A 57,671-nucleotide genomic window follows, 5' to 3' on the forward strand; every position below is an offset into this window, starting at 1 on the left:
AAATAAGCATAAAAATGTACTTAAACACTAAAAGACATGAAAAACCTTTTTGTTTATAGAAATTTGATTGCTTTAATAATGTACCAATTTTGTATTCTTTAAAGAAACTATCTATAATAGTTTTAATTTTTTTATCATCACCACATTTTTCTGATATAATAGTATTCATTAAGAACATTCCTTTCTGATATTTGGTTTGTGGTGAATCTATTATATCAAGAAAAGGGAATGTTCTTACTATATTTTTTGAATTTTTCATTCAAATCTCAGTTTTTTTCAATGATTTTTATGTGCGAAAGTTGAGTTATAAATTGACACTATTACTCCAAGTCCTGTACTATCAATAAAGGAACAATTGCTAAAATCTAAAGAAAAATACTTTTCACCTTTATCAGTTAATTTTATAAGCTTTTCTCTAAACTCAGAAGCTTCATCAACTGCAAAATTTTCAGGAATTAAAATGCTTGTTGTCTTCATCTATTTCACCCCTTATTTTGAATTTTTCTACAAGCTCATTTAAATTATTTGCCATAGCACTAATCTCTTCTGAAGTAGAAGCTAAATTTTGAACTATTGAAGTTTGTTCTTGAGTAGCAGCAGCAACTTGCTGGCTATTTGATGCTGTAGTTTCTGCAATAGTTGCAACAGAATCAATAAGTTTTATTATTTGATCAGAATCTGCAACTTCATCCTTTGTAGCCTCTACTATTTTCTCAATATCCTCTACTATTTGCTGGACTGCATCTATAATTTTAACAAAAGCTTTATCAGTATCCTTAGCTACTTTTACTCCATCTTCTACAGCGTGCTTGCTAGAATCCATTGATTTTACTGCTTTATTTATATGAATTACCATTTCGTTTATTAATGAAGATATTTCATTAGCTTCAATATTTGTTTGCTCTGATAGCTTGCGAACCTCATTGGCTACAACCGTAAAACCTCTGCCATGTTCCCCTGCTCTAGCCGCCTCAATAGAAGCATTTAATGCTAACAAATTTGTTTGAGCAGAGATATTGTTTATAGTATTAATTATACCACTAACCTTATTAGAAAGCTCATTCAATACCTGTAATATGTCTTCAGTTTCCAATGATACTTTTCTTATATTTTCAATGGCATCAATTGTATTTTTTAAACTAATACGTCCTTCCTTTGCAGCATTCATGGTATCATGGGAATTATTCTTTGCTATATTTGCTCTGTTTTGAGCTATTTGAATAAAACTTGAAAATTCAACTAGAACTTTAGAAGCTTCAACTACCAAGTCATTTTGTTTGTTTGCATTAGATGAAACTACCTGAGTATTATTAGCAATTTGTTCAGCTGATGCACTTATTTCTTCAGATGAAGCAACCATTTCATCAGAAACAGAAGCAAGTTCCTTAGAGCCTTTTCTAACATTATCTACAATATTTGATTGATGTTCGATCATTGTATTAAAATATTCACCTAATACTTGTATCTCGTCCCTTGTATTCAAATTAAATCTAACGGTTAAATCACCGTCACCTGCTTTTATCATTAAACTTTCCAAGGTTTTAATAGGATTTATTATGTTTCTACTTGAAAAAAAGCATGCTAATATCATTGAAATAATTACTGAAGCTGTAGCAATTAATATTGTGTTCCTCCTAATTCCAAATGCTGGAGCCATATATTCATTATAATTGGCAGTCACTACTACTATCCAATCAGATACAGAGGTAAAATTAACAAATTTTCTAACCCCTTCATATGTATAATATCCCTTACCTGTTTCACCTGCCTTCATTTTTTCTACAAGTTGCTTTAATTCAGTGTTATCTGTTTCTCCTAAGTTTTCTTCCATTTTTCCCTTTCCTTCGGGATGGTATACAAAATATCCCTTTTTATCAATCATATAGGCATACCCATTTTCGCCTACCTTTATTGTTGAAGCATATTTATAAATATTTTGAAAATCAATTGTTGCTGCTATTGCTCCAACAATTTTATTATTAATTTTTAAAGGATAAGCAATTCCCACTATTGGTTTATTTGAAACCTTAGATATTAATACATCACTTACGCCTTTTTTATCTTTTAAAGCATCTTGAATATATTCTCTATCACTTAAGTCTATACTATAGCTTATATCATCACTGCTTAAAATGCCTTTGCCTGATAAATCCGTAATAATCAGTTTTTCTATCTGATTACTATTTTCCTTTTGTAGCTTTGCTAAATATTTGAAAATTTGATCTTTTTCTTCATTATTTCCTAAAGCAAATTTTCCTAAATCTTCATTATGACTCAGCAGCATAACATATTTACTAACTGAATCCATAGCTTGATCCATAGATTCTGCAGTTTCTGTTGTAATATCCCCTAATTGCTGCTCTATCATTTGCTGTATTGAACTAGAAGTCATAATATATGAAATAGTACCTAAAGCAATACTTGAAAATGAAATAAATATGAAAAACATCAATACTAATTTTGTTTTTAAACTTGTCATCATGTATAACCTCCATTCTATCATCCTATGTTACATACACTATAAAATTCTAATGATGGTTAATGTTTTTTTGTATTATTAAAACATTTTTCTTTAATTCTATCTTATCTGCATTTTTATTATTCCCGTGACTGAATGCATTGGTTAAAGCTTCTGTCAGTATAAGCTTTACATCAAAGCTATCATAGGAAATATCAAATTCAGTAATAATTTCATCAATAACTTCTTTATATTTATCTAATCCATATAGAATGTATTGATTTCTTTTCATCATATAAATCCTCATCCCTTTACTTTACTTTATTTCTATTGCTATCAATGTACAATCATCCTATATTCCTTTTACATCAGTCAACATTTCATTTAAGCTATACTTTAGTTCACTTATAAATTTAGTTATTCTTGATATATTAAGCATTATATTCTTCAAGTTATGTAACTCCTATTTCATGTAAACAAGTAGGTCTATTTAGGTATATTTAATTACTCCTTGATATCTCAAGTATGTAAAAAACAGGAAAGCTATAATTATACTAACTCTAAACCCATGACTCTAAGTCTCAATGCTTATATAGTTTTACTTTCCATGATATTTTTATATCTTTATTGGCTCCATCTCGTATTATAGCATATCTTTTAAAGCTATTGGTATTAAAAATTCCTTGAAAATCCAAAAAACAAAACATGACAAGGAATACTTCCCTGTCATGTTTTTTAGATGTAATTTTCTCTAGCATTTTTCTTATATACTTGGTATCAATACATTCACCAAGCTTTAAATCTTAATTTATAAATCTCTCTTTATGCTTTCTGGAATATCTGGCTCATAAGTAAAAAGCATACTCTTAGTACTAACACCACTCATGGCTATTAATGTAAACAAACAAGCTGCTGATGATAATAGAAAAGCCTTTAAGTTTTTTAACATAATTACTATCCCCCCTTTATTTTAGATTTGTTCTTAATTAGTTTGAAGCTAATAAATCTATATCCTAATGGAGTTGCTAAGAAAAATGCTAGAATAACACCTAATAGGCATGATATTACATATTTAAATGTCCCTATATTGCTTAGATAACTACATACTAAAGCCCAAATCGTCAATAAAATAATTGTTTCAATTTTTATTTTTCTTCTTGTGATTTTATTTTTTATCTGCTTCTTTTCAGTGCCTGCAGGAATCCATAATATTGTAGCTATAACAGCCAATATATATACCAATAAAATTGATATTAAAATGTGTATAGTTTCTAAATTTATTATTTCTCCTGATACACCTGCTAAAAGCATTATAAAAATACTAAAAAAATAGCATCTTTTATAGGTATTAGCATGACTACCTCCGATAATCCTTCTAAAAATAATAAATGATATGGATACAAATACTGTGGACTTAAAGATATTTAAACAATATGCAAGGATTAATATGCTTATTGTTTGTATTGAGGTTCCTAAAAAAACCTCAAGTCCATAGGAAATTATTTCTCTCCTTTTGTCATCATATTTTAATTCCCTAACTATATAATTTGAAATATTATCAGCTAATTTTTTTATCATAATTTTCTACCTTTCCAGGCAATTTAATAGTAGCTACCACTGTGCCAAGATTTGTATTTTTTATATCTATATTACCTTCATACTTGTCCACAATTTTCTTGGAAATATATAGTCCATATCCTCTTCCTGGAGAAGACTTGGAGGTATTGCCTTGTTTAAAGAGATTATTCATAATGGTTTCTTCTATTTGACCCGTGTTTTCAATTTGAAATACGTAATTATCCTCATAATAGTTAATAATCAATTTTATCCATTTTTTACCTTCTGCCATTAATGCAGCTTCTATTGCATTTTCAAATAAATTAGAAAACAAACTGCATAAATCCCAAGACGGTATTTCCATATCCTTTATTTGCTCTTTGCATTTAACGTAAAAGAATATCCCTTTTTTGCGAGCTATTTCCCTTTTGACATTAATTAATGCTGTAAGGGCAGGATGTCCTACCTTTATAATTTCACAATTGAATCTATAATTTTCAGATATGCCCTTTAAGTACTTAGACAATTCTTTATATTCTTCTAGATAGACCAGTGCATTTATAGATTGTATATGAGTCAGATAATCATCTCGTTGAGATTTTAATAAATTTATCAATTCCTCTGTACTTTCCATATTAGCTTTTATTAATTTGAATTCTGCTTCTTTTTTTTCATAATAGCTAAATTTTTTCAAGGAAATAAACATTAGAACAGTTGTTACAGCTATTACAATCATAAGAACATAATTTAAAAATATATTCTCTCTAATCATATTTAAAGTAACTGAGTTAAGTATGAAATAGTCAAGTATAATTATAACCATTGACTGAAACAACATGGTTAAAATAATTATGTATTTGTTTCTATTTTTCAAAATTACCACCTTCTAATCATTAATATCACATAAAAATAAATTTTTTCTCTTAATAGCAATCAATAGAATTAATGATACTAAAAAAATAGGTATATTGGCTAAAATTAATTTCATAGAACTATAGTATAAGTCAGTCATTTTAAACTCAAAAATAACACCAATGGTTGGTAGTATAGTGCTTTGTATTATTCCTTGTGATAAAATTCCTATTAATACTGGAATTATAGCTTTATAATATTTAATTTTTAAAAATATCATTACTAATAAATATAATGAAATAGCTTGCATTATTGTATGAAATCCAAAATATATATTAACCATTCTTACAAATAAGGCAACTACAGATTGAATACCTCCAATAACTAGAAACCTTGATAATTTTATATCTCTAATATTTGAAAGATTAAAACCCAACAAAAGTATAAATACAGCATCTGGAAAAGATACAAAAGCTGCAACATATACATAATCTAGCAACATATAATTCCCCCTATAAATTTCACACACCAATAATTTATATCTTCAATATCTATATCTATTATACACAAATTATCGCAAAAATGTTGTCAAAATTTGTATTTTGTGTAATTTTTTTTTAAAGTTTTTTCCATATCCTTTTATATAGAGATTTTTTTTACTATTTTCAAGCAAAAAAACCTATTAATTAAACTAATTTAGTTTAATTAATAGGTTTTTTTATCAGTCATCAATATCTATTCCTTCAAAAACATCCTTCGCACTATAACCTGTTCCTTTGATTTTATCAAAGTTTTCTATTTCAAACCAGCCCTTTAGCCCATTTTCCTTTTCTACTTGACACCATCTTTTGTTATCACTATATAGTAAAGTTACTTCCTCTCCTACCGTTAGGGCTGCTATCATTTCATTTTCAGTTGTAGATTTTAATAAAGGTATGCTTTTCAAAACCTTCACCTTATGATTCATTTCATATAACTCTTTAGGTTCATTTACAAGCACATGGGCTTCTGAAAGCTTGTATTTATCTCTGTAGGACCATGAACAAAGAACATTAGCCTTTGAATATGTAGTTAAAGTACCATCACCATGTATCATTATATCATCAATATGCCCTTCAATCTCACCTATATGTATTATATTATCTATACTGTATCTATAAAAGCTAGTCTTTGGATTTTTATCATTTCCCAATTCACTTACAGCAATTTCCTTTATATTATCTTCAATATCAATATCCACCACTTTAAAATCATAATCCACATTTACTCCTATACTAGTTATAGAAATATCATTTATAGATAATCTATAGTATTTAGTATCTGTACATTCAAGTTTAATAATGTCTTGATTCCCATTATTATTCAAATCTGCATCTAAAACCTTTGTTTTTTTAATATCTTCATTATTAAAAAACTGTCCTTTTTGAAATAACTTTATTTCATTAGTTAACCTATCAATCTTTAAATCATTTTCCTTAGCTGCTTCAATGAGTTCATTGTTCTCCTTTTTAAGCCTCTCGTTATCTTTTGCCAATTTTTGTATCTGATCTTGTAGCAGCCTGTTATCCGACTCAAGATTTTTCATGGCACTTTTTATGTTGTCATTGGAACATGATGTCAATAGAAAAACAGTCATCAAAGTAAATATCAAATATTTTCTCATTTCCCATCACCTAAAGTCTATTATAATTTATTTTATATCAAATTAGTAGTTCTATTTTTGGCGATTTTCTTAAAAGTTTCTTAATAAAAGATTTAATTCGAAGACTTTATTATATAATAGACGATTTTATTATGGAAAAAGTTTCATGAAAAATGTAAAATTTGTTAAACTCATCTTTCTCTTTTACCTATCTATGCCTTAGTCTCACTCATAATAATGTTAGCAAATTCCTTTGCCTTTTCATTAATACCCTCTACCTTCATTATTTCACCTGGATCATTTGCTATAGCCATTATAGCAAAGTATGGAGGTAATCTGAAGCCTTTATTAATATTTAAAGCTCCAATTAATTGCTTTGCCACAGAATCAGAACCAGAATTTCCAGATACTATTACTCCAAATAACGTTTTTCTATTAAGCTTAATTCGCCTATAGAGTACAGTCATCCTATTTATTATTGCCATTAGTTTTGCAGATATAGCGTCATTGTAATTTGGGCATATCCATATTACAGCATCTGCCCTTTCAATTGCTGGTAAAATTTCCTTAGTAATCATTCCACCATAAAAGCAGGAATTTTGCTTACTGTAGTGCATACATGTGGTATAGGAACAGCCCTTGCAGTCTACTATAGTTCCATTTTCAACATGGTATTCTTCAATATCACAATTTTTAAGATGTTCTTTAGTCATATTCCATAACATTAAAGTATTGGATGTTACATGAGAGCTGGCATGCAGTGCTACAATCCTAGGTCTATTTATAAGCCTTGGTATATCATCTATAAGGTTCATACCCAGCTTTCTACATAATTCCAGACTAATCTCATCCAGGGACAAGTTTAAACATTTTTGCCATGTCCTAAAATTTTTCAAATCCTTTATAGCTTCTATCAATGGATGTCCTGGAAAACGACATCCCATTTGGTTAGCTTTAAAAATTATATCCTGTGCTGTACTTTTAGTATATAATTCGTTGGAACTATGGATTATTAAAACAGCATTTGATCCATAAAGGGCATCTCTTCCTCTTTTAGATAGTTTCGATAATATTTGGAAAACAGGAATGTTATAGCCTAAATTATCAAGCTCCACAGCAAAAACTATTTTCTTATTTCTCAAATCTGGCATATTAATATCATCATCAATTATATAAGTATTTATTCCTTCAGTAGCTGCTTTAACCATTTTTGAAAGTCTATCAGATATCTCACCTGGCATAATCAAAAATAATTTTTTCATATAATACTCTCCAGTTTTTTATAGGTTTCTTCTAAGCGACCTAATAATGCCTTTGGTAAAGTTAATCGTTCTATTTCTGTCCCTGTAGCAAGCAGTCTATTCTTTGCTCCCATAAAAACTCCACCCATATATGTTGTACTATAGTGCCAATCTCCCTTAATAGTTGATATTAAAGATAAACTTCCCGACGATAGGGCTGGAGCGATGTAGGGCTTAAATCCAGTTTCTCTAACATCTAGATTTGCCTCCCTTGCTTTTCTGGTAAGATACATAGAAATATCTGGATTATAGTTTTCTATACTATCAGCAATGATAAGTCCATCACCGTGGGGACCATATGCTCTTCCTTCCTTTATATAATGGGCAGTTTCTGTGTTTAAAGCTGCATAATAGGCTGCACGAGCATGCATAACTCCAAGCCCATATCCCCTTATTTGCTCTGGTGCCAATCCTTCATAGTCCATTTCTCCATTTTCATTGGTATTACTACTTATAAAAACTGATTTGCATAGTAAATCCACAGGATCTGATACTACTGCAAATATACCTTTAAATCCAGTTTTTCTTGCCATTTTCCCATAATTAGCCAGGACCTTTGAATTTCCTTGAAGCTGAATCATTCTAACATCCTTTACATTTTCACCAACTGGAGGTACTCCCACACTGGCACAAAATACAAACATATCACAATCAAAAAGCTCTTCAAGGTCGATTCCTTTAATATTGGGATAGAGTCTTTCATCAAAGGCTGAAAGTATTTGATTTGCTTCAAGAACCCATCTCCTTTTTTTATTATCTCCTCTATCATATATTCCAATCTGGGAAATATAATCTCCACCTAATAATCTAAGTCCCGTAACTAAAATTCCTCCGACATCTCCAAGTCCTAGAACATTAACCCTCCATTTCGATGGCTTTAAAGGTAATGAATACTTGAGTAGGTCCCTCCAATTCCGATACTCAGTATTTATGCAAGCGACCCTTCTATGACTTATCTTATCTAATATCCACTTAGGCAAAGTATAGCCCGATAATTCATTCTTTTTTAAAAGATTGAGTCCCTCCTCCTCTATAAATAGTAGAGAAGGATCCGATATACAAAAGCTTCTTCTTGACTTTAAAGGCTGCATTTTCTTTAAAAAGTAGATTATATCCTTGCTCTCCATAGCAGAACTTTCACTTATTTCTTCTAAATTATCATACTTAATATTAGAAAAAAGTATTCTGTTATCTAGCTTATAATAGAACATCTTTCATCTCCTCTACTCATTACATATTGTATATTTGAGACGGTCTAAAAGTGTCAGGTCGTTTTTTAAATAATGGGATGGATTAAGTTTTAGGTCATAATTCATATTTTCTCCATGATCAGGACATCTTGGAGAAATAAATACCTCTCCTAAATGTGCCAAGGTCAAGCTTCTCTCATTTATCTTCTGATATTCTGCTTCTAAAACCGTTAATATCTCTATGGAATTTTCTATGCTAACCCTTGATAGGTTATATATTGCCTCATTAGAAGTTTCTTTAATAAAGGTTGGAGAGGTATATGGCAGTATTAGGTTGATTGATGGAACTAAATTTCTTTTAGGATAAACACCTCTCCAAAGGGTATCTCCACCTATAAATGGATACATTGCACTCTCATTAAACCATACCTTTAACTTAGGTATAAAATAAGCAAAATCGACTTCCCTATCTTGAATATCCATAAGCTCCTTTCCTCGTCCCGAAAGTATCCCCACAAAAATCTTTTTAACTTCTACATTAACCTTCTTGAGTATTGGATCAAGGGCTTTTATTCTATATCCTTTATGTAATAAATCATCCACTAATATCAGTGGCCTATCAAAGGATTTAATCATTTTAACCTGATTTTCCAAATTCATATAATATGGATAAGCCCTTATTTCATAGTCCTTTATATAGGGCCAAAAATATTTTTCTGTGTGCATAGATTTAGTTACAGTATTTGGTATTATATAACCCTTTAGTATTTGTCCAAATGGAACACACATATCTTTACCTAGTTTTCTAGGAATACTAGGAGTAATAGGAACTCCATTTTCATCACATATTTTTTTTATAAGATTCTCATAAACCATTTGTTTATCAATAGCGAGTACAAGATTACCAGGATAAAGTTTAACTATAGCCCTTTGGAGTCTTTTTCTACATCGATTAATAGCAGCTATGACCTTTGAATTGCTGACAAAGGGTTCTTTTATAAAGGTTTCAACCCCTAGATATAAGGTACATGGTGCTATCATATTCACTGTAAAAACTGGATTATTCCTATCGCAATCAGGTATCATTTGAAATCCTTGAAGCTCTAAGTCTTCATGTAATGTATTACAATTATACCCACTTATTACATTTCTAAAAATTCCATAGGTATAATCCTTTGCCAGAGAAAAAGCAAGTGTTTCTGTAAGTATAATCTGTTCTAAATTAGGAAAGCTTATGTCTTTATCAACAAATATTCCATCAATAACAATAATTCTACCTACATAATTATTACGTATATATTCCGATACAGTATTGTCTTGAAATTCTTTGAATAGAGTAGTAGAACGTATCCAATGAAAAATTGAAAAACCTAGTATTTTACCATTATTCTTTATATCTCTTAGAATCATAACCCTTGGCCACAGCTTTTTTGAAATGTTTTTCAATATATCATAGGATTTTTCATTGTATTTTAATAAAAATGCTGTAAGCTGAATAAGTAAATTTTCTGAAATATCATCTACAACCTCTACAGAAATAGATTTAGTTTGAATAAGAGTCTTATATTGGGGTTCTCTTCTATATAAACCATTTTCATAGATATACTTTTGTACAAGAGGGTCAACTAAGCTGGATATATCTCTATTTTGGTCTATGTAGTTCCTAATCTGTGTAGAGCTTATGTCCTCATATTGAAGGGACAAGCTTAATCTTATTACATTCCCTTTAATTTTATCAATTATTTTATTAAGTTCTAGGTCACTATGCTTTGAACTGTAAAGATTTTTTCTATTAAATATAAGATGAGAAAAGGATAGAATAGAACCTTCTTCATCTTTTTTATATGCTGATGCATTAAGTATTACATCACTTCCAGCTGCAATGTAAATATCCATATTTTGAAAAACGTTGCGCAGTTTTTGAAGATCTTTGTTATTGGCAATATTTATTTGAATATCGCTAGGAAACAAATATATACCTAATTCATCGGCAATAGACATCCTAATGATGTTTCTTCTAATCAAATTAGGCTGGGTTCTTTTTGACCATGAAAATTCGTCTATGGCTAAATATACTTCAAAACCTAAATTTCTTATTTCCTTGGCAATTTCCTTATGGCTTAAGGAAAATGGGTCAAAGCTTCCAGGAAAAAAAGCAATTTTCCTTTGCTCTTTAAGCATTATAGGACCATTGTAAAATTTATAATCTGAAATAAATCTATAAATATGATTTAGTCCAGCAGAATTTGTTAAAAAGTATAATTCTTTAGTCTCTTTTCGATTTCCTAATAACGTAAGAAGCTTTTTAGCAATAAGTTTGAATATGTTATTTTTCTCCTCTAGACATAATTTATTGGAACCAAAAATATCTATACCAATAACACTAAAGGCTACTTGTCTAACCTGGATATTGTTATTTACTAATCCATTCAATAGTATACCTAACATTTTTATATATCTATCATTATATGCCTTTTCGGATTCAATAAAAAAATCCCGATATTTTGGATAATTTTCTATACATATACCAATTGTCTTTAGTAAAAGTGATATAACCTTTGGACTAGACTGCCTTATTTTCTCTATAAAATCTGTTATTAATTCATCTAGCTCAATAGGCTGCAAATAAAGCATAAGTCTTCCAAGATAATTAGGTATATATTTTGTAAATTGATATCCTTCTATTTCCAAAGCCCTTAAAAGCTCTACTATAATATCATTCCTTTGATCAAAGGGCAGGTTAGGTACTATCTTAATTAAAGCTTCTCCACTTTTGTTTCTTACATTTTCACTGGCGCTAACTTTAAGAAGATTACAAAAATGCATTGCAGTATGTATGCCCATATTTTCTAGATTTTTTAATGTATACTCCATTATAAGCTCTACTTGGTATTTCTTCATTACCCAATCCGTTGCAGTCTTAAGATTACTTAAAAACATGCTTGGTATCTTTTCTTCATCCCTCAGACAAAATTCTTCATATTCTTCAATTATACTTTTATCCAATTCAAGAAGTTTAGCAATTTTTAGCTTTAAAAAGTTCTCTACAGCAAGCTGAGAATATTCTACATTAGAACAAAAATCATTTATAATATAGTTTAATGCATTAGAATCTTTATTGAGTTTTGGTATTAAATTACATGCAATTTCAAGGGCTAATAATCTTAAATCATCGTTTAGTCCATAGACATTATCCTTTATATAATATATTAATACCTGTATTTCTTCATCTTCACACTCATGTATTGGTATATATTTTGCTGCATTCATTAAATTCAACTTGAATTGGTTGCTTTGCTGCTTATCTTCCCTATAATATTTAAGCAACACTCTTATAAAATCCTTAGTTTGATGCTTTGGACAGTTAGAAAACAATGAAGCCACCATTGGCTTTATACTATTACCAATCCATCTCTGATGAGCCTGAATAATCTGTCTACTAGGAAATAAAAATAATCTCAAATAGTCATCAAATAACTCATGGGCAGCATATCCAGGAGGTTCTAGTTCAACATTTTCTGGTACTTCTTTTCTATATACCTCATCAAAGGTAGCAATCAATGCTCCTATAATTTCAGCACATTGTATTCTAATATCATCCTCTGGATGAACTAATTGCTCATATAAAAATCTTATAGTTATTAGTTTTTGTTTTTGAGTCAGATATGTTGAATATTCTTGAAAAATGTTTAGATATCCTCTTAAATTATTGGAGTCTTCTTCACTTCTTGCCATTTCTATTATAGAATTTAATGAGAATTCATCCCTCAGCTTGTACATTAGATTTATATTATGGGTTATAGAAAGATACTTAAGATTTTCAATTATCTCTTCTCCTTGCATTAAAGAATAATATTTTTTCTCTATCTCTGGTTTCTTGCAAGGTCTTATATTAGATTTTATATCTACATCTATTCCCAAATCTAACATATAGTCTTCAAAATCTTTAAGCTTAGCATAAACCCTTGAGTATCTTTTTTCCTTTGCCTTATCAAGATTATCTAATTTATTTAATACTACATTGAAGGATTCTTCAAGACTATATATATGCATTTTATTTCCTTTTTTCTTGACTCTAAAATCTGAATATATTAATATAAGATTTTCAAGAGATAGATTTTCAACCTCTAAATCCCATGTCGAATGATTAATTGCAATATTTCTTATATATACAATATTATGCTTTTTAAACCATACATCAGTATAGTAATAATGAAGATAGGGAACTCTTTTTACTTCTGCCCCCTTACAACCAAACTTCCCTATATCATGTCCAGCTGCTGCTCCTGAAACCCTTCCTAAATCTACTGCTACCCCCGCTTCCTTTAATTGTCTTGCAATAAAAAGGGCCAAATAATGTACTCCAGAAATATGATGCAGAGAGCTGTATCCCATAACATCTTGGTTTAACTTCATCATCTCATATATATACTCATCTTCAAAGGCTTCTTTAAATAGCTTATACTCCTCGATACTTTCAAGTTCATTCTCTTCTTCATCACTTAAAAATTCAAGAGGATATTTGCTTTCCCAACTATCTCCCTTTGATATTTTTTGAATTTCTAATACAACCCTTAATGCTTCTAGGTATAATATGCAAGCATTGCTTAAGCTATCATAAAGTCTTATAGTTACTGCATCAGGAAAGGATTTGCTAAGGGCATATTGATAAATATAAAAAAGCAAGTCATCAGGTAGTTTCCTCTTTATTAATGGATCCATTAATTCCTTACATAAATCTAGTACTGCTTTACATGAATAATCATTATGTATAACTATTTTATTAATATTATCTTTAAATCCATCTGAATTAATATAATTTTTAACTATATTTGTTGATAATGAGATTTTATTTAATAAGTCCTTTTCCAAAAGCTTGTCAGAAATTTTCTTATACAACTCATTGGTTAGAGAATTGGTCATTTTCTTCCTCCTTATCCTTTGTATATGCACCATAAATTTCTAGTATTATTATATCATGTTTTAGAAAATAATGATTTCCTTAGTACAACTCATTGTGGTAGTTTCTATGACAGGAACTTTAAAAATTAGTAAAGGTTTAGAATCCTTCACATTTTTTTCATCTATACATATTATGATATTGTATCGGTTTCATTATGTTTCACTAGATATTTATGTTAAAGGAGAGTGTAAAAGTGTATCAATATGATGACAATTATATGTACTACTGTGAAAGGGAAGCGGAAAGAATGTATCCTGAAATATATCATAAGTTATCACCATATGTGAAAAAAAAGTGTGAGGAATATGACAATGAACATAATCAAATGATGAATCCATTCCCAAATAAACAAATGGTTGAGCAAATGGTAGATGAGATACAGGAGGAGTATAAAAAGGATTATGGAGATATAGAAAATCCTGAAGAAAACTATAAACTCACAAGATATAATGGATACCTTGGAAGAGATTTAATAACTATATTATTACTTGAAGAATTATTAGGCAGAAGACGTAGAAGACATAGACGTAGACCTAGAAGATTCTATGGAGGATACGGCGGCTACGGTGGCTATGGCGGTTATCCATTCTTTGGCTATTAAAAAATAATACCATATTTATAGATTTCCCATAGTAAAACTTAATTTATACATATCAAAATATCCAGAGTTTTTGAGGATTTTTGATATGTATAAATTAATTGTTTTACTGGAATATCTATAATATCTATAGCCTATATATCATCATAAATATTTACATCTAAAAAAATTTTATTTTGATTTTCCTTCTATAATTATTTGAAGAAATTGCATAATACATTTAAAGAATTTTGGGATGCAAAATGTAGTAGAAAGAGTCAAGAAAGCTATCTGCATATTGTATTTCAAAATTATTAGTGTTAATTATGCAAGTTTCTCATTTAGCTAACAGTTAAATGCTGGTGGCTGTTTTTTTGTTGAAATAAGATTTTAGAATCTTAGCTTCTTGATTATACATATATATATAGTATAATGGAATAAAATAAAGTCAAAATATTCATTTATTATAATGCTTTAGGAGGTAAAGTTTTGAGAAGTCATAAGGATTTGCATAACAAATTATTACAAATTGATGGTAAAGGCTATAAGTCTTATAAAGAAATTAGCGGTCAATATGAGTTTGATAATTATATATTATCTATAGATTCTGTTCAAGGCGATCCCTTTGCATCGCCTTCTAAGGGAAGAATAATAGTATATCAAGACGTGGCTAAATTTCCTGCAAATTTATTTGATAAAGCCCATAAAAATACGGCTGTATGTGATTTTCTTACTAGACTTTTTCATCATAGCATACATAAATATTATAATAGGGTTAATGGTTCTGGAAAAAGCGGATTATTATTTATAGACAAGCCAGGCCAAGAAATACTCCGTAGAACCTCAGTAATTATAGATGACAAAGCCTTAGAAGCAAGATTCGAGGTAGGTCTGCCTGCTGCTGGAAGAAGGATTTTAGCTAGAGAAGCTATAAAAATATTTTTTACCGCTTTACCAAAAATTGTTGAAAACACCCTATATTATAAGAATATTAATGCATCTACTTTAAAGAAACATGTTGATTTAGCAGTAGATCAATATTATTTAAGAAATGAATTAAAGAAAAAAGGTTTAATAGCATTTATTGCAAATAACTCTATCTTACCTAGGGAAACTGGAATTTCTGACAAGCCCCTGACTAAAGGTGCTGCAGCCTTCATAAGTCCCAAAAATCTAGAAGTTGAATTAATTTTACCTAACAAGGGTAAAATCACAGGAATGGGTATTCCTAAAGGTATTACTTTAATCGTTGGTGGGGGCTATCATGGAAAATCTACAGTTCTGAAGGCATTAGAAAGAAGCGTATATGATCATATTGAAGGTGATGGCAGAGAATTTGTAATCACTATAGATAATGCTGTGAAAATACGGTCTGAAGACGGTCGTAGAGTTGAAAAAGTCGATATTTCTCCCTTTATAAACAATCTCCCAAATGGTCAAGATACTGAGAAATTTTCAACAGAAAATGCCAGCGGCAGTACTTCTCAAGCTGCTAATATAATGGAAGCCATTGAAATAGGTACTGACCTTTTACTAATCGATGAAGACACCTGTGCTACCAATTTCATGGTTAGAGATAAGAAAATGCAAAAGCTTGTTGAAAAAGACAAAGAACCTATAACGCCTTTTATAGATAGAGTAAGATATCTGTACGAGAATCTAAATATATCAACTGTTATGGTAGCTGGTAGTTCTGGTGAATATTTTAATGTAGCAGATAACATAATAATGATGGATAAATATGTACCATATGATGTCACCGATAAGGCAAAGGAAATAGCTGAACATGAAAACTATAATAAAAACAATAAATCCTTTAATAATAATTGTCCTTCAAGAATACTTCTATCTTCAAGTTTTCCAAAAACTCATAGAGGTATAAAAATAAAAGCTAAAGGTCTAAATACAATTATATATAACAAAACTGAGATAGATCTAAAATATTTGGAACAACTGGTAGATAGTAGTCAAACCAATTGCATTGGTGTTATTATTCAGTATATAGCAAAAAACTTTTCCCATAGTGAAATGACTATTTCTAGTATTGTTAACAAAGTATATAAGACCATTGAAAATAAAGGTCTAGATTCAATATCTACATTTACAGGACACCCAGGAAACCTAGCCTTGCCTAGAAAACATGAGATAATAGCTGCTCTAAATAGGTTTAGGCTTTTAAGAATAAAATGAATATTTACTAGCTTTGGAGTTATGTTAAACATTTTATTTTTATAAAAAAATCGAAAGAACATAATGTTCTTTCGATTTTTTTATAAAATACAGACCTTATAAATAAAATCTTTAAGCACCCTTTAAGTTTTTATATTTTATAGATATCTTACTATCCCATATAATCATGCATATGGTAATTAGTTAATACCTTATTTCTATCTTCCAATACTTCTTTTATTCTTTGAGCCTGCTTTGCTTTTTTTATCATCATTTCTCTTTGCTTATCTTTATCCTTTTTAACAGAAATATTTATATTAAAATGACCTATATTCATTGCCATATTAACTAATAACATCCTTATATCCTCCTCTACAACATAATTATTTTGTCTTAAAACACCTTTATTACTTGCTTTATCTATAGTCATATATTGACTCATATTATCATCTCCTTAAAAACATATTTCATCTCTAATATTAATATTAGTTTGAATACATATTTGTTCAACAAATTTTTGTGTTCTCCCATCTTTAATTATTAATAATCGTTTTTCATATTTTATAAATTTAATCATAATTAAAACCACCTCCATGATTAATACTGCCTATGTCTCCACCTTAGCTAATTTCTAATCACCATCATCTTTTTTACCTCCTTATGTACAGAATATCTATATAATCAACTTATTATAAAGTTGTCTGCATTACTTTATTGAGTAAAGACGTCTTGCAACGCATTTTAGTTTTAAGTTCATATTCCAAATTTTAATGTCATTCTTTTAGGTCTAAAAACCTTAATTCATGATTTTAAAATTTTACTGTTAATAGCTTGCTTTTTCTCTCTGTTACTTAAATTTACTTGAATTCGAACATGCAATTTCTTGCAAAAAATTTTAAATTTTAAGGCAATAAAAAAACATAGGCATTAACACCTATGGTATGATTTTAGTGCACAACTATATCAATAAAGTGACATCATATAATTTTTAGCTGCAAAATTTTTTGATATGCAATAATAAAAGCCATAGGCATGTTATACACAGTCTATGACTCCAATATTTTATCTATCATTAAACTATTAAGATCATTTAGCAAGGTAAAATACCTAGACCTTCTGGAGACATAAGTCGTGCATAATAAATATTGAATTTTGACATCTATTAAATAACCCTTTCATATTAAATAACATCTATACACGACCTCCTTTTAGATAATTTTTTACATAATAATTATTCCATATTTTTCTTTTTCAATTATATGTTATATTGGTTAAAATTACAACTAGATTTTCATTTTGTAATATAAGTGTAATATTTTCTTTCAAATGATTACTAACTAAGCATTTATTTCCTCTTTTTTATTCAATTCTTGATAAATACTATATAAAGAATTCATTTCTCCTCCTAAAATTAAAATAATTCCACTTAGATACAGCCATATCATAAGAATTATTATAGTAGTCAAACTACCATAGACTATTGTATAATTCCTAAAGTTATTTACAAAATATGAAAATCCAATTGATATAGCAATCCATCCAATGATAGCAAAAATAGTCCCAGGAACTATTTCTTTAAATTTTAAATTTGTATTTGGAGCCACTAAGTATAAGGACCCTAATACTAAAAAAAGTATAAATATTATAATAAACCATCTTAAATAATACCAAAGCTTGATAGCAAGGCTTGTTAACCCAACAAATTTAGATAACCACAATAAAAAATCCATTCCCATGTTAGGTATAGTCAAGGCTAATACTATCGAAAGTGCCACTAATACGGTAAATAACATAGCAAGAAGTCTCTTTTTAAGAAATCCTCTTGTTTCTTGAACATCATACGCATTGTTTAATCCATTTATTAATGCGTTGACTGCTCTTGACGCTGACCAAATAGTTGCTAAAATTGAAATTGACAACACATTTATACTTCTAGTAGGCAGATAAGCCTCTACATAATCATTAATAACTATTATCGCTTCCTTAGGTACTACCTTAGACAAAATATTAAAAGCACCATGAAGTGATATGGAAAAATGACTTAAAATAGCTATAAGAAAAATTATAAATGGGAAAAGGGATAGCAAAAAAAAGTATGCTAATTGTGCTCCATAGGCAGAAATATTATGATACTTAAATCTGCCTATTATTTCCTCCAACATAAATAGCAAAATCCTATTTTGTGTTTTAGACATGCCCCTGCCTCCAAAGCTTTATTTGATAATATGTATTATTTTAAAGCTTGTTTAATACATAAATTCTATATCCTTTACACTTATTTTATATTATATCTAATTATAGGAATTTAAGTAAAGACTTTAATTTATACATGTCCAAAACGCCTAGTAGCATTGCGTATTTGTATATGTATAAATCAACCTATTGTGCTAGTTTTCTACTACTAGATTTTTAATATTTTCTTCTCGTTCATGTGATAAACCTGTTTTTTTATATTTTTGAAGGATTTTTTAATATAAAATAGAATTATATCATAAATTGGCGACTTTAAGGAGGTTTATTATGGAAACAAAGATATTAAGGTTCATATTAGGGATTTTCTTTATCATTTTTGCTTTTATTATAGTTACAAGTTCCTTTTACACTGTTGAATCTGGAGAACAGGTAATAATTGAGAGGCTTGGTGAAAAAGTGAAATTAGTAAAAGATGCAGGTATTAAATTTAAAATACCAATAATTGATAGGATAATAAAGGTTCAAACTGAAGCACTTCGCACTATCCAATATGGTTACATAGCTACGGAAAAACCGACTACAAAAAAAACAGCTACTTATGAAGATGTAGCTGAAGAAGCAATTATTCTTACAAAGGGAAGTTATTTAATAAATGTAGAAGCTATGATACAGTATAAGATTTTGGATGCGGCAGATTACATATATAATGTTGATGATCAGCTAGGAACTATTAGACTTGCCTTTGAAAGTGTTTTAAGAAGAAATGTTCAAAATAAAGATTTAGATGACGCTCTACTTAACAAAGAAAGAATTTCTTCAGAAGTCCTACCTGAATTAGTTAAAAAGACTAAAAGTTATGGATTGGGAATAGAAATAAAATCTCTTAAAATTCAAAATATAACAGTCCCAAGCAACGTTAAGGCTGCTTACGACGACGTTAATAATGCAATAAACGAAAAAACGGAACTTCTAGACAAAGCAAATAGATACAAAAATGAAAAGTTACCAGGAGCAAGGGCTAAGGCCTATAAATTAATCCAAGATGCTGAGGCCTATAAAGCAGAAAAAGTGTCCCAAGCCAAAGGTGATGTAGAAAATTTTGTTCAAGTCTATGAAAAGTATAAAGTTGCTAAAGATATTACTAAAACTAGACTTTATCTAGAAACAATGGAAAAGATTCTTACAAAGGTAAAAAATAAATATATTATAGATTCAAGTAACGACAATGTAATAAAATATCTACCTATAAATCCAAAATCAATAACTCCAGTAAAGGAGGCACAATAATATGAGTCTATTTTTTAGAAACAATAAAAACAATAATGATAGTTCCTTTAATGAAATGAAGGACAATATATCAAATAACATTAAAGAAAACACTAAAAGAGTTACAGGTGACTTTCGTAAATTTAGTAAATTTTTTATATTTATAATGATACTTATTATTCTTTTATCAACTGCTAAATCCTTTGTCTTTATTGTAAGGGAAGACGAAGTAGCAGTAGTTAGAGAATTTGGTAAGATAACTAAAATTATAGTTGATAAGGATAATATTGTAGCTGAAGAACAACATAAGCTTAAGCCTGAACTTAAAAATGTTAAAATAATATATGATAAAGGCTTGTTCTTTAAAATTCCATTTATAACCAAAATCCGGAAAGAAACAAGTAAATTATTAACCTATGTATCCCAATCAGAAGAAATAAACACTAAAGATAAAATTAAATATGATATTTCTATGTTTGCCCAGTGGGAAATAACCCATCCCGCATTATTCCAAATGACACTTAAATCTGTAAATAATGCTAGCAGTTTCTTAGATGAACAAATATATCCCGTTGTCATTCAAAGAATCAATCAATTAAACAGCACCGCCTTCCTAACTGACAAAGAAATATTATATTCAACCTTAGATGAAGGGCTTAAGCAATTGAATGAAAAGGTGGCTGAAAACGGAATAGTGGTTAAGGATATTGAAATATATAGAACATTACTTCCAAGTGCAAATATTGAATCTACCTATAGAAAAATGGTTGCAGAAAGGGAAGCAATAGCTCAGCAAATGCGTTCTGAAGGACAGGAACTATATCAAAAGACCGTTGCTGAAACTGATAAGGAAGTAGCTCAAATAATAGCAAAATCAATTGAAGAATCTGAAAAAATCCGTGGAGAAGCCGATGCCGAGGCTTTAGAAATCTACGCCAATGGCTTTAGTAGAGATCCAGAATTCTACGAGTTCTGGAAAACATTAGACTCTTATGAAAAAACTATAGATGAAGATACTGTTATTTTTATGGATAAAAACAATAAGTTTTTAAAATATTTTTCAGGAGAGTAAATTCTATAGATATGAGATTATAGGACATTGTATATAGTGAGGTAATCATAGGTATTGAGTTTCTTTGGCTGTCAGCAGTTATCTGACAGCCAATAAATATAATAAAAAATTTTATGGTTTTGTAAACGTAAATCTAAAAAAAATAAAAGATTTTTTATTCTATATCCACATTATTAAAATATACTATACATGCCATCAATGAAATAATAAAGGTTAATAATATGGCTGCTATAGAGTATGATTTAGGATAATGAAATTCTCCTTCATATATCGTAAGAAGATAAGGCAATGACCATGGGAAAATTTCTTCATATTTGGTATCCGAGATAACTAGGCTTGATATAGTTACAAAAATATTAAATCCAATTGAAGGAATATAGCTTTTAAATATCATAGTTATAAATATAGTCACTGGTGTCAAAAGAAAGTATATAACTCCAGTTAACAAATACACTTTTATGTATTTTATTATTATTTCTCTGCTAAATTCCATAAATATTCCCATGTAATTTAAAAGAATTGATAATGCAAAGGCAAATAATAAAAGCAAAATAATCCATCCTAGTAAGATTATCATCTTATTAATAATCAATTCTATTCTTCCAGTAGGAATAGTTAGCATGTTTCCTAGGGTCCCCTCTTGATATTCTCTATTAAAAATATATGTAGCTATAAGTCCGAACATAACTGTAGCTAATAAAACTACTAAAAAGACATATCCCTGTTCAAAATACCTCTCTATACTAATAGCTGAAGGTTCATGATTTTTTAAGCTCAAAAAAATTAAGTAATTTAAAATTGGAGCTACTGCTACTCCTACTATACTAACCCATATCATTGGCGAACCTTTTAATTTTAATATCTCTATATGCAATGTCCTAAACAACTTTGTCACCACCTGTAAGCTTAATGAAATAATCTTCAAGATTATCCTCTCTTAATCGCAACATAATTACGTCTATATCATTTTCAACAAATATTCTATTTATCTTACTAATCATATCATAGTGGGAATATACCCTAATTATATTTTCTTCATGTATTTCATAATCATATACTCTAAGTCTTCTTTCTAAAAGTATGGAAGCCTTTGCAGCATTGGAAACCTGTACCTCTATATATTTTCTACTTTTCTTCCTTAATTCCTCAATTGAAATCTCCTCAAGCAACCTTCCATTATGTATTATTCCTATGGTATTAGCAAGCTGCTGAATTTCACTTAAAATATGACTTGATATGAAAATGGTGATCTTTCTTTTTTCCGCCAAGGATTTAATTAGTCTTCGTGTATCCTTTATACCTATAGGGTCTAACCCATTGGTAGGCTCATCAAATATAAGCAACTCAGGATTATGAATAATAGACCTTGCAATTCCTAAACGCTGCTTCATGCCAAGGGAGTATTTTTTTACTAATTTATTTCTTTCTTCCCAAATCCCAACTATATTTAAAGCATCTTCTATAGCATTCATCTTTTGTACACCTAATAGACTCGTATTTATTTTTAAATTTTCAACACCACTAAGGTTTAAATAAAATCCTGGAAAATCTGCTACAAATCCTGTTCTTTGTAAAATATCACGTTTTTCCTTTCTAATATTTTGCCCAAAAATTTCAATCTCCCCAACAGTGGGCTTTATAAGTCCTAATAGCATTTTTATAGTAGTGGTTTTACCTGCACCGTTCCTACCTAAAAAACCATATATTTCACCTTTTTTTACAGTAAGATTTACATTATCCACAGCCTTTAGTTTTCCATAATACTTTGTTAAATTTTTAGTTTTTATAATAATACTCATTAAGTTCACCTACTTATATTCTATTATAAATATTTTTAATAGCTCTTAGCAATATATTAATTTATAGAATTTACACCCTAGTTAATATATTCTTAAAAAACTCTTAAAACATTACTACAGTTTTAAGAGTTATCTCAGTAAGTTGGACTTTATAAGTACATATCTAGGACAAAGGCGTATGGTGATGGGTTTTTAGTTGTTAGTTCCATGTTCCAAGTTTCAAGTTTTATGGTCATTCTCATAATTACATGAAGTAAATGTTTAGCCTCCTTCTAAAAAAAAAAATTATGAAATAATGTTCTTTTCCTAATTTAGTAGTACCAGTGAACTCGGTTAGCTTGCACTAAACATCGAAACTTCATATGGAGAGTCTACTCCAACTGAAGTCTTAGAAATTTAGATAAATGTAGTTTAACTCACTAAGCTAGTCAATAAAACTTCCTGAGTTTCAGATGCTTTAGGGGGTTTTAATATTTCATTTGAGTGATTTTTATAAACCTGTTTTACCCTTTAAAATAGTATAAGAAAACAGGTTTATTACATGAACGAAAAGGAAATATTAAAACCCCCACGATAGAAACTATCACAATAGGTTAATTTAATTTTAACTATTTACATAAAATTTATATTTTGTATAAGCCTCATATTTTTCACCTGATCTATATATTTTAGTTGGAAAATTAGCTTGATTTATTGCATCGGGATAATCCTGTGTTTCAAGACATAGTCCTAAGTGCTTCTTGCATCTTCTATTTCCCCTTAGGATCAACTCTTCTCCAAGACCATTTCCTGAATAGAATACTATTATTGGTTGATCTGTTATTATCTCTAATACTCTTCCACTCTTTTCATCCTCAAGCCTAGCAGAAAAACTTTTATCTTTATTTAATACAAAAGGATGATCGTATCCCCCACAATTTACTAACTGCTCAATTTCTTTATTTATATCTTTTCCTACTTCCTTTGCTTTTCTAAAATCGAAAACGGTATTTCTAACATCTACAAGTTCTCCAGTAGGAATGATTTGATTATCTACATATGCCACTTTATCTGCATTTATTGTTAATTTATGCTCTAATACATCTTTCTTTAAGTCACCAGAAAGATTAAAATATGTATGATTTGTCAGATTTATAATTGTATCCTTATCAGAAATTGCACTATATTTTATTTCAAGCTCGTTATTATTGTTTAAAAAATAAGTAATATTTACATCTAAATTTCCTGGGAAACCTTCTTCACCATCAATGCTTAAGTAAGACATCCTTAGTTCAACAAAATCATTATTTATTACATTTTCTACATCCCATATAACCTTATCAAAACCTTTATTACCTCCATGAAGATTGTTTTTTCCATTATTATGTGCTAATGTATATCTTTGACCATTGATTTCAAATTTTGCATTACTTATTCTGCCAGCATTTCTTCCAATAGCTGCCCCAAAATAAGGCGACTTTTCTTCATAATCTCTAATATTATCAAACCCTAAAACAACATTTCCAGGATTTCCTTCTTTATCTGGAGCTATTATTTCAGTAATAATTCCTCCATAATTCAATATATTTATTAAAAAATTATTATCATTTATTAAACTATATTTTATTATTTCTTTACCATTTTTTAATCTTCCAAAGGTTTCTTTTAAAATATCCATAAATATTTCACTCCACTAATCATTTATACTTTCTAAAAATCTTATAAAGGCCTTTCTTCCTTTATTATCGTCCTTAAATACACCAGCATGCTCAAGTGCCGCCATAAATTTTTGACCTATTTCTTCTTTCAATATGTTATGAACGTTACTTTCATTAATATGGGAATATTTTCTCCTCAGGTGATGAAACCAATGCATATGTTTTTTCAAAGATTCTTCTTTCTCTATGTCTAATTTATGATTTAAAAGGTAATGAGCTAATTTATCTAATTCATCCTTTAATCTAGCTGGTAATACTGCCAGCCCCATAACCTCTATCAATCCAATATTTTCTTTTTTTATATGATGCACATCATCGTGGGGATGAAAAATTCCTAATGGATATTCTTCATTTGTTCTATTATTTCTAAGTACTAAATCAAGCTCAAATAGTTTTCCTTTTCTTCTAGCAATAGGGGTTATTGTATTATGAGGTATATCTTTAGTATGTGATGATATATGGACTTCATCATCGTTATAATTTTTCCATTTATTTAATATAAGTTCTGCAAGCTCTGCAAGCTCATATTGGTCTTTACCCTTTAACCTAATTACTGACATAGGCCATTTTACAATTCCAGCTTCAACACCAGGATATCTATGGAATTTTATGTTTTTTTCTATAGCAGCCTTAGCCATAGCAAATTCATAGTTTCCTCCTTGAAAATGATCGTGGGAAAGTATGGAACCTCCAACAATAGGCAAATCCGCATTAGATCCAATGAAATAATGGGGAAACTTCTCTATAAATTCCAGCAATCTATCAAAGCTAAGTTTTGATATTTTCATAGGCTCATGGTTACCTTTAAATATAATACTGTGCTCATTGTAATAAACATATGGTGAATATTGTAAAAACCATTCTTCATCCTTTAAAGTCAATGGTATAACTCTATGGTTTTGTCTAGCTGGATGATTAACCCTTCCTGCATACCCTTCATTTTCTCTACATAATAAACATTTTGGATATGAGGTTAATTTGATATTTTTTGCTGCTGCTATGTCCTTTGGATCCTTTTCAGGCTTAGAAAGATTAATAGTTATATCTAGATACCCATATTTAGTTCTTGTCTTCCATATTATATTTTTTTCTACTCTATCCACTCTTATGTAATTAGAGCTTTTACTTAAATCATAGTAATACTTTGTAGCTTCCTCTGGATCTTTGTTATATTTCTCATAAAACCTTTCTACTACCTCAGATGGTCTAGGCATGAAGCAGTTCATTATCTTGGTATCCAATAAATCTCTATAAACAGGTGTATTATATTGTAATTTACCAGTTTCATAGGCCCAAGCTAAAATATTATCTAGGATTACTGAAGGTGTCTCCAATTTTTCCTCTGGTGCTATTACTTGTTTATAATCATCTAGTCCTAAAACCTCTAAAACTAAATTTCTAGAGTAAACAACATCATTTTCTCTTATTAATTTTTTATTTAATGCATATTTAATTAACCTTTCTATCTCTAAGTAAATATTAATGGACATTTCTTCACCTCTTAATCCTCAAATCCTTTGGGTTTATTTTTATGCCATTTCCATGCACTTTTAATAATATCTTCTACATTAGTAAACTTGGGTTCCCATCCTAAATCCTTTCTTGCTTTTGTAGATGAGGCAATAAGCTTAGCTGGATCACCTGGTCGTCTCACATCAGTTTTTGATGGAATTGGATGTCCTGTTACCCTTCTTGCTGCTTCAATCATCTCTTTAACAGAAAAGCCTTCCCCATTGCCTAGATTATAGATCGAGCTTTCATTATCTTTTCTTAATTTTTCTAAAGCTAATATATGGGCATCTGCTAAATCAGTTACATGTATATAATCTCTTATACATGTCCCATCATGTGTGTCATAATCATCACCAAATATTGAAATATAATCCCTTTTTTTCAGAGGAACTTGTAGAATCAATGGAATTAAATGTGTCTCTGGATTGTGGTCTTCACCTATTTTACCATCTATATGTGCCCCTGCTACATTGAAATATCTTAGGGAAACATACTTTATTCCATATGCATTATCTGCCCACTTAAACATTTTTTCTATCGCTAGCTTTGTTTCACCATAGGGGTTTGTAGGATTAGTTTTATCTTTTTCTACTATTGGAATATTTTCAGGCTCTCCATATACAGCGGCCGTTGATGAAAATACTATTTTTTTAACCCCATGCTTGGTCATAGCTTCTAACAGAACCTGGGTTCCGTAAACATTGTTATCATAATATTTAAGTGGATGTATCATACTCTCACCTACTAAGGAATTTGCTGCAAAATGTATTACTGCCTCTATTTCATTTTCATCAAATACTTTATCTAAAAATTCCTTATCTCGTATATCCCCATTATAGAATTTTGCTTTTGAATGAATTGCACCTTTATGGCCAGTTTGAAGATTATCTATTACTAGGACCTTTTCACCCCTATCTATAAGCTCAAATACTGTATGGCTACCTATATAGCCTGCACCACCACATACTAAAATCATCATATCACCCCATTATTTTAATTCTCTAGCTCCATCACCAATTGAAGCCACATAAAAATCAGCTTTATAACCTATTATTTCTTCATACCTGCTGCCCACATTATCAATAAATTCATCTATTTTACTATTTTTTACTATGCTAACTGTGCATCCTCCAAATCCTGCACCCGTCATTCTAGAGCCTATAGTACCTTCTTGCTTCCATGCTAGCTCAACCAATGTATCCAATTCTTTTCCAGTTACTTCATAATCATACCTAAGAGATATATGAGAAGCCTTCATAAGACTTCCAAATTCCTTAAAGTCTCCTTTTTCTAAAGCTTCAACAGCCTTTATAGTTCTCTGATTTTCATATACAGCATGCTTAGCCCTTCTTCTATCTATTTCATTAGTAATTAAGTATTTATTTTCTTCAAATTCTTCATTAGTTAATTCTCCTAGGGAGTTTATACTTAATTTTTCTTGTAGCTTAGCCAATGCTCTTTCACATTCACTTCTTCTTTCATTATATTTTGAATCTGTTAATCCCCTTCTTTTATTTGTGTTTGCTATCACTATTGATGAATCCTTAAGATCCAAGGCTGTGTATTTATATTTCAAGGTATTACAGTCTAATAAAATGGCTTTCCCTTTTCTTCCCATTCCGACAGCAAATTGATCCATAATTCCACAGCTTACCCCTATAAATTCATTTTCGGCTTTTTGACTTATCTTCACCATAGAAACCATATCAATATTTAAGTTAAACAGAGATTTCAGCATAACAGACACAGCTAATTCTATTGAAGCAGAAGATGATAGACCTGCTCCATTGGGTATATTTCCGAAAAATACAGCTTCGAAACCTTTATCTATTGCAAATCCATTATCCATAAATGCTTTTGTTACTCCCTTTGGATAATTTGCCCAGCCATGCTTTTCTTCGTATATCATATCCTGTAAAGTGAATTCTATTATTCCAAAATCCTTAAAATTCTTCGAATATAACCTTACTATATTATCCTTTCTTTTCCTTGCAACTACATATGTACCAAAGCTTAATGGGCATGGGAATACATGTCCTCCATTATAATCAGTATGTTCACCAATAAGATTTACACGACCTGGTGCAAAAAATGTTCTTGTCCCTGAACATTCATTAAACACCTCAATGAAATCCCTTTTTAAATTCTTAATTAAACTCATATCATCTCCCCCTTCTAAGATAATTTGTAACTCAAAATAAGTGTATCTTTAAATAGGCTATAAATATCACTTAACCCGCCAAGATAGTTTCTATCTCAGTGGCTTTAATATTTCACAACTTTGTTTATTGAGTTAATAAATAAAGTTGATATAACTTAAATCCATCTATAAAAAATTCTATGGTAATTAAACTGTAAAAATATCTCTTATAATTAAAGTTGCTGCTCCTACTATGCCTGCATTTTCTTTTAGATCAGTCTCCCCAATATATAGGCTTTTTAAATTATTGTTTATACTCTTTTTTTCAATAGTTTCTTTTATCTCTCCAAAAATAAATTCACTAGCTCTAGCTACGCCTCCTGCCATCAATATCATCTCTGGATTTAAAATATTTATAATAATCGAAAGACCATCTCCTATATATCTTCCTGTCTCATTTAATATCTGTATTGAAAGCTTATCACCCTGCAAAGCTTCTTCATAAATTTTTTCAGATGTGATATCCTTAATACTCATTTTATTAAGAATACTAGTTTTTTTTCCTTCCTCTATCTTTTCAACAAATCTTCTTACAATACCAACTCCCGATGCCACAGCTTCAAAGCATCCATATTTACCACATTGACATTTTATTTTATTATGGGTTATACTTACATGCCCTATTTCTCCAGCTCCAAAATTACTCCCTCGATATAAATCACCATTTAGATAAATTCCTGCTCCAATACCTGTTCCTATATTTAAAAGAACAAAATTCTTAGAAGTTTTTGCTTTTCCAAACCATTTCTCTCCAAGGGCCATAGCTCTACAATCATTATCAATTATTACAGGAACCTTAAATTCATCCTCAAAAATATTTGCTATGTTTACATTGCTCCAATTAAAGGCAGGAGCATATATGGAAACACCTTTTTCACTATCTACAGGACCATGGATTCCCATTCCTATTCCTATTATTTTATCAAGCTTATCATCAAAGCCCTTAACTACTTCATAAATCGAATTCTTCATTGTTTTTATAACTTGTTTTCTGTCAGTCTCCATTTTGAAGTGCAAAGTTACTTTATTTATAACTTTCCCATCAATATTTATTAATCCTGCAGTAACTTTTCTTATCCCCATATCTACTCCAATTACAAAAATTTCATTTGTATTAAGCTCTAAAAGTATGGGCTTTCTCCCACCACTTGATTCACCACTTCCGACCTCTTCAATTATTTTTTGATTAAGAAGATCAGAAACATTACTTGAAACTGTGGCTGGATTTAAGCCTATGATTTTTGAAATATCAGCCCTTGATATAGGTCCTTTTTCCCTTATTACCTTTAAAATCGAAACTGTATTTATTTTTTTTATTAATTTTTTATCGGCTTTATTGATATTCATTATTAAATCACGACTTTCTTTAGTTAATGAATAAAGTTTATTTTAATATATCACAATCAAAGCTTTGTGTCAAAATAGTCAATAAGGCTAACCAAGTCTAATTAAGCTAAAATTACACTCAATCTTATAGGCAACAAAAAAGGTTTAGATTGATTTCTCTCTCTAAAACCCTTTTTGATATAAATTATAAGTTTGTATTTAATGTTTTATTTTCCTATAAAAATTCTTCCTGAATCTTTTCTAAATCCAATCTTGAGCCAGCTTCTTTATCAACTATAAAAACAACATCAGGATGTAATTGTAAAACTGATGCAGGAAGCTCAGGAGTTATTTTTCCATATATAGCTCCATGTATAGCATCAGCCTTTTCTTCTCCACTTGCTAAAAGAACTATCTTTCTTGCACGCATTATCGTCTTTATTCCCATACTAATAGCCTTAGTTGGAACATCTTCTATAGTATCAAAAAACCTTGAATTATCCTTTATAGTTTGTTGATCTAATTCAACTATATGGGTAAGAGCTTCAAATTTTAAATCTGGTTCATTAAACCCTATATGTCCATTTCTACCTATTCCTAAAACTTGTAGGTCTATTCCTCCACAATTTCTTATTTTCCTTTCATAATCTAAACATTCTTTTTCAATATCATCTGCTGTACCATTTGGAATATTAACTCGTTCCATATTGATATTTATATTTTTAAAAAAGTTTTCAAGCATATAATAGTAATAGCTTTGATTATTTGTCTTATCTAAGCCATAATATTCATCCAAATTAAAAGTAGTAACTTCGTTAAAATCGATATGTCCTTCTTTATATGTATTGACGATTTGTTTATACATTCCTAAAGGCGTAGAGCCTGTAGCTAAACCTAAAACACTGTCTGGTTTCAAAATAATTTGACTTACCACAATGTCTGCAGCTTTTTTACTCATCTGCTGATAATCTTCAGTAAATATTATTCTCACCTTTCAATCACCTTCTCTTTTAATATATTTTATACTCATTTAGAATTTAAGGCCATATCCTTTGAAATAGATATCATCAATCTCTATGACCCTTTTTCATTATTAAATCAATATATTCCCTCAATGAATGTCTTATATTTCCATCTCTTCCTTTAGTAGTATCGGCACATATAAGAGCATTTAATATAGCTTCCTCTGTGGCTTCTGCTGCACCTCTGAAAACGTCATTTATCTTATTTTCATTAAAGGCTTTGATATTTACTACAGCAGCTTCTTCATAATGCTTTATCCTATTAGCCGTAGTAAATCCTATTACAACATCTCCACTTCCATTTCCCCAAAATGAACCAGTTCTGCTTAAACCAACGCCAGCTCTTTTACATATCCTTTTTAACTGCCTATGGGTCATAGGAATATCTGTCGCCAGTATCATTATTATTGAACCCTTATCTTCTTCATACATGCTGTCTTTCTCTTTTTCAACAATTATCTTTCCAGCCTTTATTCCTTTTATTGTTAAGTCTTCTTTAGTTCCAAAGTTAGCTAGCACTAATATTCCTATAGTAAATGTTTGGTTACCTATTTCTATAAGTCTAGATGCTGTTCCTATTCCACCCTTTAAACCGTAACAGGACATACCAGTACCAGCACCTACCCCACCTTCATAAAAATCTTCACTAGTATTTTCTAATGCCTCAAATACATGCTCTTTTTTAACATGCATACCTCTTATACCATTTAAATATCCATCATTACATTCACAAACCACAGGATTTACCGTACCAGTTGTGATGCCTATATCTTCATTATTTTTCAACATGTACTCTACCAAAGCTGTATGAGCAATACCAACACTGAGGGTGTTTGTTAATATCAAGGGAGTTTCTATATTCCCAAGCTCTTCAATCTGTATTGTTCCAGCTGTTTTCCCAAATCCGTTTATTACGTGGCTGGCAGCAACAACCTTTTCCTTGAATAAATTTCCTTCATGGGGTAATATTGCCGTTACTCCTGTTTTTATTGAACCATCATTTAATGTAACATGTCCAACCTTTACTCCACTAACGTCGGTGATTGCATTTCTTTTTCCTGTTTTCATTTTCCCTATGATAATCCCGTAGTCTCTAATCCTTTTTTGTCCATTCATTACTACATCCCCCTGTTTGTATTATTGCTTTTTACAAATAAACTTACTGTTTTTTTAAAACTCTCGTGATAAAAACTAGCTTGATGGGTTAAAATAAATTAAAAGTATTTACCCATACTAATTTTACCACCTATATAGATTTTTTTCCATGTTTATATAAAAATTTAAGTTGCAAGTTCCAAATTTTAAGGTCATTCTTTTAGGTCTAGAAACCTTAATTCCTTCTTCCAAAATTTTACTGGTAATAGTTTTAATTTTTCTTCTAGCACTCTATTTTATTCTGTTTTAGTTATGCAATTTCCTCATTTAATAACTTCTCTAATAATTCTAAGTGCATTTTTATAACATATTTTCTCTATTTCACTTTGTTTAAAACCGTTTTTTTCTAAAGCCTGAATAAGCTTTACAACATCACTAAAATCCTCTATCTCTAGACTTGGGGTCATGCCGTCAAAATCTGATCCTAGAGCTATTACATCTATACCTCCCACATTGATTATATGCTTTATATGCCGAATCATATCCTCTATGCTACAGTTAGGACTGTCACTTAAAAACTCATCTGCAAAATTTAGTCCCATAACCCCACCTTTATTTGCTAATAATTTTATCATATCATCAGTAAGGTTTCTTGAATGATTAGTCATAGAGCGAGCATTAGAATGTGATGCTATAAAAGGTGAAGACGAAAATCTTGCTACATCATAAAATCCTTCATCGGATAAATGAGATACATCAATAAGCATTCCAAGATTATTCATCTCATCTACAACTTCTTTACCAAAGGAAGTTAATCCTTTTTCTCTATATTTTTCTTCAAAGTTGGGATAACCAATTTCATTTATAAAATTCCAAGTTAATGTAATTAATCTTACCCCTAGCCTATGTAAATTTCTAAGATTACTTATTTTTCCCTTTAACACACCACCTTCTTCAATAGTTAAAAATGCTGAAATTCTTCCTTGATTATGATTTTCTATTAGCTGATTATAATTCGCTGCAATACCAATATTATTTTTGTTTTTTTCCAGTTCAATATAAAATTTATCTGCCATATCAAGACATGTTTCAAAGGGATTTTCAGCTTCTTGTAAGTCTACATACAAAGCAAAAAATTGTGCCATTGAATTCCCTTTTCTTAGCTTTTCAATGTCTATATGAAATCTGTTTTTCCTAAGCTCCAAGTTATCTTTATCTTCCATTAGCTTTAAAATTGTATCACAATGAAAATCTATTATTTTCAAATTTAATCCCTCCCAAATACATTACTCTATTAAATAATTATATCCCTAAAGTAGCCCTCTAAGCTAGTTTATCTCTTAGAAAATAAAAATTTTTATTTTCTAACCTAATTAATTAAAATAATATTATATATCCTATTCTATAATATTTTAAAGATACCTTTGTTAAGCTCCAAAATGTTAATATAGATAAACACATTAACATACGAAATGAATTCAAAGAAAATAATATTTCAAATTCCTTAGAGCTTGAAATTGTTCATCTTTACTAGGCAACAAAAAACCCATGAAATCTCAACATAGCTCATGGGTTTTAAAGTTCATATTAAATATATATTATTTCCTTATTGCTATAGGTTACTAAAACTTATAAAAAAATTTTTATCAACAGTAATACATTACTTGTATAATTCAAAAATTCTTTCTCCTCTTGAATCAATATCCTTTACTTTTTGTGTAATAGTCTCTAATACTTCTACTACTTCTCTAGATAATTTATCTGCCTCATTAAATAATTCTTCTAGATTTTCTGTATTATCTTGTTCTATTGCTTCAATAACTTCATGGGCTTTAGTATGTAAATCTAAATGGACATCATGTATAGCCTTCCATTCTTCTACTATTTCTGGATGTTTAACATCTAAAGTATAATAGAAATGTCCAAATCTACATTTTGTTCCATCCTGCTGTATAGGTATAAGTGTTCTTGTTGTTACCATTTCATATAGTTTTTCTATCCATGCTTTATGGGCTTTAATGGCTTCCTCTATTGCCTCTAAAAAATGTTCATTCGAAATAGGATGGGTTCCACTATTTACTACATATGTTAGTTCTTTTACAATATCTGAAATACTGTTATCTATTTCTCCAATGCCATTTGCAAATTCTAAGGCTTTTTCTGAATCTTTAGATATATTATTAGCCATATTGCTGATATTCTCTGATTCACTAGAAAGGTTATCCATAGCCATGGATATTTCTTGCGCTGATTCGCTGATTTTTTTCATCATATTTGCTAAATCTGTAATTCCATCAACGGTTACTCTAAGACTATTTACACTTTGTGCAAAGGATTTGTTAACTTCATCTAGTTGTCCAGTAATATTTGTCATGGATACAATAGTATTTTCAACGCTTTTCATCCCATCATTGGTTGCTTTTCTTATATCACCAGTAAATGCACGCATATCCTGAAGTTTTACTTTAGTGTCTTCAGCCAATTTCCTTATTTCTTCTGCAACAACACTAAATCCACGTCCATGTTCTCCAGCTCTAGCTGCTTCAATGCTGGCATTTAAGGCAAGAAGGTTTGTTTGCTCAGCTATCATACCAACTCCATCAACTATTTCATCTACTTTATTAGATATTTGCTCCAACATACCTATTTTTTCAGACATTATATTTGAATCTTTAATAACTGTTTCCTTTAATCTATTGATTTCATCTAATTTGTTTTTATTTTCAGTATTTACTGCAATCAAATCTTGAGCTTTGCTTTTTATATCATCTAACACATCTGTATGATGAGTGATTGTACTACTTACTTCGTTCATGCTTGCAGTAGTTTCTTCAACAACAGCCATATTAGCTTCACTTGATTCTGCTAAATTATTTGCAAATTTCTTTAGTTCACTGGATATAAAGGACATATTAATATCAAAATCACTTAATGATGACGATCTATCGATAAGTTGCAATAAAAGCTGATTATTTAGTTCTCCCATTTTTAGAACCTTATCAAATAACTCTAATATCTGCCTATGTTTTGAATTTTTAAGGTGTGGTTTTTCAAGCTTTTCTCCTTCAATATAAGCATTGACATAGTTTGTTATAAGGTTTATCTCACCGCATTTTGATTTTTTAAACATTTTTTACCCCCTTATTTACTTTATTCTCTACCATAAATTTATAGTAATCATTTCTAAATTAGATTTGTATATTTATCCTTCGCCTCCTATCTTTATATATATTATATAGGTTGTTGAATAACTATTTTTACCAAAAGCAAAATGCTGTATTTTGGCTATCAAAAGTATTTTTTATAAAAATGATTCTAACTTTATAATGTAGAGAATTAACCGAATTACCAATTTCCAAATTTAGTTATTCAACAAGCTAATTATATATAAAGTTTTTATAATAAATATATCGTACTTTTATAATCTACTCTTCAATTATATACCCAATAAATTATCTGTTTTCACAAAAAAATAATTTAAAAGCAAAATTATAGAACATATATAAATATTCCAATGAAACAGTTCAACATCTTTTCCAAAGCAATCTATTCATAGCTTAGGAATCGTAAAAGTAAAAATGGTTTTATCATAGGGCTTACTCTCTACCCATATTGTTCCTCCATGCATTTCTAAAAGTTTCTTAACAATGGCAAGTCCCAAACCACTACTACCTAATGTGTTTTTTCTAGCCTTATCTTTTATATAAAGACGGTCAAATATATATGGTAAATGTTCTTCATCAATTCCAGCTCCTCTATCCCATATACTAATTTCATAATTGCTTCGAGTAACAATAAGATTTATACCTAAAACCTTTCCTTCATAACCATATTGAAGGGCATTCTTAATTATATTATTTAATATTCTAGTAATACTAAGCTTATCTGCATATACTAATGTTTTATCTTCAGTAAGATTAACCTTTAATTTTATTTCTTTTTTGTTGATTTCTGGTAGAAATTCTATTATACATTCCCTTATTATTTCTGATATATCTTGAACCTGAAAGTTCATTTCAATGTCATCTGAATCTAATTTTGCCATATAGAATATTTCATCAATAAGCTTTTTTAATTTTTTTGATTTTGAAGAAATTATTTCAAGATATTCTGACTTTTCCTTTTCGCTATCAGCAACCCCATCCTTTAATGCATCGACATACCCTATTATGGATGTTAGAGGCGTCCTAATATCATGGGATATGTTGGACATCAATTTTCTTCTGGATTCTTCAACAATTATTTGATTTTCTTTTGTATTTTGTAATATTTCAATTACTTCATTAAATTTACATGCAAGATTTGAAAGTAATCCATCTTCTTTAATTAAGATTCTAGTATTTAGATTTCCAGAAATAATTCTATCTAATTGTTGATTAATCATTTTAATCTTAAGTATTCCTTTATAGTTCATATGTATTTTAATTAATGATAAAATGATTACTGAACTGTTTAATACAATTAAATATGGATTAATAATATTTGAAAAATATAATATTCCACATATTATACATGAGAGAGAAAATACTATAAAATTTAGAACCATACAAATTTTATCCATTTCCTTCATAGTATCATTCTCCTATAAATTTATAACCAATTCCCCATACCGTTTGAATAAATTTAGGTTTATTAGGGTTTTGCTCTATCTTTTTTCTTAATCTTCTTATATACACCATTACAGTATTATCGTCTTCTATATAAGTGTCATCCCAAACGTTTTTAAATATTTGAGCCTTTGTAAATACTTGATTTGGATTATTAACAAAAAATCTTAATAGTTCAAATTCCTTTGCAGTAAGCTTAATTTCTTTACTTCCTCTATAAACAGTATAGCTTTTTAAATCAATTTTCAAATTACCAAATGCTAAAGTAGAATCATCTTGATTATTTAATCCACTACTTAATACTAAATATCTTCTTAGATGGGCATTTATTCTAGCAATAAATTCTGTCATGCTAAATGGCTTTGTTATATAATCGTCTGCTCCTATCCTAAGTCCAAGGACTTTATCAATCTCATCATCCTTTGCTGTCAACATAACTATGGGAGCATTAGTTTCATTTCTCATTCTTTTGCAAAGTTCTATTCCATCAATTTTAGGCATCATAACATCTAAAATAATCAAGTGGTATTTATTTCTTCTAAAAAGTTGTAGTCCTTCTTGTCCATCTAAAGCAGAATCAACTTTATAGCCTTCCCGCTCAAGATATTTTATTAATAGATTTAATATCTCCTCTGCGTCATCTACAACTAATATTCTTATATCCTTCATCTTATCCCCCAATTCTCTTATCTAAAATATATTTTGACAATAAAAAATAACTAGTGCTTAATTTCTATATGTTTTAATTATTCCATGCTATTAATTAGTATTTACTAAATAGAAACTTAGGAGATATAAAGCTCCTAAGCTTCAGTCCATTCTTTCATATCTTCTTTCCTTTATTTTTATAAGGTTTGTCAATACAAGATTTATAGGAGTATTGATATCGAGTTTGCTACCTTCTTTAACAATAGCCCCATTAATCATATCTATCTCTGTCCTTCGATTGTTAATTATATCTTGAAGCATAGAGGATTTATTGTTAGCTGTTAATCTACAGATCTTTTTAGTATGGTCTACAGGATTTTCACTAATTAGCCTTACACCTTTAGCCTTTGCAACTTCTTGAGCTTCTCTAACAGCATTCTCTAATAACTCCTCAGCTTCATTGAAATCTAATAATTCTCCGTTTCTGAGCTCTGTAATAGCTGTTATAGCATTTATACCAACATTTACCATAAGCTTATCCCATATTACTCCAAGTACATTATCTGTTATAATCGTTTCAATTCCAGATTCAAAAAATAACTCTTTAAGTTTTTTTACTCTATCTGTTATTTTTCCATTTATTTCACCCAATACTGTTAGACCTTTTCCCGCATGAACAATTTTGCCAAGGTCTAATAGAGTTGAGCCATGAGCTGTAGTTCCAGCTATTATGTTTTTCTCTGCTACTACCGATGCTATCTTCTCAATATTACCCAATCCATTTTGCAGTGTAAGAATAATTGTATTTTCACCAATAATACCTTTGGCTCCTTCAAGGGCTTTATCCGTACTAGAAGATTTTACAAAAACCAATATCAAATCAACAACTCCGACTTTATTTGGGTATATAGTCGCATTTATATTCTTTATTATTCTTTCTCCACATTTATCTTGAATTTTAAGTCCTTCCTTATTTATTTTTTCAACATGTTCCTTCCATATATCAATTAACCAAACCTCGTTATCCCCTTCAGCAAGTAACCCTCCGTATAAGCATCCCATTGCTCCAGCTCCTAGAACTGCTATTTTCATAGTGTCTCATCCTCCATCAAAAAATCGTTAAGATTCTTATAAATCTATTTCTCTATTCTATTACGACCAAGATATTTAGCTTGAAATAAAGCCCTATCCGCACGTCTTATAAGTTCTTCAGCTGAATTATACTTTTCTGGAAATAAAGTTGCTACACCTAAACTAATTGTAACATATGGAGATACACCAGAACATGCATGTTTTACTTCTAAACTTTCAACATTATTTCGAATTCTTTCTGCTACTATAATGGCTCCAGCCTTCTCTGTATCAGGTAGTACTACTACAAATTCTTCTCCTCCATATCTAGCAGCAAAATCGCCTGGTCGTTGTATAGATGAGCTTATAGCTTCTGCCACCTTTCTAATGCATTTATCACCTGCCTGATGTCCATAATGATCATTAAATGCTTTAAAATGATCTATATCTATCATAATAAGCGACAAAGGTGTATTCATACGAATTGCTCTCTGCCATTCAGTTTGGATAGTTGCTTCAAAACTACGTCGATTTGAAATACCTGTTACAACATCTATAGTAGATAGATGTTCTAGCTTATAATTTAACTTCTGAAGCCTTAGCAATTCATCTACCTTTTCTTCAAGTAGTTTTGTTTGCTTCTTAAGCGTCTCCTTCTGCTTTTGAAGTTCAATAAATACCTTTACTTTACTCTTCAATATTAATGGCTCTATTGGTTTAAAAAGATAATCAACTGCACCTATTTCATAACCCTTAAACATACATTTTTGATCCTTATTTATAGCCGTAACAAATATAATAGGAATATTTCTAGTCCTTTCACTGCCTCTCATAAGCTCAGCTACTTCAAACCCATCCATTACTGGCATCTGCACATCCAATAGGACTAATGCAAAGTCATAATCAAGCATTAAACCTAAAGCCTCATTTCCAGAAGTAGCTTTAAATATATTTAATTCTAATCCCTCGAGTATGCTTTCTAAAACCAATATATTTTCTGGTCTATCATCAACTATTAGTATATTCGGTTTATCTTGGGATATCATATATTCTCCCTCCAAAACACTTACTTACCCCTCTTTCAACATTTAAAAGCCTATTAGTTGTTATCCAAAGCTTTTCCTAAATATCCTCTCTTCTAGTTCATAGGGTTGAAATTTATGGTGAAACTCCGTAAATTTAACACTTTCCTTAGAACCTAATCCGAGAAAGCCCCCATTACATAAGCTATTATAGAATAACCTATAAACGTGTTTTTGAAGTTCCTTATCAAAATATATTAGAACGTTTCTACAAATAATCATATTCATTTCTCCAAATACGCCATCGGTTACTAGATTATGGTCTGCAAATATAATTTTTTCCTTTAGTGATGGATCAAGGATTATTGAATCATGTTTAACTGAATAATAATCTGAAAAATCTCTGCGTCCACCAGTTTTACTATAATTTAATATATAATTATTTAAATTATCAATGGAATATATACCTTCTTTTGCTTTTTCCAATACAGTGTTATTAAAGTCTGTTGCATAAATCAAAGCCTTTTCATAAAGACCTTCTTCCTTTAGTAAAATAGCCATTGAATATACTTCTTCTCCTGTTGAACATCCTGCATGCCATATTTTTATAGAAGGATAGGTTTTTAAAACTGGTATTACATTTTCTCTAATAGCTTTAAAAAATGAAGGGTCTCTAAACATTTCAGTTACATTTATTGAAAAATCATGGAGCAATACTTCAAAAAAGCTTCTATCATAAAGGACCCTATGAATCATCTGTAATACTGTCTCAAATCCAGACAGTGTTTTCCTATTATTTATACGCCTCTTTATATGATTTCTTGAATAATTTCTGAAATCATAGCCATACTTTTGATAAATTGCTTCAAGTAAAAGTCTAATCTCTATGTTTTCATTTTCTATTTCGCTATTCACTTATTTAACCACATCCTTAAAAGTGAATTTATCTTATCTGTTTCAACTGGCTTAGTTAGGTAATCATTTGCTCCTGCTTCGATACATTTAATCCTATCATCCTTCATTGCCTTTGCTGTAAGGGCAATAATAGGGATATCCTGATATTGGGGATTTTTTCTAATCTCCTTCATAGCCGTATAACCATCCATTTCTGGCATCATTATATCCATTAAAATAATATCTGTATCAGGATTTTCATTTAACTTTGCAATACCCTCCTTTCCATTTTTTCCTACAATAACACTAATGTTTTGTTCCTCTAGCATACTAGACAGGGCAAAAACATTTCTCATGTCATCATCAATAATTAATACTTTCTTTTGGCTAAAATCAGTTCTACTTCCAAAGTTCATCTTAGTTTCTTTATAGTCTTCTTCCGATATTTTAGAGGCTTTACTATTCAAAAACAGTGATACCTCTGACATCAATCTTTCCATAGATTTTGGTCCCTTTACTACAATTGTCTTTACGTATTTTTGAAGTTTGGCTTCTTCTTCCCCTGATAGTTCTTTTCCTGTATATATGATAACAGGTATCTTGAGTAGATTTTCTTTTTTCAAAGTATCAAGCAATTCAAATCCAGAGATATCTTTAAGTCCAAGATCAAGTATTATGCAGTCAAAGGATTGGGCTTTTAATAATTTATATGCCTCTTCTCCAGTCTCAGCACCTTTAGTTCTAATTCCTTTATCCCTAAAAAGCTCAGCAATGCTGAATCTCTGATTCTTATTGTCTTCAACTATAAGTATATTGTTAAAGGTTCCTTCATTTTCCTTTTTAATATCTCTAAATATTTCATTAAGTATATTTCTTTCATCTCCTATTTTATTATCTATTGATTCTACATCTTTAATTTTACTTGCAGCGGCAACTTCTTCTACTAACTTATTTGAATCTTCATATGCTATTTTCTTTAAGTCCTTTTCTTGTTGAGATTCATCTGTCTTAGATAGCTTTTCGGGTAGAATGATAGTAAAAGTAGATCCTTTGCCTTCCTCACTCTCTAAAGTAATCCTTCCATCTAACATTTTGGTAAGCTCCTTACAAATCGAAAGCCCAAGCCCTGTTCCACCATATTTTCTATTTATAGTTCCGTCAGACTGCCTAAAAGCTTCAAATATAATTTCTTGTTTATCCTTTGGTATACCTATTCCTGTATCAGTAACAGCAATTTTTATTAAATCTTTATATTCTAATCTATTGTTTTCAATTTCTTCGTGTGCAAGTCTACTAATATTTACTGTAACTCCACCTTTTTCAGTAAATTTAAAGGCATTTGATAATAAATTATTTACTATCTGTTTAACTTTTTGAGGATCTGTATAAATAAAATCTGGTAAATCATCAGAAGCTTCTACTTTAAAACTAATTCCCTTTTCAATGGCAAATTGTTTAAAGGAACATTCTAAATCATATATTAATTCTTCTAAATTCATATTTTCTAAGCTAATATCCATTTTTCCTGCCTCAATCTTTGAAATATCAAGTATATCATTTATAAGATCTAAAAGATCCTTTCCTGATGAATATATTGTATTTGCAAACTCCAATTCTTTTTTGGTAATAGTTGAGTTTTCCAATTTATTGGAAAGAAGCTTAGAAAGAATAAGTATGCTATTTAATGGTGTTCTTAATTCATGGGACATATTGGCTAGAAATTCCGATTTATATTTATTTGCTATCTCTAAATCAATTGCTTTCTTTTCAATTTCTTTTTGAGCCTTTTCCAATTCTTCATTCTTTCTGTTTATTTCATCTCTTTGTTTTTTTAAGCTCTTAGTCTGTTTTTCAAGCTCCTCGTTTATTATACGCAGTTCTTCCTGCTGCTCTTGAAGGCTTGCTTCCGACTCCTTTAATGCATTGGTCTGATTTTCAAGTTCTTCATTTGTTTGTTTTAATTCTTCCTGCTGCAATTGCAATTCTTCTGTTTGTTTTAAACTCTGCTCAAGCAGTTCTTTCATCTTTTTTCGTGATTGTGCAGTATTTATACTAATTGCAATAATCTCACTAATAGTTTCTAAAAATTCTATTTCAGAGTCTGTGAATTTGTTAAATGAACCTAATTCCACAATACAATTGATTTCTTCATGGTATATACATGGTACCACTATGATATTTCTTGGTACAGCTTCCCCCAATCCTGAATTAATAGTTATATAATCATGGGGGACATTGCTTAGAACAATTATTTGCTTTTCTAATGCACATTGTCCTACTAAACCTTCTCCTTTCTTAACCTCATTGGTAAGATTTTTACGTTTCTTATAGGCATAGCTGCTAATCATTTTAAATGTTTCATTATGGGTTTTCAGATAGATTGCTCCTACATGAGCCTTTAAATATTTACATAGATATGTAATTATGTTATTTGCTAAAATTGTAATATCTTGCTCTCCTCTAATTTTCTCATTCAATTCCGATTGACCTGTTTTTAACCAGTTTTGTTTTTGGCTTTCATTCATAATTATTTGTAGCTTATCCATAAATATGTTAAAATAGCTTGCCATTTTACCTATTTCATCAGATGTATTCACCTTTAATCTCACCTTTAAATCAGCTTCTCCTTCTGAAAAGCCTTTAAATGTATCAGTAAGTGTTTTTACAGGTAACACAACTATCTTGATTATCTCAATTGATACCAATATGGATAAGATAATAGCAACAAAAGATAGGGCTAGCATTATCATAATGGATTTATCATTGGTTTTTTTAACATTTGGTCCAAATGTCCCTTGTTCTTCAATGATTGACTGTTTTATTTCTTCAGCAACATTAGATATTTCCGATCCTATATCATTTAACCTTTCTATTTTTTTATTCCTGTTTTCTATTATTGACACAACTTCCTTAAAGCTACTGATATAATTACTTTTATCTTCATCTATTAAATTTAAACGTTCTCTCCTAACCTCATCATTTATTGAGTTATTAACGTACTTCAATTCTTTATCCATTTCAGAAAGTTCATTTATAACTATGTTTGCAAAATTACTCCTATTGTTTTCTAAATATTTCCCAACATTTAATCTTGCCTCTAAAAAATGTCTTTGGGCTTCTATCATAGCATTCAATTGTTCTTGGTTATTATAGTCCAATGATAATTTTATTATTTTTGACAGGTTTTCTTCTATATCTGTTCCCTTCTTAGTTAAAATACCTAAAACTATAATGTTCCTCTTGTTCTGATAGTCCACTATCTCTTGAAATCCATCCTTATACTCTTGTATGTATTTTAAAACCAAATCTAGTTTTGAATCCCTTTCTTTGACTTCAATATTATTTTTAGCATCATATATCAATTCTTCCATATGTTCATAATTCTTCTCAAATTCTTTTTGTGCCGAAATATCTCCTGTAACTATATAGTTTTTGAAATTAATATCATTCTCCAATAGGTTAGTTTGAATCTCTCCCGCTAAAATTTGATTTTTAGCTATTTTTCTGTAGTGAGAAAAATCCTCACTTATTTTATTAAGACCCCTATATCCAAATAAAATAGTAAACATTAAGATCATTATGACTGCGCCGAAACCAATAGCAATTTTAGTAGCTAAACTAAATTTCTTTAGAATAGGCATAGAGCTATCCCACCTTTTTAGTATTATCAGTATTCCTATCCATTACACCTATCTATATGATTATGTAAACCTTCTAACTTTTTATATCCTAAAGTAGATATATAAATTTTATCATTCATTAAAAAGATGCACAATACTACAAAATATATCAAACCCTATTTTAAGGCTTTTAAGCAATAAAAAAAAGCCCAGCTTCATACTAAGTTGGACTTCTATAATAATTAAACATTAAAACTAAAGTTTATTTATTTCTAGATATACTTTTTGATATTCTTCTGGTGTTATAGATTGTTGACCATCACTTAATGCTTTTTTAGGGTCAATATGTACTTCTATCATTAAGCCATTAGCTCCACAGGCTAAAGCCGCTTTTGACATTGGTAGGATAAGCTGTCTATGTCCTGTGCCGTGACTAGGATCTACTATTACTGGTAATCCTGTTTCACATTTCATAATAGGTACTGCTGCTAGATCCAATGTGTTTCTTGTATATACCTCAAAGGTTCGTATACCTCTTTCACAAAGTATAATATTTTTATTTCCATAAGCAGCTATATACTCTGCCGCCATTACCCATTCCTTTATTGATGCACTCATACCCCTTTTTAAAATAACAGGCTTATTAATTCCTCCAATCTCTTTCAACAATGAATAGTTATACATATTTCTTGAGCCTATTTGAACTATATCTGAATATTCTACAACAGCATCTAGATTTTTTTCATCCATAAGTTCTGTTACTATAGGTACACCTATTCTTTCTCCTGCTTCCTTTAAATACTGGAGACCCTTTAAACCAAGACCTTGAAATGTGTATGGACTCGTTCTAGGCTTAAATACTCCTCCCCTCAATATATCTACTCCCACTTCCTTAAGGGCTAAAGCTGTTTCCATAACTTGCTCTCTTGATTCAACTGCACATGGTCCAGCTATCATAACTGGAGGATTATCACCTCCAATATTTAGTTTTCCTGCTGTTACTACTATCTGCTGTCCAGTTAAAACTTTTCTATCCATCATAATTTATCTTCCTTATTCCTTCACCTTCTAGATTTTTTATTATCTGTTTTATATCTATATTGTTTATTTTAATATCTGGTGCTATCTCATATAATGGTACCATGACAAAGGCTCTCTCTGTCATTCTTGGATGAGGCAAAGTAAGCTTTTCATCCTCTGAGTCAAATCCTTCATATAGTAGTATATCTACATCTATAGTTCTAGGTCCCCATCTGATTATTCTCTTTCTCTTTAGTTTTTCCTCAATATAGTTGCAAAATTCTAAAAGCTTATAAGGTTCTAAGCTAGTATCAATTTCTACAACTATATTTAGAAACCAATCTTGGTCATGATATCCTACAGGTTCAGTTTCATAATATGAGGAAATATTTATAATTTTAATATCCTTACTATTTCTAAGCATATCTACAGCCATATCAATATTCTTCCTTTTATCATCAATATTACTTCCTAATCCTAGATAAGCTTTATTCATTTCTATTTCTCCTTATTTCTATGCCAAAATAATCGAATATACCATTAACTGGTGCCCCTGGTTTTCTTATCTTGATACATACTTCATTAACCTTTGAAAAATCATTCAATATAGTATCAGCTATATTCTCCCCTAAAGCTTCTAAAAGCTTAAATCTTCTATTTTCAACAATCTCTTTTACTTTATTATAAACCTCACCATAATGTACAGTATCTTGAACATCATCGCTTAAGCCTGCTTTTTTTAAATCAGCATAAAGCTCTATATCAACAAAAAATTTTTGCCCTAACACGTTCTCTTCCTTTAAGACACCATGATATCCAAAAAATGAAAGATTCTTCATTATTATCTTATCCATACTATAAACCCCTTACAATAGCATCTGTTACCTTAGCTGCTCTTAGGTTTTCTTTTATATCATGCACCCTTACTATATCTACTCCCTGTACTATTCCCATTACAGTAGTAGCAACAGTACCTTCTACCCTTTCCTTTGGTGGCAGGTCAAGTATCTTCCCAATCATTGATTTTCTTGACGTTCCTAAAAGAATAGGATATCCTAAATCGTTTAATTCTCCTAATCTAGACATAACTATCATATTCTGCTTTGGAGTCTTGCCAAATCCTATACCTGGATCCAATATTATATTTTCTTTTTTTACACCTGCTTTTAATGCTATATCTATAGATTTCTTGAAGAAATCACAAATTTCTTCAAGAATATCCTTTTTATATTCTATGCCTTTTTGATTGTGCATCACTATAACTGGCACATCATATTTAGCTGCTACAGTTGCTATATCAGGATCGCTTTGTAATCCCCAAACATCGTTTATAATATGAGCACCAGCTTTAAGCACCTCTTCAGCCACCTTAGACTTGTAAGTATCTACTGATATCGGTAAATCTACTTCTTTAACAAGTCTTTTTACTACTGGCAACACCCTTCTTATTTCTTCATCTGCATCTACTTCTACAGCTCCAGGTCTTGTGGATTCACCGCCAACATCTATTATATCGACTCCTTCTTTCACCATATCCAAAGCATGTTTTATTGCTGCATCAACATCGTTGAATTCTCCCCCATCCGAAAAGGAGTCAGGAGTAATGTTCAATATACCCATGATAAAAGTACGGGTACCCAAATTTAATTCATATTTTCCACATTTTATATTAATTTTTCTATGAAATTTATAATTTATATTTCTCACGCTATTCACCCCATTATTAAACAATATATAATTAATCTATTTTCTTATGCTAGTTAATTAAATGTTTTGTTTTTGATATACCTTGGAAAGTTTTAATATTTCATTTGAGTGATTTTTATAAACCTGTTTTCACCTTCAAAATAACATAAAAAAACAGGTTTATTACATGAAGGAAAATGAAATATCAAAACTCTCGCCATAGAAGCTAATTTAACGAGTTAGTTTATCTTATCTTCCAAAATTTATTAATGCCATAGCTTCTGCCCTTGCTTTTGCATCTTTGTTAAATAATCCTCTAACAGCAGACGTTACAGTTTTAGAACCTGGTTTCTTAATTCCTCGCATAGTCATACACATATGTTCAGCTTCAACAACTACTATAACACCATGGGGATTTAGTTTTTCCATTAGGGTTTCTGCTATGGTTGCAGTAAGTCTTTCTTGAAGCTGAGGTCTTCTAGCAACAGTTTCTACCACTCTAGCAAGCTTGCTAAGTCCAGTAAGCTTCCCTCCCTTGGGCAAATATCCAACATGAGCCTTTCCAAAAAAAGGTGCAAAATGATGTTCGCATGTGGAATAGAAAGGTATATCCTTTACTAAAACCAATTCTTCATGCTTCTCGTCCTGAAAATATATCTCTAAATGCTTACCTGGGTCTTCATTCAATCCTTCAAATATTTCCTCATACATATCTGCAATTCTACGTGGCGTGTCCTTAAGCCCCTCTCTATCAGGGTTTTCACCAATAGCTTCTAATATTTCCCTAACTGCCTTTTTTATTCTCTCCTTGTCCATTTTTCTCCCTCTTTCTATAGATATTGAAAATATTTGTAGCTTATTTTTATCATTTTATATTATTGGGAAACTGTTTCTTTTCCAAAATTTAACAACTCCACCATAGGGCTTAAGTACATAATTCATTATTGTATTGAGTTTCTCTATTTTTTTATCTAATTCTTCTCCAATAAAATCTATACTCAAATTATATAAAACCTTGTCAATTTTTTGTATATCTTTTAATATTTTTTTATCCTTTGGTATCCAATATCCATGGAGTTTATAATAATAAGTTAAAATATTATAAAAAAGATTATTCATTAGAAACTCTGTATTAATTAAATCTTCTTTTCTTCCTAATATATCAGTAAAATCTTGATAAAGCTTAAATCTTATATAATCTATTTCGTCCTTTTTAAGTTTTTGTGGACCTCTTTTGTATAAATATCTTATCTTGTCTAATAATTTGGCTAAATCCTTATCAATATTATATACAAATTTATAGCTTTGTAATGAATTAATTAAAAAAGGAGTTTCATCATAAATAGCTTTCTCAAATGAATTATAGGACATGTATGATACATCAAATAAAACTCCATCTACCGTAATCAATTCCCTTTCAAATTCATATTTTCCATGGGTTATAACAAAAAGATCTATATCCCTTAAAGTATGAAAATCCTCTTCTTCTATATTTGCTCCTGCACCTATCAATAATATACTTAGAACCTTTTCCCCCTCTAGAATATTTTTAATTTTTTTATCAAATATTTCTTTTATTTTCATTTTAGTCACCTATAGAGTTTATTGATCTCCCTCATTAAGATTTCTGTAAGCTTATTATTTCCAACATCAAATTTTCTATCTTCTAATTCTGCTACTGGCATAACATCCATTAAAGAATTCGTTAAGAAAATTTCATCAGCAGTATATAACTGCTGTTTGTCAAATTCTCCTATAAATAAATTTAATTGGAGTTTTTTTATTACTTCAATAACCTTATCCCGAAGTATTCCAGGTAGTATCCCGCACTTAATGTCTGGGGTATAAATTATTTTATCTTTAATAAAAAAAATATTAGATATTGTCCCTTCACAAAGCTTTTCATTAACATTAAAAAAAATTGCTTCATCAAAACCCTTTTTCAAAGCCCTTTGTCTAGCCAATATATTTTCTAAATAGTTATTTGACTTAATATAAACAAGAGGGGAATAGATATTTCTTTTAATATGGGAAAAGCTCAATTTAAATCCTTTTTTATAATCATCTTCCATATAACGTTGCTGTCTAGTGCTAATTAAGAGAATATAACTATTCTTATTTTTAGAGTATGATATTCTTATACCTCCATTTTTAAGATTATTACGTTCTATTAATTCACAGCAATATTTTTTTATATTGTCTTCATCATATATTAGCTTTAAATTTAATATGCTGCATCCTTCTTTCATCCTTTCTATATGCTCATTAAAAAAATACATTGTTCCATTTAAAATTTTAATGGTTTCAAATAGTCCATAGCCATATAGAAAGGCTTCACTCTCAGGAGAAATCTGTGTTTTATTTTCAGTTAATAATTTTCCATTAAGAGATATATACATAATAACACTTCCATTTATTCTTCTATTTATATTTATATTAGATTATATATCTTGAAAATAGTATGAGTCAAACAGAATAATAAATTCCACTTATTAAAGACTGATTGTATTCAATGTAACTTTATTGTCTTCAAATGAATAAATTAACCTATTGTGCTGGCTTCTATCACGGTAATTTTAATATATTATTTTTATATTTTACGAAAATTATAATAATCCAATATTTTGTATATTTATAATTTGTTACAAAAATGTTATAATAGTATTGATATATTAATTTTATAAATAGTAACTATAATCTAATTTATAAAAAAGGTGGGGACATAATGGCTATAACTATATATAATGATTTTGAAAGTTTTAGCTCTATTACAGATAAATTATCTACAGTTAATTTTAATAATTTACCTCTTGAAAATACAAATAGTTACTATTATCACCATGTCAGACCTTTAATAATACCAAATCCATTGGTACTAGAAGGAATAAAGCTAACATCACCTTGTTTTCTTTTTTCATCATATGATGAAAATTTAGATAGCGATGTAATATATGTAGGTGAAAATAGTAAAATTGATTTTTCTCAAAACACCTTTGGCATTATGCTGAAGGTTGAAAATAAGGAAAAATGTATATTAAAGGTTACTGATTATAATGATGAGGTATTACTATTTGAATGTGAAGACTTAAAACCATATATTTCTGTAGGTTTTTCTTCTCCAAATGGTATATCAAGCATTCAATTCTTAAATTCAAACACATTTCTTTGCAGTATGCTTTTTGCACAGGCGATTAATCAGTAATACAAATATCCCCTACAGCAGTAATCTTCAAGCTATAGGGGGTTTACTATTGTTAGAATTTCAGATATTATAAAATTAATTTTCTTTAGACCATAGCTGGCAATCAGCTCATTACTATTATTTATTAATTTCATTTTTACTTGTTAATATTTTTAACTTACCACTGAAAAACAATATGAAAAAGCTTACCATTAAACCTATATACAATGAGCTTATCTTTCCAAATCCCAATAAAATCCAAAGCACACTGGATAAAGGTCCACCTAATATTGCATAAAACCCCGATTTTTTATTAATTTTATCCTTAAAAAACATTGCCGCCGTAAGGGGCAAAAAAATTGGAGTGGCTCTAAATACCATGGATAAAAATCCCCAGCCCAGAATCATAGAATCTTTATTTTGAATAACAATGAATAGTGATAATAGTCCTATGCAAACAATACTAATCCTCAAAATATAAAGCTCCTTCTTATCACTTATTCCTTCGTTAATCAATGGCTTATATACATCTCTAACAAACATGGTAGCAACTCCTAAAGCTAAACCAGCCCCTGTAGCTATTGAAGATATTAAAACTGTGGCTATGGATATACCACCAATGCCATGATTGAGATAATTTAATAGAAATAATGGGAAAGCTTCTCTCGGAGAAATATTTGGATAATGAATACGCATATACATACCTATAAGGGTACATACAATTCCTACGGGCAATACAAAAAATGCTGTTAAAAATGCACTATATCTCGATGTTTTATAATCTTTTCCTGCCACAACTGCTTGAAAATATGTTTGTGTTGATAATACTCCTACAACAGTGGCAATACCAGATGCAAGATCTTCAGCCAAACCGCCACTAAATATATTAAACCAAGGTTCCTTTGGAAAAAAGGTCAGAATTTCATGAACACCATTTAAATGAAATATCAATATATATCCACATATTAAACTTGTGCCGTATAAGAGTACAGTTTTTACCGATCCCACAAGGGTACTACCCCAAAATCCACCAAATACTACATATACTACAAGAAGTATTGTAACAATTAATGCAGAGCTTACTACATTTAAATTGAATATAGCTGTAAATAATGCTATTACAGCAATAACTTGTCCATTAATATGAATAAACATTCCTATGGATAATAATACACTAGCAGCAGTTCTTGATTTTTTCCCATATGTAGTTCCTATAATCTGTGGAATTGTATCCATTCTTTCCTTATCCATGTATTTTGAATAAATCAGACCTAAAATAATACTTGAAACACAAAGACCTAAAATGAACCATATGGCAGCTATTCCCCTATTATATGCCATTTGAGCTGTTCCTACCGTAGATGCACCACCAATTATTGATCCCATAAGCATGCTTGTTACTCCAACAACACCTATTCTATTTCCTCCAGTAATAAAATCCTTAGTATTTTTCACCTTAAGCTTTCCTAAATATCCTGCAACACCTGTAATCATAAGGGTAAGTGTCGCACTTAATATTAACATAATCATTCCCCTTTAATCCTTCTAATTAATACGCTAATTATTTACTTAAACTAATTATATACTTTTTTAAATTAACAATAAATACTAAGTGTTTTATATTTTATATAATGAACGAAGGCATGTTTTTAGTTGCAAGTATCAGGACCTATCTGGTGAGTTTTAAATCAAAACAATTCGTTACATTATTATAAAGAAAATATTAAAATCCATCGATAAAAACTAACACAATGATTTAATTTAACAACTAAAGCCTCAAAGCCTTCATTAAGGCTTTAGCCTTATGCAAGGTTTCTTCATATTCCATTTCCGGATCAGAATCCCACACTATTCCTCCACCCACTTGAAAATATGCTTTATCACCTTTGCAAACTATGGTTCTTATAACTATATTAAGATCTACTTCTCCATTAAATCCTATATAGCCAATAGAACCAGTGTATATATTTCTTTGGGTTGGCTCCAGTTCATCTATAATTTCCATTGCTCTGACCTTAGGAGCTCCTGTAATTGACCCTCCAGGAAATGTGGCTTTAATCACATCTATTACATCACACTCATCCTTCATTTTCCCAATTACAGTTGAAACTAAATGATACACCGTAGGATATTCTTCTAAATGAAAAAGCTCTGTTACCTTTACTGTTCCAGTCTCAGATATTCGTCCTAAATCATTTCTTTCCAAATCAACTATCATAAGAAGCTCTGCTTTATCTTTTTCACTTGACATAAGATCTTCTCTATTTTTTCTATCCTCCTGAGGACTGTTTCCTCTAGGTCTTGTTCCCTTTATGGGTCTAGTCTCTATAATCCTATCATTTATTTTAATAAATCTTTCTGGGGAACTGCTTACAATATATCCTTCCCCGAAGTCTATAAAACTTGCAAAGGGAGCAGGATTTATAGTCCTTAACTTTCCATATAACTCATAGGGACTTATATCTAATTGACACTCAAACCTTTGAGTAAGGTTGGCTTGATATATATCTCCAGCCTCGATATAGGACTTAACCTTTTCAATAGCCTTTACATAATCTTTTTTGGTGAAATTAGATTTAAAAACTTTCTTATTTTCTTTATGGTCAATATTAATATTAATTTTTTTATCTTCTCCTGCTTTAATTGTTTTTATCATTGAGCTTATAACCTTCCTAGCTTCATCCTTTATTCCAATAGAAGCTACAAAAACTTTATTCCTTCTATGGTCTATTATGATAATCCCATCATAAAATCCTAAAAAACAATCTGGAATATTTACATCATCCACTGCTGTTCTAGGTAATTTCTCTACCTGATGACATAAATCATAGCTTAAATATCCTACTGCCCCTCCAACAAAAGGAAATTCGCTTTTATATTCCATATCATATTTTAATAATAATTCCTTTAGTTTAAGTAAAGGATTACCTTTAACATTTTTTACTTCTCCATTTTCTATAATATTAATATCTTGATTTTTAGATTTAAAAACTATAAAGGGATCAAATCCAATAAAGGAATACTTCCCTAGCTTTTCGTGATCCATTCCACTATCTAAAAAAAAGCTATAGGAAAAATCTTTAAATAAAGAGTATATCTCAAAGCTACTTAATTTAGTTTTAATTTCTTCAATTAGCACTCCATTCATTATCGGTTCACCTTCTTACCTTAAACTTTTTTGCTTCTATTAAAAAATTTTCTAAAAGCTCTATTCCCATTTCTGTAAGTATGGCTTCTGGGTGAAACTGAACACCTTCTATAAGATAATCCTTATGCTTTATACCCATTATTTCTCCATCAAAGGTCTGGGCAGTTATTTCAAAACACTCTGGTAAGGTCTCTTTCTCTAAAACCAATGAATGATACCTAGTGACCTTCAGTGGATTGTTTAAACCCTTAAATACCCCTTTATTTGTATGTTTTATGAGATGCACCTTTCCATGAACTGGCTTTAAGGCTTTTATAACCTTTCCTCCAAATACTTGCCCTATAGTTTGATGTCCTAAACATATGCCAAGAATAGGGATTTCCCCTTTAAACTTTTTTACTACATCTATACATATTCCTGCTTCATTGGGTGTACATGGTCCTGGAGATAAAACTATCATATATGGCTTCAAACTCTCAATTTCTCTTAAATTTATCTCATCATTTCTATATACTAAAACCTTTTCTCTTAAACACTCTAGGTACTGTACCAGATTATAGGTAAAGGAATCATAATTATCTATCATCAATATCAAAATAATCCCTCCTTTTGATGTTTTTTATTTGATTATACCTTTCAGAAATATGTTGAGTCAAATTTCGACAAATTCCTATTTATGAATTTAACCTTTACAACCATGAATCCATGTTAGATAATATACTTATAATACACTTATAGAGATACTTTTATAACTCAAGATAATTATACTCATCAGGTTTGGAGGATTATTATGATTATCGGATTTACACTAGATGAAAAAATATTTGATAAAATTACCCCCATAGAATTACTTTACCAAACAAAGAAAATGGGTACTAGGGGAATAGAAGTTAGTCCCGATGAAAAAATACTGCCTATAAATACCTATTATGAAATAGCTAAGCTTTGTAATGAACTAGATATTGAGATAAATTATCATGTTCCATATTTTGCAGACAATTTTCTATATGAAATAATGAACTTTAATGAATATAAAAAAAACATTAAGTCTAAATATGAAGCCTTAATATCTATTATTTCCAATATGCAAAGCATTATCTGTAAGCCATCTATACTAACGATTCATGGAGCAAACTATGAAGGATTTGAAAATAAGGAAAAAGCTCTTTATAATACCCTTAGCTTTTTTGACTGGTATCTTAACTTTTTAGATAAAAAGAATATACACGTTAGATTAGCCCTTGAGACATTGAATAAAAATCAAGATGTAATTGGCAATTCTAGAGAAGATATTAAGAATATTACTAGGGAATTCATGGACTCTAAACTAGGAATATGCTTAGATATATGTCATGATTCCTTTAACTATTACCCAGGAAAAGCTAAGCTTGAAGATAACTTCTATAAAGATATAATCTACTGTCACATCCATGGTATAAATATAAAAAAATCTATATCACATATTGCTATTAAAAATAGTGATATAGATTTTAAAGAACAAATTAATTTTCTACTAGATAAGAATTTTCAAGGTGTGCTAAATTTAGAGCTTCTAGTAAGCTTATGTGGAAATGACTATTTGAAGGATTTATATGATGATATAGATTATATTAAGAATAAATATCTTTAAACTCTAAAGTACAAAGGCGTCTGACGACGCTTTTTAGTTGCAAGTTCCATGTTCCAAGTTTTAAGGTCATTCTTCTAGGTCTAAAAAATCTTAATTCCTGCTTCTAAAATTTAGATGGTAATAGTTTGTAATTCCTTGTGTCAATTGAATTTACTGCTTCTAACCCATGCAATTTCGTGCAAAAAAAGTTTTAGTTCTTTGACAACAGGGAAAAGATCTGCTAAAATCAGCAGGTCTTCAAATATTCTTTACATAGACTGTAATATAACTCTACTAAATTCCTTCATATCCTCAAGATGAACTTCAATTATTTTTTTCACTATCTTCAAATTAACTGCTTGGTAGTCATGTAAAACTATATTTCTAAATCCTACCGTTGCTTTAAGTTTTTCATTAAGCTCTTTTTCTATGTAACCATTAGCATATAAAAGTTCAAAATCATCTCTACTATTTTGTGGTATACCCAGAGATTTTTCTGCAACTATATTCATTGCTAAATCTATACATGCTTCACAAGCTCTTTGAACATTCAATATAATAGAATCCTGTTTTGTATAATTTCTAAGATTTTCAGGATTTCCATCATATTCCTCATTGATACGCTTTATATACCTTTCAATTATAGAAGCTTTATTATAACCTCTTTCCTTAATCTTATCTATATTTTTTGATTGAACCATATAACTACCTCTTAACTATATTATACCATCCTCTTACTCCAATCTTTCCATTAATTTTAAAGAATATCCTATCTCTTCTATTTCTTCTCTACTTAAAACACTAACCTCTGGTGGTCTTTGGTTTAACTTAAATACTATAGCCTTATGTCCGATTTCTTGTTTAAACTGTATCCGTTTCATAGGTATATTCAGTTCAAACAAATCTGATATGTTTTTATTCAGTTTAATGCAATATAACATGCACCAAGAATTCCTGCATCATTTCCAAGCTGAGCTGGAACAATCTTTGTATATTCTCCATAGGAAGGCATAACTCGATTTTTAAATAATTCATTTAAATCATCAAAAAATGGCTTTCCTTGCGCAGAAATCCCTCCCCCTAAAACAATAAGACCTGGGTCGAATATATGAGTTATATTAACAAGCCCTGTAACAATATGATTTAAAAACTCTTTATATACTTCTATTGCTTGCTTTTCACCACTTTGAATTTTACTAAAAACATCCTTGCCACTTAGGCTTTCTTCAGAAATTCCTAGCTTCATTGTATAACTTCTTATTAATGCAGCTGTGGAAGCATATCGCTCAAAACACCCTTTACTACCGCAGTTACAGTCATCTCCTGCTTCATTGATAATCATATGTCCTATTTCCCCTGAACCTCCCATGACTCCTTTATAAAGTTTATCATTAATTATTATAGCTCCGCCTACTCCAGTTCCAAGGGTAATACATACAAAGGTGCTTAACTCCTTACCAGCACCTCTCCAACTCTCTGCTAACGCTGCAGAATTTACATCATTCTCAACAAAACACTTAAAACCTGTATTAATTTTCACTTCTTCAGAAAGCTTTGTTCCAGTATATCCAGGCAAATTTTCACTTGCAAATATTATTTCTCCTTTTTTACTATCTACTTTACCAGCAGTACTGATACCTACAGAATCGATGCTATAATACTTATCTAATTCATTTATTTTTTGTATAATTATTTTAGGTATTTCTTTTTTGCAATCATTATTTGGTGTATGTATTTTGGATTTAGTTAAAATTTGTCCTTGTTCATCTACTACTCCATATTTAATAAAAGTTCCTCCAACGTCAAAACAAGCTACCTTTTTCATGCTACTCCTCCAATAAATAGTATCAATTGTAATCTAAACCTTACTTTCTCCTACAATTTCATTATTATAATTTTTTGTAATCCTCAATATTATCAATAATATCCCTTACCTTCTTAATAAGATTATAATCTGCCCTTTCTACCACAAATTCAGTCTCAGGAGTACCCATTCTTTTAATACACTCTCTGTATTCCATTTGACTACCAACATTAACCTTACCTGACAAATGATAATGAGTACATTTGGTTATTTCATATATTTGTTCTATATTGTCGGCATTTACTCCACAACCAGGCATAATAGTTATAGAATCCCCAAACTTTTTTTGTACTTTTGCAATGTAATTTGCACCCTCTAGGGCATTTGCCCTTTGTCCTGACGTGAGAATTCTGCATACTCCTATTTCAATGAGTCTAGGAATATCTTCCATAGGATTTTTTGCATCATCAAAGGCTCTATGAAACACTACTTTAAGAGGAGATGCAATTTTTACAAGCTCCTTCATTCTATCAATATCTATCCTACCATCACGTAATAAAATTCCAGTAACAATACCATCGAATCCCATTTGTTTTACAATATTGATGTCCTGCTTCATTGTTTCAAACTCATTATCATCATATAAAAAATCTCCACAGCGAGGGCGTATCATTACAAAAACTTCTATATCTTCAATTTCCTTTGCTTTTTTCATTAGTCCATAGCTTGGTGTCAATCCACCGATGTTTAGTGCAGAACATAATTCTATCCTATCTGCTCCAGCACTTTTAGCTGTCACCATAGATGTATAAGAATCTACGCATACTTCTAATATCATAAGATTATCCTTTCTTTATTATCAAATTATCAAAGACATTATATTCAAAATCATTATCTAGTGGGAATATGGGTCTCTTAATTTTTTTATAGTCAAGGGTTTTTAAATCCTCATTTGTATTACCTTTTGTAAGTGCCATAATGCTACGCTTAGCTACTAAACTATGCTGATGTGTAAGGTAACCCAGTTTGCAAACCACTATTTCTGCATCCTCAGGGTCTACTCCTAAATCTATAAACATATCAGGTAGTGTATATCCAACATGGGCCTCAGAAATCACTATGTCTACTCCACAGCTATTGAATAATACTAAATCTCCTTTAACCATTCCTCCTCTAGACCAATCCTTAATATACGCCTTTACTGTTCCAGTTGCCGTAATAGACGATGAGGTAACAGTATCAAATTTCGAACCAAAGGTAAGTGTTATCTCTTCACCAACTTTTCCTTCACATTGTTTGGTAGCTATTGGGTCATATATTCCTCCATATATTACAGGTTTTTTAAGATTATCAGTTCTATTATCAGACATTATTAATTTTAAAAAATTAGTACAATCAGAAGATGCTCCAGCAGTTGGATTATCTCCAGAATCAGAGATATAAATAGGTAGTTTACCTTCTTTTACTGCC

The 57,671-nt window shown here is 29.9% G+C and carries 53 protein-coding genes (1 of these 53 running past the window's edge); 6 read left to right on the forward strand and 47 right to left on the reverse strand.

Going from position 1 to position 57,671, the window contains the following annotated elements; genetic code table 11:
* From BUB36_RS08620 to BUB36_RS08675, 12 genes are all read right to left on the reverse strand, one after another.
* Positions 1–259 (reverse strand): hypothetical protein (locus BUB36_RS08620; RefSeq protein WP_330390459.1); only part of this gene is annotated, 259 nt, incomplete at its 3' end.
* Between the two features lie 17 nt (positions 260–276).
* Positions 277–477, reverse strand: coding sequence for an STAS domain-containing protein (locus BUB36_RS08625; protein WP_084111875.1), 201 nt, complete (start codon positions 475–477; stop codon positions 277–279).
* Positions 449–2,482, reverse strand: coding sequence for a methyl-accepting chemotaxis protein (locus BUB36_RS08630; protein ID WP_073149048.1), 2,034 nt, complete (start codon positions 2,480–2,482; stop codon positions 449–451). The genes BUB36_RS08625 and BUB36_RS08630 overlap by 29 nt, the downstream gene beginning before the upstream one ends.
* A 46-nt stretch (positions 2,483–2,528) precedes the next feature.
* Positions 2,529–2,753, reverse strand: a complete 225-nt coding sequence (locus BUB36_RS08635; protein WP_073149050.1) for a hypothetical protein — start codon at positions 2,751–2,753, stop codon at positions 2,529–2,531.
* A gap of 513 nt (positions 2,754–3,266) precedes the next feature.
* Positions 3,267–3,407 (reverse strand): cyclic lactone autoinducer peptide, encoded by a 141-nt coding sequence (locus BUB36_RS19090; RefSeq protein WP_084111877.1) that lies wholly within the window; start codon positions 3,405–3,407, stop codon positions 3,267–3,269.
* A gap of 5 nt (positions 3,408–3,412) precedes the next feature.
* Positions 3,413–4,036, reverse strand: a complete 624-nt coding sequence (locus BUB36_RS08645; protein WP_073149052.1) for an accessory gene regulator ArgB-like protein — start codon at positions 4,034–4,036, stop codon at positions 3,413–3,415.
* The gene (locus BUB36_RS08650) at positions 4,017–4,889 is read right to left on the reverse strand and encodes a sensor histidine kinase (protein ID WP_073149054.1); all 873 of its coding nucleotides are present in this window, start codon (positions 4,887–4,889) and stop codon (positions 4,017–4,019) included. The genes BUB36_RS08645 and BUB36_RS08650 overlap by 20 nt, the downstream gene beginning before the upstream one ends.
* Before the next feature lie 12 nt (positions 4,890–4,901).
* A complete protein-coding gene (locus tag BUB36_RS08655; RefSeq protein ID WP_073149056.1) occupies positions 4,902–5,369 on the reverse strand; it encodes a hypothetical protein in 468 nt (155 codons plus the stop codon).
* A 219-nt stretch (positions 5,370–5,588) separates the two neighbouring features.
* A complete protein-coding gene (locus tag BUB36_RS08660) occupies positions 5,589–6,530 on the reverse strand; it encodes an SH3 domain-containing protein (protein ID WP_073149058.1) in 942 nt (313 codons plus the stop codon).
* A 191-nt stretch (positions 6,531–6,721) separates the two neighbouring features.
* On the reverse strand, positions 6,722–7,771 hold the full coding sequence (locus BUB36_RS08665; RefSeq protein ID WP_073149060.1) for a flavodoxin family protein: 1,050 nt from the start codon (positions 7,769–7,771) through the stop codon (positions 6,722–6,724).
* A complete protein-coding gene (locus tag BUB36_RS08670) occupies positions 7,768–9,021 on the reverse strand; it encodes a lactate dehydrogenase (protein ID WP_073149062.1) in 1,254 nt (417 codons plus the stop codon). The genes BUB36_RS08665 and BUB36_RS08670 overlap by 4 nt, the downstream gene beginning before the upstream one ends.
* Before the next feature lie 12 nt (positions 9,022–9,033).
* On the reverse strand, positions 9,034–13,923 hold the full coding sequence (locus BUB36_RS08675) for a nicotinate-nicotinamide nucleotide adenylyltransferase (protein ID WP_073149064.1): 4,890 nt from the start codon (positions 13,921–13,923) through the stop codon (positions 9,034–9,036).
* Positions 13,924–14,156: 233 nt separating this feature from the next.
* Between BUB36_RS08675 and BUB36_RS08680 the strand changes: the two genes are divergently transcribed.
* Positions 14,157–14,564: a hypothetical protein gene (locus BUB36_RS08680; RefSeq protein WP_073149066.1), complete on the forward strand. Its 408-nt coding sequence runs from the start codon at positions 14,157–14,159 to the stop codon at positions 14,562–14,564.
* 465 nt (positions 14,565–15,029) lie between these two features.
* A complete protein-coding gene (locus BUB36_RS08685; RefSeq protein WP_073149068.1) occupies positions 15,030–16,730 on the forward strand; it encodes an ABC-ATPase domain-containing protein in 1,701 nt (566 codons plus the stop codon).
* 151 nt (positions 16,731–16,881) lie between these two features.
* Here BUB36_RS08685 and BUB36_RS08690 read toward each other — a convergent pair whose 3' ends face one another.
* The 3 genes from BUB36_RS08690 to BUB36_RS08695 form a co-directional block, all read right to left on the reverse strand.
* Positions 16,882–17,151 carry a hypothetical protein gene (locus BUB36_RS08690; protein WP_073149070.1) on the reverse strand — a complete coding sequence of 90 codons (270 nt, stop codon included), beginning with the start codon at positions 17,149–17,151 and terminating at the stop codon, positions 16,882–16,884.
* A gap of 12 nt (positions 17,152–17,163) precedes the next feature.
* Positions 17,164–17,286, reverse strand: coding sequence for a hypothetical protein (locus BUB36_RS20365; protein WP_278247813.1), 123 nt, complete (start codon positions 17,284–17,286; stop codon positions 17,164–17,166).
* Between the two features lie 760 nt (positions 17,287–18,046).
* Positions 18,047–18,904 carry a YihY/virulence factor BrkB family protein gene (locus BUB36_RS08695; RefSeq protein WP_084111879.1) on the reverse strand — a complete coding sequence of 286 codons (858 nt, stop codon included), beginning with the start codon at positions 18,902–18,904 and terminating at the stop codon, positions 18,047–18,049.
* A 325-nt stretch (positions 18,905–19,229) separates the two neighbouring features.
* Here BUB36_RS08695 and hflK point away from each other — a divergent pair, with 325 nt between their 5' ends.
* Positions 19,230–20,189, forward strand: a complete 960-nt coding sequence (gene hflK, locus BUB36_RS08700) for an FtsH protease activity modulator HflK (RefSeq protein ID WP_073149072.1) — start codon at positions 19,230–19,232, stop codon at positions 20,187–20,189.
* 1 nt (position 20,190) lies between these two features.
* Positions 20,191–21,240 carry a protease modulator HflC gene (gene hflC / locus BUB36_RS08705; protein ID WP_073149074.1) on the forward strand — a complete coding sequence of 350 codons (1,050 nt, stop codon included), beginning with the start codon at positions 20,191–20,193 and terminating at the stop codon, positions 21,238–21,240.
* Between the two features lie 154 nt (positions 21,241–21,394).
* Here hflC and BUB36_RS08710 read toward each other — a convergent pair whose 3' ends face one another.
* From BUB36_RS08710 to BUB36_RS08825, 24 genes are all read right to left on the reverse strand, one after another.
* Positions 21,395–22,126, reverse strand: coding sequence for an ABC transporter permease (locus BUB36_RS08710; protein WP_073149076.1), 732 nt, complete (start codon positions 22,124–22,126; stop codon positions 21,395–21,397).
* Entirely contained in the window at positions 22,119–23,039 is a 921-nt protein-coding gene (locus tag BUB36_RS08715; protein WP_073149078.1) for an ABC transporter ATP-binding protein, read from the reverse strand. Before BUB36_RS08715 ends, BUB36_RS08710 begins: the two co-directional genes overlap by 8 nt.
* Before the next feature lie 604 nt (positions 23,040–23,643).
* Positions 23,644–24,696, reverse strand: a complete 1,053-nt coding sequence (locus BUB36_RS08720) for an aldose epimerase family protein (protein WP_073149080.1) — start codon at positions 24,694–24,696, stop codon at positions 23,644–23,646.
* Positions 24,697–24,711: 15 nt separating this feature from the next.
* Positions 24,712–26,226, reverse strand: a complete 1,515-nt coding sequence (galT, locus tag BUB36_RS08725) for a UDP-glucose--hexose-1-phosphate uridylyltransferase (RefSeq protein ID WP_073149083.1) — start codon at positions 26,224–26,226, stop codon at positions 24,712–24,714.
* Between the two features lie 11 nt (positions 26,227–26,237).
* The gene (gene galE / locus BUB36_RS08730; RefSeq protein WP_073149085.1) at positions 26,238–27,227 is read right to left on the reverse strand and encodes a UDP-glucose 4-epimerase GalE; all 990 of its coding nucleotides are present in this window, start codon (positions 27,225–27,227) and stop codon (positions 26,238–26,240) included.
* A 9-nt stretch (positions 27,228–27,236) separates the two neighbouring features.
* A complete protein-coding gene (locus BUB36_RS08735; protein ID WP_073149087.1) occupies positions 27,237–28,409 on the reverse strand; it encodes a galactokinase in 1,173 nt (390 codons plus the stop codon).
* Positions 28,410–28,595: 186 nt separating this feature from the next.
* Positions 28,596–29,795, reverse strand: coding sequence for an ROK family transcriptional regulator (locus BUB36_RS08740; RefSeq protein ID WP_073149089.1), 1,200 nt, complete (start codon positions 29,793–29,795; stop codon positions 28,596–28,598).
* 214 nt (positions 29,796–30,009) lie between these two features.
* The gene (gene nagB, locus BUB36_RS08745) at positions 30,010–30,765 is read right to left on the reverse strand and encodes a glucosamine-6-phosphate deaminase (protein ID WP_073149090.1); all 756 of its coding nucleotides are present in this window, start codon (positions 30,763–30,765) and stop codon (positions 30,010–30,012) included.
* Between the two features lie 76 nt (positions 30,766–30,841).
* Positions 30,842–31,912: a DmpA family aminopeptidase gene (locus BUB36_RS08750; RefSeq protein ID WP_073149091.1), complete on the reverse strand. Its 1,071-nt coding sequence runs from the start codon at positions 31,910–31,912 to the stop codon at positions 30,842–30,844.
* 302 nt (positions 31,913–32,214) lie between these two features.
* A complete protein-coding gene (locus BUB36_RS08755; RefSeq protein WP_073149092.1) occupies positions 32,215–33,156 on the reverse strand; it encodes a dipeptidase in 942 nt (313 codons plus the stop codon).
* A gap of 395 nt (positions 33,157–33,551) precedes the next feature.
* Positions 33,552–35,021, reverse strand: coding sequence for a methyl-accepting chemotaxis protein (locus tag BUB36_RS08760; RefSeq protein ID WP_073149093.1), 1,470 nt, complete (start codon positions 35,019–35,021; stop codon positions 33,552–33,554).
* A gap of 420 nt (positions 35,022–35,441) precedes the next feature.
* Entirely contained in the window at positions 35,442–36,461 is a 1,020-nt protein-coding gene (locus BUB36_RS08765) for a sensor histidine kinase (RefSeq protein WP_073149094.1), read from the reverse strand.
* A 4-nt stretch (positions 36,462–36,465) separates the two neighbouring features.
* Positions 36,466–37,167 (reverse strand): response regulator transcription factor, encoded by a 702-nt coding sequence (locus BUB36_RS08770; RefSeq protein WP_073149095.1) that lies wholly within the window; start codon positions 37,165–37,167, stop codon positions 36,466–36,468.
* A 141-nt stretch (positions 37,168–37,308) separates the two neighbouring features.
* Positions 37,309–38,238 carry a ketopantoate reductase family protein gene (locus BUB36_RS08775; protein WP_073149096.1) on the reverse strand — a complete coding sequence of 310 codons (930 nt, stop codon included), beginning with the start codon at positions 38,236–38,238 and terminating at the stop codon, positions 37,309–37,311.
* A gap of 44 nt (positions 38,239–38,282) precedes the next feature.
* Positions 38,283–39,263, reverse strand: coding sequence for a GGDEF domain-containing response regulator (locus BUB36_RS08780; protein ID WP_073149097.1), 981 nt, complete (start codon positions 39,261–39,263; stop codon positions 38,283–38,285).
* Positions 39,264–39,323: 60 nt separating this feature from the next.
* A complete protein-coding gene (locus BUB36_RS08785; RefSeq protein WP_073149099.1) occupies positions 39,324–40,154 on the reverse strand; it encodes a CheR family methyltransferase in 831 nt (276 codons plus the stop codon).
* Positions 40,151–43,774: a response regulator gene (locus BUB36_RS08790; protein ID WP_073149101.1), complete on the reverse strand. Its 3,624-nt coding sequence runs from the start codon at positions 43,772–43,774 to the stop codon at positions 40,151–40,153. Before BUB36_RS08790 ends, BUB36_RS08785 begins: the two co-directional genes overlap by 4 nt.
* A gap of 234 nt (positions 43,775–44,008) precedes the next feature.
* Positions 44,009–44,794: a 3-deoxy-7-phosphoheptulonate synthase gene (gene aroF, locus BUB36_RS08795; RefSeq protein WP_084111881.1), complete on the reverse strand. Its 786-nt coding sequence runs from the start codon at positions 44,792–44,794 to the stop codon at positions 44,009–44,011.
* Positions 44,784–45,269, reverse strand: coding sequence for a 2-amino-4-hydroxy-6-hydroxymethyldihydropteridine diphosphokinase (gene folK / locus BUB36_RS08800; protein WP_073149103.1), 486 nt, complete (start codon positions 45,267–45,269; stop codon positions 44,784–44,786). Before folK ends, aroF begins: the two co-directional genes overlap by 11 nt.
* Positions 45,262–45,627 (reverse strand): dihydroneopterin aldolase, encoded by a 366-nt coding sequence (folB, locus tag BUB36_RS08805; RefSeq protein WP_073149105.1) that lies wholly within the window; start codon positions 45,625–45,627, stop codon positions 45,262–45,264. The genes folK and folB overlap by 8 nt, the downstream gene beginning before the upstream one ends.
* A 1-nt stretch (position 45,628) precedes the next feature.
* Positions 45,629–46,393: a dihydropteroate synthase gene (gene folP, locus BUB36_RS08810; protein WP_084111891.1), complete on the reverse strand. Its 765-nt coding sequence runs from the start codon at positions 46,391–46,393 to the stop codon at positions 45,629–45,631.
* Between the two features lie 315 nt (positions 46,394–46,708).
* Positions 46,709–47,275: a GTP cyclohydrolase I FolE gene (gene folE, locus BUB36_RS08815; protein WP_073149107.1), complete on the reverse strand. Its 567-nt coding sequence runs from the start codon at positions 47,273–47,275 to the stop codon at positions 46,709–46,711.
* Positions 47,276–47,329: 54 nt separating this feature from the next.
* On the reverse strand, positions 47,330–48,043 hold the full coding sequence (locus tag BUB36_RS08820; RefSeq protein ID WP_073149109.1) for a hypothetical protein: 714 nt from the start codon (positions 48,041–48,043) through the stop codon (positions 47,330–47,332).
* 5 nt (positions 48,044–48,048) lie between these two features.
* On the reverse strand, positions 48,049–48,858 hold the full coding sequence (locus tag BUB36_RS08825) for an aminotransferase class IV (protein ID WP_084111883.1): 810 nt from the start codon (positions 48,856–48,858) through the stop codon (positions 48,049–48,051).
* Positions 48,859–49,184: 326 nt separating this feature from the next.
* Here BUB36_RS08825 and BUB36_RS08830 point away from each other — a divergent pair, with 326 nt between their 5' ends.
* Entirely contained in the window at positions 49,185–49,661 is a 477-nt protein-coding gene (locus BUB36_RS08830) for a hypothetical protein (protein WP_073149111.1), read from the forward strand.
* A 117-nt stretch (positions 49,662–49,778) separates the two neighbouring features.
* Here BUB36_RS08830 and BUB36_RS08835 read toward each other — a convergent pair whose 3' ends face one another.
* From BUB36_RS08835 to BUB36_RS08845, 3 genes are all read right to left on the reverse strand, one after another.
* Entirely contained in the window at positions 49,779–51,164 is a 1,386-nt protein-coding gene (locus BUB36_RS08835; protein WP_073149113.1) for a sodium:solute symporter family protein, read from the reverse strand.
* 244 nt (positions 51,165–51,408) lie between these two features.
* Positions 51,409–52,788 (reverse strand): aminodeoxychorismate synthase component I, encoded by a 1,380-nt coding sequence (gene pabB / locus BUB36_RS08840; RefSeq protein WP_073149115.1) that lies wholly within the window; start codon positions 52,786–52,788, stop codon positions 51,409–51,411.
* 7 nt (positions 52,789–52,795) lie between these two features.
* The gene (locus BUB36_RS08845) at positions 52,796–53,383 is read right to left on the reverse strand and encodes an anthranilate synthase component II (protein ID WP_073149117.1); all 588 of its coding nucleotides are present in this window, start codon (positions 53,381–53,383) and stop codon (positions 52,796–52,798) included.
* 195 nt (positions 53,384–53,578) lie between these two features.
* Between BUB36_RS08845 and BUB36_RS08850 the strand changes: the two genes are divergently transcribed.
* Entirely contained in the window at positions 53,579–54,418 is an 840-nt protein-coding gene (locus BUB36_RS08850) for a TIM barrel protein (protein ID WP_073149119.1), read from the forward strand.
* 248 nt (positions 54,419–54,666) lie between these two features.
* On the opposite strand, the gene hepT is transcribed toward BUB36_RS08850, so the two are convergent.
* From hepT to BUB36_RS08875, 5 genes are all read right to left on the reverse strand, one after another.
* On the reverse strand, positions 54,667–55,098 hold the full coding sequence (gene hepT / locus BUB36_RS08855; RefSeq protein ID WP_073149121.1) for a type VII toxin-antitoxin system HepT family RNase toxin: 432 nt from the start codon (positions 55,096–55,098) through the stop codon (positions 54,667–54,669).
* Positions 55,099–55,131: 33 nt separating this feature from the next.
* Positions 55,132–55,338 (reverse strand): STIV orfB116 family protein, encoded by a 207-nt coding sequence (locus BUB36_RS08860; protein ID WP_084111885.1) that lies wholly within the window; start codon positions 55,336–55,338, stop codon positions 55,132–55,134.
* Positions 55,317–56,222, reverse strand: a complete 906-nt coding sequence (locus tag BUB36_RS08865; RefSeq protein WP_073149123.1) for an ROK family protein — start codon at positions 56,220–56,222, stop codon at positions 55,317–55,319. Before BUB36_RS08865 ends, BUB36_RS08860 begins: the two co-directional genes overlap by 22 nt.
* A 64-nt stretch (positions 56,223–56,286) precedes the next feature.
* Positions 56,287–57,039, reverse strand: a complete 753-nt coding sequence (locus tag BUB36_RS08870; protein ID WP_073149125.1) for a copper homeostasis protein CutC — start codon at positions 57,037–57,039, stop codon at positions 56,287–56,289.
* A gap of 4 nt (positions 57,040–57,043) precedes the next feature.
* Positions 57,044–57,671, reverse strand: partial view of a M81 family metallopeptidase gene (locus BUB36_RS08875; RefSeq protein ID WP_073149127.1) — the 3' portion only. 878 nt of this gene lie beyond the right edge of the window; only the last 628 of its 1,506 coding nucleotides appear in the window; the start codon falls outside the window, past its right edge; the stop codon is at positions 57,044–57,046.

The sequence above is a fragment of the Paramaledivibacter caminithermalis DSM 15212 genome, assembly GCF_900142245.1.
Taxonomy (GTDB): domain Bacteria; phylum Bacillota; class Clostridia; order Peptostreptococcales; family Caminicellaceae; genus Paramaledivibacter; species Paramaledivibacter caminithermalis.

Coding starts and splice junctions, on each gene's coding strand:
- BUB36_RS08625 (WP_084111875.1), bottom strand. CDS start 477: ATGAAGACAACAAGCATTTTAATTCCTGAAAATTTTGCAGTTGATGAA.
- BUB36_RS08655 (WP_073149056.1), bottom strand. CDS start 5,369: ATGTTGCTAGATTATGTATATGTTGCAGCTTTTGTATCTTTTCCAGAT.
- BUB36_RS08760 (WP_073149093.1), bottom strand. CDS start 35,021: ATGTTTAAAAAATCAAAATGCGGTGAGATAAACCTTATAACAAACTAT.
- BUB36_RS08695 (WP_084111879.1), bottom strand. CDS start 18,904: ATGTCTAAAACACAAAATAGGATTTTGCTATTTATGTTGGAGGAAATA.
- BUB36_RS08865 (WP_073149123.1), bottom strand. CDS start 56,222: ATGAAAAAGGTAGCTTGTTTTGACGTTGGAGGAACTTTTATTAAATAT.
- BUB36_RS08630 (WP_073149048.1), bottom strand. CDS start 2,482: ATGATGACAAGTTTAAAAACAAAATTAGTATTGATGTTTTTCATATTT.
- galT (WP_073149083.1), bottom strand. CDS start 26,226: ATGTCCATTAATATTTACTTAGAGATAGAAAGGTTAATTAAATATGCA.
- BUB36_RS08770 (WP_073149095.1), bottom strand. CDS start 37,167: ATGAAGGATATAAGAATATTAGTTGTAGATGACGCAGAGGAGATATTA.
- BUB36_RS08850 (WP_073149119.1), top strand. CDS start 53,579: ATGATTATCGGATTTACACTAGATGAAAAAATATTTGATAAAATTACC.
- folP (WP_084111891.1), bottom strand. CDS start 46,393: ATGGGTATATTGAACATTACTCCTGACTCCTTTTCGGATGGGGGAGAA.
- folK (WP_073149103.1), bottom strand. CDS start 45,269: ATGAATAAAGCTTATCTAGGATTAGGAAGTAATATTGATGATAAAAGG.
- BUB36_RS08635 (WP_073149050.1), bottom strand. CDS start 2,753: ATGATGAAAAGAAATCAATACATTCTATATGGATTAGATAAATATAAA.
- BUB36_RS08715 (WP_073149078.1), bottom strand. CDS start 23,039: ATGAGTATTATTATAAAAACTAAAAATTTAACAAAGTATTATGGAAAA.
- BUB36_RS08830 (WP_073149111.1), top strand. CDS start 49,185: ATGGCTATAACTATATATAATGATTTTGAAAGTTTTAGCTCTATTACA.
- BUB36_RS08775 (WP_073149096.1), bottom strand. CDS start 38,238: ATGAAAATAGCAGTTCTAGGAGCTGGAGCAATGGGATGCTTATACGGA.
- BUB36_RS08860 (WP_084111885.1), bottom strand. CDS start 55,338: ATGTTATATTGCATTAAACTGAATAAAAACATATCAGATTTGTTTGAA.
- BUB36_RS08765 (WP_073149094.1), bottom strand. CDS start 36,461: ATGAAGGAAATGGATAAAATTTGTATGGTTCTAAATTTTATAGTATTT.
- aroF (WP_084111881.1), bottom strand. CDS start 44,794: ATGATGGATAGAAAAGTTTTAACTGGACAGCAGATAGTAGTAACAGCA.
- BUB36_RS08835 (WP_073149113.1), bottom strand. CDS start 51,164: ATGTTAATATTAAGTGCGACACTTACCCTTATGATTACAGGTGTTGCA.
- BUB36_RS08870 (WP_073149125.1), bottom strand. CDS start 57,039: ATGATATTAGAAGTATGCGTAGATTCTTATACATCTATGGTGACAGCT.
- BUB36_RS08670 (WP_073149062.1), bottom strand. CDS start 9,021: ATGTTCTATTATAAGCTAGATAACAGAATACTTTTTTCTAATATTAAG.
- hflK (WP_073149072.1), top strand. CDS start 19,230: ATGGAAACAAAGATATTAAGGTTCATATTAGGGATTTTCTTTATCATT.
- BUB36_RS08665 (WP_073149060.1), bottom strand. CDS start 7,771: ATGAAAAAATTATTTTTGATTATGCCAGGTGAGATATCTGATAGACTT.
- hflC (WP_073149074.1), top strand. CDS start 20,191: ATGAGTCTATTTTTTAGAAACAATAAAAACAATAATGATAGTTCCTTT.
- BUB36_RS08820 (WP_073149109.1), bottom strand. CDS start 48,043: ATGAAAATAAAAGAAATATTTGATAAAAAAATTAAAAATATTCTAGAG.
- folE (WP_073149107.1), bottom strand. CDS start 47,275: ATGGACAAGGAGAGAATAAAAAAGGCAGTTAGGGAAATATTAGAAGCT.
- BUB36_RS08750 (WP_073149091.1), bottom strand. CDS start 31,912: ATGAATGGACAAAAAAGGATTAGAGACTACGGGATTATCATAGGGAAA.
- BUB36_RS08735 (WP_073149087.1), bottom strand. CDS start 28,409: ATGAGTTTAATTAAGAATTTAAAAAGGGATTTCATTGAGGTGTTTAAT.
- BUB36_RS08740 (WP_073149089.1), bottom strand. CDS start 29,795: ATGAATATCAATAAAGCCGATAAAAAATTAATAAAAAAAATAAATACA.
- BUB36_RS19090 (WP_084111877.1), bottom strand. CDS start 3,407: ATGTTAAAAAACTTAAAGGCTTTTCTATTATCATCAGCAGCTTGTTTG.
- hepT (WP_073149121.1), bottom strand. CDS start 55,098: ATGGTTCAATCAAAAAATATAGATAAGATTAAGGAAAGAGGTTATAAT.
- BUB36_RS08825 (WP_084111883.1), bottom strand. CDS start 48,858: ATGTATATATCTCTTAATGGAAAATTATTAACTGAAAATAAAACACAG.
- BUB36_RS08780 (WP_073149097.1), bottom strand. CDS start 39,263: ATGATATCCCAAGATAAACCGAATATACTAATAGTTGATGATAGACCA.
- BUB36_RS08645 (WP_073149052.1), bottom strand. CDS start 4,036: ATGATAAAAAAATTAGCTGATAATATTTCAAATTATATAGTTAGGGAA.
- folB (WP_073149105.1), bottom strand. CDS start 45,627: ATGGATAAGATAATAATGAAGAATCTTTCATTTTTTGGATATCATGGT.
- BUB36_RS08660 (WP_073149058.1), bottom strand. CDS start 6,530: ATGAGAAAATATTTGATATTTACTTTGATGACTGTTTTTCTATTGACA.
- BUB36_RS08690 (WP_073149070.1), bottom strand. CDS start 17,151: ATGAGTCAATATATGACTATAGATAAAGCAAGTAATAAAGGTGTTTTA.
- pabB (WP_073149115.1), bottom strand. CDS start 52,788: ATGAATGGAGTGCTAATTGAAGAAATTAAAACTAAATTAAGTAGCTTT.
- BUB36_RS20365 (WP_278247813.1), bottom strand. CDS start 17,286: ATGATTAAATTTATAAAATATGAAAAACGATTATTAATAATTAAAGAT.
- BUB36_RS08790 (WP_073149101.1), bottom strand. CDS start 43,774: ATGCCTATTCTAAAGAAATTTAGTTTAGCTACTAAAATTGCTATTGGT.
- BUB36_RS08675 (WP_073149064.1), bottom strand. CDS start 13,923: ATGACCAATTCTCTAACCAATGAGTTGTATAAGAAAATTTCTGACAAG.
- BUB36_RS08720 (WP_073149080.1), bottom strand. CDS start 24,696: ATGGATATTTTAAAAGAAACCTTTGGAAGATTAAAAAATGGTAAAGAA.
- galE (WP_073149085.1), bottom strand. CDS start 27,227: ATGATGATTTTAGTATGTGGTGGTGCAGGCTATATAGGTAGCCATACA.